This window comes from Mycolicibacterium lacusdiani (genome assembly GCF_021916785.1).
GTDB classification, from domain to species: domain Bacteria; phylum Actinomycetota; class Actinomycetes; order Mycobacteriales; family Mycobacteriaceae; genus Mycobacterium; species Mycobacterium lacusdiani.
The window spans coordinates 448,359-504,148 of record NZ_JAKCFC010000004.1; the positions used below are offsets into that span (position 1 = coordinate 448,359).

The 55,790-nt window shown below is 68.8% G+C and carries 58 protein-coding genes (2 of these 58 cut by a window edge); 33 read left to right on the top strand and 25 right to left on the bottom strand.

Translation table 11 applies throughout. The features are described from left to right. Together LOK44_RS15790 and LOK44_RS15795 are read right to left on the bottom strand one after the other, a co-directional pair. Positions 1–497 carry the 5' portion of a hypothetical protein gene (locus LOK44_RS15790; RefSeq protein ID WP_237570988.1) on the bottom strand. Its footprint begins 13 nt before the window's first position, so only the first 497 of its 510 coding nucleotides appear in the window; it begins with the start codon at positions 495–497; its stop codon lies off the left edge, out of view. A 36-nt stretch (positions 498–533) separates the two neighbouring features. Next, the gene (locus tag LOK44_RS15795) at positions 534–1,109 is read right to left on the bottom strand and encodes a TetR/AcrR family transcriptional regulator (protein ID WP_237570989.1); all 576 of its coding nucleotides are present in this window, start codon (positions 1,107–1,109) and stop codon (positions 534–536) included. 84 nt (positions 1,110–1,193) lie between these two features. Between LOK44_RS15795 and LOK44_RS15800 the strand changes: the two genes are divergently transcribed. Further along, the gene (locus LOK44_RS15800) at positions 1,194–2,093 is read left to right on the top strand and encodes an SDR family oxidoreductase (protein WP_237570990.1); all 900 of its coding nucleotides are present in this window, start codon (positions 1,194–1,196) and stop codon (positions 2,091–2,093) included. On the opposite strand, the gene LOK44_RS15805 is transcribed toward LOK44_RS15800, so the two are convergent. Together LOK44_RS15805 and LOK44_RS15810 are read right to left on the bottom strand one after the other, a co-directional pair. After that, the gene (locus LOK44_RS15805; protein WP_237571196.1) at positions 2,087–2,554 is read right to left on the bottom strand and encodes a pyridoxamine 5'-phosphate oxidase family protein; all 468 of its coding nucleotides are present in this window, start codon (positions 2,552–2,554) and stop codon (positions 2,087–2,089) included. The genes LOK44_RS15800 and LOK44_RS15805 overlap by 7 nt on opposite strands. Before the next feature lie 5 nt (positions 2,555–2,559). Then, on the bottom strand, positions 2,560–3,408 hold the full coding sequence (locus LOK44_RS15810; RefSeq protein ID WP_237570991.1) for an NAD(P)H-binding protein: 849 nt from the start codon (positions 3,406–3,408) through the stop codon (positions 2,560–2,562). An 82-nt stretch (positions 3,409–3,490) separates the two neighbouring features. On the opposite strand from LOK44_RS15810, the gene LOK44_RS29770 reads away from it, so the two are divergent. Genes LOK44_RS29770 through LOK44_RS15830 form a run of 3 tightly spaced genes read left to right on the top strand, consistent with a single transcriptional unit; the run spans position 3,491 to position 7,109 of the window. Further along, entirely contained in the window at positions 3,491–4,489 is a 999-nt protein-coding gene (locus LOK44_RS29770) for an AraC family transcriptional regulator (RefSeq protein WP_308192753.1), read from the top strand. A 59-nt stretch (positions 4,490–4,548) separates the two neighbouring features. Further along, the gene (locus LOK44_RS15825; RefSeq protein ID WP_237570992.1) at positions 4,549–5,997 is read left to right on the top strand and encodes an amino acid permease; all 1,449 of its coding nucleotides are present in this window, start codon (positions 4,549–4,551) and stop codon (positions 5,995–5,997) included. Positions 5,998–6,035: 38 nt separating this feature from the next. Then, on the top strand, positions 6,036–7,109 hold the full coding sequence (locus LOK44_RS15830; protein WP_237570993.1) for a hypothetical protein: 1,074 nt from the start codon (positions 6,036–6,038) through the stop codon (positions 7,107–7,109). 4 nt (positions 7,110–7,113) lie between these two features. Here LOK44_RS15830 and LOK44_RS15835 read toward each other — a convergent pair whose 3' ends face one another. After that, complete coding sequence (locus LOK44_RS15835) at positions 7,114–7,749, bottom strand: pyridoxamine 5'-phosphate oxidase family protein (protein WP_237570994.1); 636 nt, start codon at positions 7,747–7,749, stop codon at positions 7,114–7,116. Positions 7,750–7,754: 5 nt separating this feature from the next. Next, positions 7,755–8,621: an alpha/beta fold hydrolase gene (locus LOK44_RS15840; RefSeq protein WP_237570995.1), complete on the bottom strand. Its 867-nt coding sequence runs from the start codon at positions 8,619–8,621 to the stop codon at positions 7,755–7,757. A gap of 142 nt (positions 8,622–8,763) precedes the next feature. On the opposite strand from LOK44_RS15840, the gene LOK44_RS15850 reads away from it, so the two are divergent. The 3 genes from LOK44_RS15850 to LOK44_RS29775 all read left to right on the top strand — a co-directional run bounded on the left by LOK44_RS15850 (position 8,764) and on the right by LOK44_RS29775 (position 11,394). Beyond that, positions 8,764–9,702 carry a LysR family transcriptional regulator gene (locus tag LOK44_RS15850; RefSeq protein WP_308192754.1) on the top strand — a complete coding sequence of 313 codons (939 nt, stop codon included), beginning with the start codon at positions 8,764–8,766 and terminating at the stop codon, positions 9,700–9,702. A 61-nt stretch (positions 9,703–9,763) separates the two neighbouring features. Further along, positions 9,764–11,167, top strand: a complete 1,404-nt coding sequence (gene eat, locus LOK44_RS15855) for an ethanolamine permease (RefSeq protein ID WP_237570996.1) — start codon at positions 9,764–9,766, stop codon at positions 11,165–11,167. A gap of 101 nt (positions 11,168–11,268) precedes the next feature. After that, complete coding sequence (locus LOK44_RS29775) at positions 11,269–11,394, top strand: hypothetical protein (protein WP_283817824.1); 126 nt, start codon at positions 11,269–11,271, stop codon at positions 11,392–11,394. Between the two features lie 5 nt (positions 11,395–11,399). On the opposite strand, the gene LOK44_RS15860 is transcribed toward LOK44_RS29775, so the two are convergent. Next, entirely contained in the window at positions 11,400–12,290 is an 891-nt protein-coding gene (locus LOK44_RS15860; protein ID WP_237570997.1) for an ATP-grasp fold amidoligase family protein, read from the bottom strand. Between the two features lie 158 nt (positions 12,291–12,448). Between LOK44_RS15860 and LOK44_RS15865 the strand changes: the two genes are divergently transcribed. Continuing rightward, positions 12,449–12,685 carry a hypothetical protein gene (locus LOK44_RS15865; protein WP_237570998.1) on the top strand — a complete coding sequence of 79 codons (237 nt, stop codon included), beginning with the start codon at positions 12,449–12,451 and terminating at the stop codon, positions 12,683–12,685. Here LOK44_RS15865 and map read toward each other — a convergent pair. Then, the gene (gene map / locus LOK44_RS15870) at positions 12,654–13,448 is read right to left on the bottom strand and encodes a type I methionyl aminopeptidase (protein WP_237570999.1); all 795 of its coding nucleotides are present in this window, start codon (positions 13,446–13,448) and stop codon (positions 12,654–12,656) included. The genes LOK44_RS15865 and map overlap by 32 nt on opposite strands. 81 nt (positions 13,449–13,529) lie before the next feature. Here map and LOK44_RS15875 point away from each other — a divergent pair, with 81 nt between their 5' ends. Both LOK44_RS15875 and LOK44_RS15880 read left to right on the top strand, forming a co-directional pair. After that, on the top strand, positions 13,530–13,796 hold the full coding sequence (locus LOK44_RS15875; RefSeq protein WP_237571000.1) for a helix-turn-helix domain-containing protein: 267 nt from the start codon (positions 13,530–13,532) through the stop codon (positions 13,794–13,796). A gap of 270 nt (positions 13,797–14,066) precedes the next feature. Next, the gene (locus LOK44_RS15880; RefSeq protein WP_237571001.1) at positions 14,067–15,542 is read left to right on the top strand and encodes an amidase; all 1,476 of its coding nucleotides are present in this window, start codon (positions 14,067–14,069) and stop codon (positions 15,540–15,542) included. Here the strand turns inward: LOK44_RS15880 and LOK44_RS15885 are convergent. The 4 genes from LOK44_RS15885 to LOK44_RS15900 form a co-directional block, all read right to left on the bottom strand. Further along, the gene (locus tag LOK44_RS15885) at positions 15,539–16,054 is read right to left on the bottom strand and encodes a DUF6328 family protein (protein WP_237571002.1); all 516 of its coding nucleotides are present in this window, start codon (positions 16,052–16,054) and stop codon (positions 15,539–15,541) included. The genes LOK44_RS15880 and LOK44_RS15885 overlap by 4 nt on opposite strands. 76 nt (positions 16,055–16,130) lie before the next feature. Beyond that, the gene (locus tag LOK44_RS15890) at positions 16,131–17,006 is read right to left on the bottom strand and encodes a potassium channel family protein (RefSeq protein ID WP_237571003.1); all 876 of its coding nucleotides are present in this window, start codon (positions 17,004–17,006) and stop codon (positions 16,131–16,133) included. A 35-nt stretch (positions 17,007–17,041) separates the two neighbouring features. Next, the gene (locus LOK44_RS15895; RefSeq protein WP_237571004.1) at positions 17,042–18,664 is read right to left on the bottom strand and encodes an ABC transporter permease; all 1,623 of its coding nucleotides are present in this window, start codon (positions 18,662–18,664) and stop codon (positions 17,042–17,044) included. Next, complete coding sequence (locus tag LOK44_RS15900; RefSeq protein ID WP_237571005.1) at positions 18,661–19,584, bottom strand: ABC transporter ATP-binding protein; 924 nt, start codon at positions 19,582–19,584, stop codon at positions 18,661–18,663. The genes LOK44_RS15895 and LOK44_RS15900 overlap by 4 nt, the downstream gene beginning before the upstream one ends. Positions 19,585–19,823: 239 nt before the next feature. Here LOK44_RS15900 and LOK44_RS15905 point away from each other — a divergent pair, with 239 nt between their 5' ends. After that, on the top strand, positions 19,824–20,249 hold the full coding sequence (locus LOK44_RS15905) for a lipoprotein LpqH (protein WP_237571006.1): 426 nt from the start codon (positions 19,824–19,826) through the stop codon (positions 20,247–20,249). Between the two features lie 10 nt (positions 20,250–20,259). Here LOK44_RS15905 and LOK44_RS15910 read toward each other — a convergent pair whose 3' ends face one another. Genes LOK44_RS15910 through LOK44_RS15920 form a run of 3 tightly spaced genes read right to left on the bottom strand, consistent with a single transcriptional unit; the run spans position 20,260 to position 23,061 of the window. Then, positions 20,260–21,144, bottom strand: coding sequence for an SDR family NAD(P)-dependent oxidoreductase (locus LOK44_RS15910; RefSeq protein ID WP_237571007.1), 885 nt, complete (start codon positions 21,142–21,144; stop codon positions 20,260–20,262). A gap of 6 nt (positions 21,145–21,150) precedes the next feature. Continuing rightward, the gene (locus tag LOK44_RS15915; RefSeq protein WP_237571008.1) at positions 21,151–22,545 is read right to left on the bottom strand and encodes an NAD-dependent epimerase/dehydratase family protein; all 1,395 of its coding nucleotides are present in this window, start codon (positions 22,543–22,545) and stop codon (positions 21,151–21,153) included. Positions 22,546–22,584: 39 nt separating this feature from the next. Next, positions 22,585–23,061 (bottom strand): hypothetical protein, encoded by a 477-nt coding sequence (locus LOK44_RS15920; RefSeq protein ID WP_237571009.1) that lies wholly within the window; start codon positions 23,059–23,061, stop codon positions 22,585–22,587. A 320-nt stretch (positions 23,062–23,381) separates the two neighbouring features. On the opposite strand from LOK44_RS15920, the gene LOK44_RS15925 reads away from it, so the two are divergent. The 3 genes from LOK44_RS15925 (at position 23,382) to LOK44_RS15935 (ending at position 25,465) form a co-directional block, all read left to right on the top strand. Then, the gene (locus tag LOK44_RS15925; RefSeq protein ID WP_237571010.1) at positions 23,382–23,789 is read left to right on the top strand and encodes a YciI family protein; all 408 of its coding nucleotides are present in this window, start codon (positions 23,382–23,384) and stop codon (positions 23,787–23,789) included. Continuing rightward, the gene (locus LOK44_RS15930; protein ID WP_237571011.1) at positions 23,789–24,979 is read left to right on the top strand and encodes an RNA polymerase sigma factor; all 1,191 of its coding nucleotides are present in this window, start codon (positions 23,789–23,791) and stop codon (positions 24,977–24,979) included. Before LOK44_RS15925 ends, LOK44_RS15930 begins: the two co-directional genes overlap by 1 nt. Positions 24,980–25,048: 69 nt before the next feature. Then, a complete protein-coding gene (locus LOK44_RS15935; RefSeq protein ID WP_237571012.1) occupies positions 25,049–25,465 on the top strand; it encodes a hypothetical protein in 417 nt (138 codons plus the stop codon). A gap of 6 nt (positions 25,466–25,471) precedes the next feature. Here LOK44_RS15935 and LOK44_RS15940 read toward each other — a convergent pair whose 3' ends face one another. Beyond that, positions 25,472–27,217 (bottom strand): MOSC and FAD-binding oxidoreductase domain-containing protein, encoded by a 1,746-nt coding sequence (locus tag LOK44_RS15940; RefSeq protein WP_237571013.1) that lies wholly within the window; start codon positions 27,215–27,217, stop codon positions 25,472–25,474. Positions 27,218–27,236: 19 nt separating this feature from the next. Continuing rightward, positions 27,237–27,785, bottom strand: a complete 549-nt coding sequence (locus LOK44_RS15945) for a TetR/AcrR family transcriptional regulator (RefSeq protein ID WP_237571014.1) — start codon at positions 27,783–27,785, stop codon at positions 27,237–27,239. An 88-nt stretch (positions 27,786–27,873) separates the two neighbouring features. On the opposite strand from LOK44_RS15945, the gene LOK44_RS15950 reads away from it, so the two are divergent. Next, positions 27,874–28,734, top strand: a complete 861-nt coding sequence (locus LOK44_RS15950) for an SDR family NAD(P)-dependent oxidoreductase (RefSeq protein ID WP_237571015.1) — start codon at positions 27,874–27,876, stop codon at positions 28,732–28,734. Between the two features lie 325 nt (positions 28,735–29,059). Next, positions 29,060–30,469 carry a DHA2 family efflux MFS transporter permease subunit gene (locus LOK44_RS15955; RefSeq protein WP_237571016.1) on the top strand — a complete coding sequence of 470 codons (1,410 nt, stop codon included), beginning with the start codon at positions 29,060–29,062 and terminating at the stop codon, positions 30,467–30,469. Positions 30,470–30,490: 21 nt separating this feature from the next. Here the strand turns inward: LOK44_RS15955 and malQ are convergent, their stop codons facing one another. Next, positions 30,491–32,470 carry a 4-alpha-glucanotransferase gene (gene malQ / locus LOK44_RS15960; RefSeq protein ID WP_237571017.1) on the bottom strand — a complete coding sequence of 660 codons (1,980 nt, stop codon included), beginning with the start codon at positions 32,468–32,470 and terminating at the stop codon, positions 30,491–30,493. Between the two features lie 132 nt (positions 32,471–32,602). Here malQ and LOK44_RS15965 point away from each other — a divergent pair, with 132 nt between their 5' ends. From LOK44_RS15965 to LOK44_RS15990, 6 genes are read left to right on the top strand one after another with little or no spacing between them, the layout of a single operon-like run. Then, complete coding sequence (locus LOK44_RS15965; RefSeq protein WP_237571018.1) at positions 32,603–33,448, top strand: SDR family oxidoreductase; 846 nt, start codon at positions 32,603–32,605, stop codon at positions 33,446–33,448. Between the two features lie 56 nt (positions 33,449–33,504). Further along, positions 33,505–34,365, top strand: a complete 861-nt coding sequence (locus LOK44_RS15970; protein WP_237571019.1) for a class II fructose-bisphosphate aldolase — start codon at positions 33,505–33,507, stop codon at positions 34,363–34,365. Then, positions 34,362–35,681, top strand: coding sequence for a D-tagatose-bisphosphate aldolase, class II, non-catalytic subunit (locus LOK44_RS15975; protein ID WP_237571024.1), 1,320 nt, complete (start codon positions 34,362–34,364; stop codon positions 35,679–35,681). Before LOK44_RS15970 ends, LOK44_RS15975 begins: the two co-directional genes overlap by 4 nt. Further along, complete coding sequence (locus tag LOK44_RS15980) at positions 35,674–36,795, top strand: SIS domain-containing protein (protein WP_237571025.1); 1,122 nt, start codon at positions 35,674–35,676, stop codon at positions 36,793–36,795. The genes LOK44_RS15975 and LOK44_RS15980 overlap by 8 nt, the downstream gene beginning before the upstream one ends. Positions 36,796–36,797: 2 nt before the next feature. Then, entirely contained in the window at positions 36,798–37,760 is a 963-nt protein-coding gene (locus LOK44_RS15985) for an N-acetylglucosamine kinase (protein ID WP_237571026.1), read from the top strand. A gap of 17 nt (positions 37,761–37,777) precedes the next feature. Beyond that, positions 37,778–38,728 carry a DMT family transporter gene (locus tag LOK44_RS15990; RefSeq protein WP_237571027.1) on the top strand — a complete coding sequence of 317 codons (951 nt, stop codon included), beginning with the start codon at positions 37,778–37,780 and terminating at the stop codon, positions 38,726–38,728. On the opposite strand, the gene LOK44_RS15995 is transcribed toward LOK44_RS15990, so the two are convergent. Continuing rightward, entirely contained in the window at positions 38,725–40,050 is a 1,326-nt protein-coding gene (locus LOK44_RS15995) for an alpha-hydroxy-acid oxidizing protein (protein WP_237571028.1), read from the bottom strand. The genes LOK44_RS15990 and LOK44_RS15995 overlap by 4 nt on opposite strands. Before the next feature lie 59 nt (positions 40,051–40,109). On the opposite strand from LOK44_RS15995, the gene LOK44_RS16000 reads away from it, so the two are divergent. Beyond that, positions 40,110–40,661 (top strand): TetR/AcrR family transcriptional regulator, encoded by a 552-nt coding sequence (locus LOK44_RS16000; RefSeq protein ID WP_237571029.1) that lies wholly within the window; start codon positions 40,110–40,112, stop codon positions 40,659–40,661. A gap of 72 nt (positions 40,662–40,733) precedes the next feature. Here the strand turns inward: LOK44_RS16000 and LOK44_RS16005 are convergent, their stop codons facing one another. Next, entirely contained in the window at positions 40,734–41,210 is a 477-nt protein-coding gene (locus LOK44_RS16005; RefSeq protein ID WP_237571031.1) for a hypothetical protein, read from the bottom strand. Positions 41,211–41,267: 57 nt separating this feature from the next. After that, positions 41,268–42,947, bottom strand: coding sequence for an HNH endonuclease signature motif containing protein (locus LOK44_RS16010; RefSeq protein WP_237571034.1), 1,680 nt, complete (start codon positions 42,945–42,947; stop codon positions 41,268–41,270). 183 nt (positions 42,948–43,130) lie between these two features. On the opposite strand from LOK44_RS16010, the gene LOK44_RS16015 reads away from it, so the two are divergent. From LOK44_RS16015 to LOK44_RS16035, 5 genes are all read left to right on the top strand, one after another. Next, complete coding sequence (locus LOK44_RS16015) at positions 43,131–43,976, top strand: lysophospholipid acyltransferase family protein (protein ID WP_237571036.1); 846 nt, start codon at positions 43,131–43,133, stop codon at positions 43,974–43,976. Further along, entirely contained in the window at positions 43,973–44,407 is a 435-nt protein-coding gene (locus LOK44_RS16020; protein WP_237571038.1) for an SRPBCC family protein, read from the top strand. The genes LOK44_RS16015 and LOK44_RS16020 overlap by 4 nt, the downstream gene beginning before the upstream one ends. Positions 44,408–44,510: 103 nt before the next feature. After that, entirely contained in the window at positions 44,511–46,043 is a 1,533-nt protein-coding gene (locus LOK44_RS16025; protein ID WP_237571039.1) for a protein kinase family protein, read from the top strand. 52 nt (positions 46,044–46,095) lie between these two features. Next, positions 46,096–46,884 (top strand): SDR family NAD(P)-dependent oxidoreductase, encoded by a 789-nt coding sequence (locus tag LOK44_RS16030; RefSeq protein WP_237571041.1) that lies wholly within the window; start codon positions 46,096–46,098, stop codon positions 46,882–46,884. A gap of 63 nt (positions 46,885–46,947) precedes the next feature. Next, entirely contained in the window at positions 46,948–47,505 is a 558-nt protein-coding gene (locus LOK44_RS16035; RefSeq protein WP_237571042.1) for a type 1 glutamine amidotransferase domain-containing protein, read from the top strand. Here LOK44_RS16035 and LOK44_RS16040 read toward each other — a convergent pair. Beyond that, positions 47,486–48,409, bottom strand: a complete 924-nt coding sequence (locus LOK44_RS16040) for an AraC family transcriptional regulator (protein ID WP_237571046.1) — start codon at positions 48,407–48,409, stop codon at positions 47,486–47,488. The two genes, LOK44_RS16035 and LOK44_RS16040, sit on opposite strands and share 20 nt — an antisense overlap. 73 nt (positions 48,410–48,482) lie before the next feature. Here LOK44_RS16040 and LOK44_RS16045 point away from each other — a divergent pair, with 73 nt between their 5' ends. After that, positions 48,483–49,466 (top strand): SDR family NAD(P)-dependent oxidoreductase, encoded by a 984-nt coding sequence (locus LOK44_RS16045; protein ID WP_237571047.1) that lies wholly within the window; start codon positions 48,483–48,485, stop codon positions 49,464–49,466. Here the strand turns inward: LOK44_RS16045 and LOK44_RS16050 are convergent. Then, positions 49,456–50,238, bottom strand: coding sequence for a DUF6498-containing protein (locus LOK44_RS16050; protein WP_237571048.1), 783 nt, complete (start codon positions 50,236–50,238; stop codon positions 49,456–49,458). The two genes, LOK44_RS16045 and LOK44_RS16050, sit on opposite strands and share 11 nt — an antisense overlap. Positions 50,239–50,368: 130 nt before the next feature. Here LOK44_RS16050 and LOK44_RS16055 point away from each other — a divergent pair, with 130 nt between their 5' ends. From LOK44_RS16055 to LOK44_RS16065, 3 genes are all read left to right on the top strand, one after another. Further along, positions 50,369–51,832 carry a phospholipase D-like domain-containing protein gene (locus tag LOK44_RS16055; protein WP_237571049.1) on the top strand — a complete coding sequence of 488 codons (1,464 nt, stop codon included), beginning with the start codon at positions 50,369–50,371 and terminating at the stop codon, positions 51,830–51,832. Between the two features lie 105 nt (positions 51,833–51,937). Further along, on the top strand, positions 51,938–52,750 hold the full coding sequence (locus LOK44_RS16060; protein WP_237571050.1) for a DUF1206 domain-containing protein: 813 nt from the start codon (positions 51,938–51,940) through the stop codon (positions 52,748–52,750). 118 nt (positions 52,751–52,868) lie between these two features. Then, positions 52,869–53,609, top strand: coding sequence for an STAS domain-containing protein (locus LOK44_RS16065; protein WP_237571051.1), 741 nt, complete (start codon positions 52,869–52,871; stop codon positions 53,607–53,609). 5 nt (positions 53,610–53,614) lie between these two features. Here LOK44_RS16065 and LOK44_RS16070 read toward each other — a convergent pair whose 3' ends face one another. Continuing rightward, on the bottom strand, positions 53,615–54,601 hold the full coding sequence (locus LOK44_RS16070) for an NAD-dependent epimerase/dehydratase family protein (protein ID WP_237571055.1): 987 nt from the start codon (positions 54,599–54,601) through the stop codon (positions 53,615–53,617). Positions 54,602–54,646: 45 nt separating this feature from the next. Further along, positions 54,647–55,567 carry a class I SAM-dependent methyltransferase gene (locus LOK44_RS16075; RefSeq protein WP_237571057.1) on the bottom strand — a complete coding sequence of 307 codons (921 nt, stop codon included), beginning with the start codon at positions 55,565–55,567 and terminating at the stop codon, positions 54,647–54,649. Positions 55,568–55,777: 210 nt separating this feature from the next. Here LOK44_RS16075 and LOK44_RS16080 point away from each other — a divergent pair, with 210 nt between their 5' ends. Then, on the top strand, positions 55,778–55,790 hold the 5' portion of the coding sequence (locus LOK44_RS16080; protein ID WP_237571058.1) for a cellulase family glycosylhydrolase. Its footprint extends 1,112 nt past the window's final position; 13 of the gene's 1,125 nt are visible here — the first part of the coding sequence; its start codon is at positions 55,778–55,780; its stop codon lies off the right edge, out of view.

The window sequence follows — 55,790 nt, forward strand, 5'->3', positions numbered from 1 at the left end:
GCCGGGTTCTTCGCCGCGGTGATGGCCGACGCGACGGCCGAGAAGCATTCGGCGGCAGCGGGTTCGGTGCCGAGTCCGACGTAGAAGCTGCCGGGCGAATCGCCGGCCAGGCCGGAGATCGTGAAGCCACCGGTCTCGCCGGCCACCGTGCCCAGCCGGGCGTCGAGGCCAGTACCGGACACGACGGAGGCCTGCGTCAGCGGCAGCGACAGCACCGACGTCCCGCGCTTGGCCCCGTCGATCACGACGAGGAGGTGGGTCGGGTGGAGCACGACGACGGTATCGTGCTCGGCGTCGGGATCCGACGGATTCGCTTTGCGCCGCAGCAGTTTCCCCAATCCCGAGCCCGACGGCAGGTTCTCGCTGTGCGTCACCCAGGCCTGCACGTCGTTCAGGATGAGCTGGCGGGAGTCGGCGTGGGCCGTGAGCTTCTCGCGGACGTGGGCGGCGAGGTCGCCGATCGTCGCCGGGCGGGTGTGACGCGCGTACATCGGCATGCACGCAGTATCCACCCGGATTGCCGAGATGCGCGCCTAGGGCTCGAGCTGGCGGGCCACGTCGCCGACCCGGCGCACGACGTCTGTCGCCACGTCCTCGAACGACCGGTGCTCATCGGCTCTGATCCATCGGGCGAACGCAATGCCGAAGGCCGTGACGCTGAGTTGCGCCACCACGTCCGCCGTCAGGTCGTCGACGCCACGTGCCGTCAGGGCGTCCAAGAGGGAGCGTCCGAGGCGAACGAGCTTGTGTGCCTCGCGTTCCCGAAGTGCAGGATTGTCGTCGATCACGGACTGGCGCATGCGTGAGTACGGCCTGCGATCGTCGGGGAAGAAGGCCGACGCCGAACGTAGCGCGCTCCGACCGAGTTCGATCGGGGACGCGTCCTCCGGTGCCTGGGCGACGCCGGCCACGAACGCGTCGGTCAACGACTGCTGGCCGTGGAACAGCACTTCGCGCTTGTCGCTGAAGTGGCGGAAGAAGGTCCGTTCGGTGAGGCCCACGGCCTGGGCGATCTCAGCGGCGGTCGTCTGCTCGTAGCCGCGGGCGGCGAACAACTCCAGAGCGGCGTGCTGCAGCCGATCCGGAGTCCCGGGCACCCATCGCACCATGTCCAGAAGTGTAGTGACGGCAGTGACTGACTTCGGGGTGTACGGTCACGTCAGTAACTGACATCGCAATCGAAGGGACACGTCATGCACGTCTTCGTGACCGGAGCATCCGGTTGGATCGGTCGCGCAGTGGTCGACGACCTGCTGGCTTCGGGCCACACCATTACCGGGTTGGCCCGCTCAGATGACTCCGCCGCGGCTCTCGAAGCCAAGGGGGTCCGCGTCCGTCGGGGGGACCTCGACGACCTCGACGGCATACGGGCAGGTGCCGACGCGGCCGACGCCACGATTCACCTTGCCAACAAGCACGACTGGGCGAACATGGCGGCGTCGAACGCCGCCGAGCGGGGCGCGGTCGCGGCCATCGGCGACGCACTCGCCGGTACCGACCGGCCGTTGCTCCTCGCGTCCGGTCTCGCCGGCCTGAAGGATGGCGACCTCGCGACTGAGGACGACGCCTCCCCGTTCCACGGCCCCGACGCACCGCGCGGCGGCACGGAGAACCTGGCACTCGGCTTCGCAGGACGGGGAGTCCGGTCCGTGGCCGTGCGCTTCTCGCCGACCACGCACGGCACCGGCGACCACGGCTTCGTGGCGGCCCTGTGTGGGATCGCCCGCCAGCGAGGTGTATCCGGCTATCCCGGCGAGGGAGCCAACCGGTGGCCTGCCGTCCACGTCGCCGACGCCGCCCGCATGGTCGTACTCGGCCTCGAGAAGGCACCGGCCGGTGCCCGCCTGCACGCCGTCGCCGAGGAGGGGGTCCCCACCCGGGCGATCGCCGAGGCCATCGGCCGGGCGTTCGACCTGCCCGTCGCGAGCGTGCCGACCGACCGCGTCGGGGAGCACTTCGGGTGGATCGGCGGCTTCTTCAGTAGCGGCATGGCGGCGAGTAGCGCTGCGACGCAACGGCTTCTGGGATGGGCGCCGACCGGCCCGACGCTGATCGACGACATCGACGGCGGCGCGTACCGGACGGGTCAGTAGACGTAGCGACTCACCGCGTCCGGGTGGATGACCAGCCGCACCTGCTCCTCTGCGAGGATCGCGGCGAGGTCGTCGGCCCGGACCGGGTCGTCGAGATCCCAGTAGCGCGCGGCCAGGCGGGTGGCCAGGTCGTGCCCGCCGTCGGGTTCCACGGTGACGCGTCCGGCCACCGACACCCAGCGCTCACGCTCACCCACCGGTGCCGCGACGACGAGCGACGCGCGCGGGTCCCGACGCGCTCGTCGTACCTTGAGAGTGTCCGGGCCGGTGAACAACTGGACCGTGCCGTCATCGGTGGCCTCGAACCACACCGGTCGCGGTTGTGGGGGCGTCGGCCCGGCCGCCATGGTGAGGAGTCCGTGTAGGGGGCGGCGGAGGAACTCGAGGTCAGCCGGGGCGAGCGAAGCGACGGGGGATTGGTCCGGGGCGAGCGAAGCGACGGGGGATTGGCCCCGGGTCAACGCGCTCACCGGTCCCACGCTCCAATCGCTGCGGTCCGTAACACGTAGTCCTCGAACGTCCGGGGGGCGCGACCGAGCACGGCCTCGACGCCGTCCGTCGTCCCCGAGATCACGCCGCGCTCCATCAGGACGTACATGTCGGCGAGGTGGTGGGCGTCGTCCTCGCCCACGCCGTCGTCGACCAGTGCTGCGGCGTACTCAGTGGGGGAGACCTGCTTGTAGGTGATGGGCCGTCCGGTCGCGCGGGCGATGACGTCGACCGCTTCTGCGAAGGTGATGGATCGTGGACCGGACAGCTCGTGGACGCGTCCCCCGTGGTCGCCAGGGCTGGTCAGCACGGCGACGGCCACGTCGGCCACGTCCTCGACGTCGATGAACGGCTCGGGGACCTCTCCTGCGGGAAGGGCCAGCTCGCCTGCCACTACCGGCGCGTGGAAAAGTTCCTCGCTGAAGTTCTGGTCGAAGTTGTTGGGACGCACGATCGTCCACTCCAGTGACGACGCGCGCACGGCGTCCTCGGCGTCCCGCATGTCGAGGCCGAACGACGAGTCGCCCCAGGTGTCGGCACCGCGCCCGGACAGCAGCACCAGCCGCTGCAACCCCGCCGCTTCTGCGCGAGCCACGAAGTCGTGCACGGGACCGGGCGTACCGGGAGGGACGACGTAGGCGGCCGCGGCATCCCGCAGGGCCGCGTCCCACGTGTGCGGATCGGACCAGTCGAACGGGGTGTCGCTCGACCGCGAGGCGGCCCTGATGGGTGTGCCACGCAGGCGCAGCCGCGCGGCTACCCGCCTTCCAGTCTTGCCGGTCGCCCCGAGGACGAGGACGGTATTGGCGTTCGTGTCAGTGCTCATGCCATCCATCTAACGCGGATGCTTTGGACGATTCCATGGGTGAAAGGCCGGATTACCTGTCCAATCGTCTAGAGTGCTGGACGTGGACGTCTTCGCCGATCTCTTCCGCGGGGTGCGGGCCCAAGGCTCGCTGTTCGGAAGTTCCACGCTGTCCCCGCCATGGGCCCTGCACTTCGTCGACGGCGCGCCACTGACGTTGTGCACGGTCGTCGGAGGCGAGGGGTGGATCGTGCCCGAGCACGCCGACCCCGAGCGGTTGCGGGCCTACGAGACGGTGGTGGTGCGCGGCCCCGGAACGTTCACCTTCGTCGACGATCTGAACACCAGGGCCGAGCCGGTGGCGTGCGGCGAGTTCTGCGCGACACCGGAGCAGGGCGGTACGCGGCATCGACTCGGCTGGACCGACCCAGGTGATGACGGCCCCGGATCGACGACGTTGATCGTCGGCGCGTACCCGGTGCGCGGTGAGATCAGCCGCCGATTGCTCGACGCCCTGCCCGTCGCGCTGCGCGTGGAAGCCGGGGGCACGGGCGACCCCGTGCTCGACCACCTCGCGGCCGAAGTCGCCGTCGATGCGCCGGGTCAGCAACTGGTGCTGGACCGGCTACTCGACTGGATGCTGGTGTGCACCTTGCGCGAATGGTTCGACCGGCCCGGTGGTGAACCGCCTGCGTGGTGGTCCGCGCAACGCGACCCGGTGGCCGGCGACGCGCTGCGACTGCTGCACGCAGATCCCGCAGCGCCGTGGACCGTCTCGTCGCTGGCCGACCGGATCGGGGTGTCACGGTCGACGCTGGCCAAGCGCTTCGCCGAGCTGGTCGGCGAACCACCGCTGACCTACCTCACCCGGTGGCGCATGACGTTGGCGGCGGACCTGTTGATCGAGCGGCGCACGGCCACCGTGGCCGAGGTCGCCGCCGCCGTCGGCTACTCCGACCCCTTCGGATTCAGCGCGGCGTTCAAGCGCATCCGAGGCGTCAATCCGAGCGATTTCCGCCGCGCCGCCACCGCCGGATCCCAGCCCCCAGAACGGTTCACGCGATCTCGCGGAAACGATCGACGGGCAGGCACGCGGGACTAGAGTCAGCCGGGTCATTTGGGCCGACATGGCGCGGCGCGCAGCGGGGAGGTCACGCGAACATGAGCATCCTGAATTCCTCTGCGACGGGCATCTTCCGTCGCAAGCCCGTGGACGAGATTCAGCGGGAAGACCCCGAAGAGGCCGGGCTGCAGCGCGTCCTGGGACTGTGGCAGCTCACCGCGCTCGGCATCGGCGGAATCATCGGCGCAGGCATCTTCTCCCTCGCCGGGGCGGTGGCCAAGGAAGCCGCTGGGCCGGGAGTTCTGTTGTCCTTTCTGGTGGCAGGAATCGCGAGCGCGTGTGCGGCCCTGTGCTACGCCGAGTTCGCCGGCATGATCCCGAAGGCGGGCTCCGCCTATACCTACGGCTACGCCGTCCTCGGTGAGGGCGTCGGCTGGTTCATCGGCTGGGACCTCCTGCTGGAGTACACCGCGATCGTCGCCGTCGTCGGCATCGGAATCTCGGGTTATTTCGGGTTCCTCGTCGAGCAGGTCGGCCTCGGCCTGCCGGAGTGGATGCTCGGCGCACCGGGGAGCGACCCCGAGCAGCCCGGCCGGGTCGTCGACCTGTTCGCCGTCGTGCTGTGTCTGCTCATCGCGTTCGTGCTCACCCGCGGCGTGCGCAACGCGGCCCGGATCGAGAGCGTGTTGGTGTGGCTGAAGGTGGGACTCGTCGTCCTCATCATCGGTCTCGGCGTGTTCTACGTGAACACCGACAACTTCACGCCGTTCCTGCCGTTCGGTTGGTCGGGAGTCTTCGCCGGTGCGTCCATCGTCTTCTTCGCCGTCTTCGGCTACGACGCGATGAGTTCGGCCGCAGAGGAATCCGCAGAGGCCCGTCGGGTGCTGCCCAAGGCCATCCTGATCTCGCTGGCGATCTCGATGGTGCTCTACGTGCTGGCGTGCCTGGTGCTGACCGGAATGATCAAGTACACCGAGGTCGACCCGGAATCCGCCTTCGCCCAGGCGTTCCAGGACGTCGGCCTGCCAGGAATCGCGACGCTGATCTCGGTCGGAGCCATCCTCGGCATCGCCACCGTCATGTTCACCTTCATGTTCGCCGTGACCCGGATCTGGTTCTCGATGGCCCGTGACGGGTTGCTGCCCAAGTGGTTCGCCGCCGTCGACGAGAAACACCGGGTGCCGGTGCGGGTCACCTGGATCGTCGGCATCGGATCGGCCGTCATAGCAGGCTTCACGCCGATCGCCGAGGCCGCCGAGCTGACCAACATCGGGATCCTGCTCGCCTTCGCCGTCGTGTGCAGTGCCGTCATGGTGCTGCGCTACCGATCCCCCGACATCGAGCGCGGCTTCAGGACACCTGGCATGCCGATCATCCCGCTGATCGGAGTCGGTTCCTCGATCTGGCTCACCACGTACCTCACCTCGACCACGTGGATCCGGTTCGGTGTCTGGCTGGTGATCGGCCTCGCGGTCTACGCGCTGTACGGCTACCGCCACTCGCTCCTCCACCCCGGTAGCACGCGGGTCACGCGCGAAGGGGTCTAGGAAGAGGCGCCCTTCGCCGTGGCGGCTACCATTCGGCGATGACGCCCAGCCTCACGACGGTGGACCTCGCCCACGAGGGCGACGAGGCGTCCGACCTGGTCCACGTGGACAACGAGGCACTCCTCGACGCGCATGGTTGGGATTTCGGCTTCTGGACGGTTCTCGACGAAGGGCCGGTCGAGGACTGCGTCGCAGTGCTGGGACACGCCCGCGGGGCGGCGCCGGACGCAGGCTGGGAGATCCACCCGCTGCATCTGCTGGCCGGCGATGAGCGCGGGCGAACGGAGGACGCCGAGGCCGTCGCGCGGCACGAGGGCTGGGTATACGTCATCGGCTCGCACTACGGGTCCAAGGCGGGGCCGCTGCAGGCCAAGCGTGCCTTCGTCGCCCGCTTCGACGAGCAGTCGATCGATCGTGCAGTACCCGAGACCGAGATGCCGATCGACGTCCGCCGCAACCAGTTTCGCCTACACCGGTTGATCAACGATGCGCTCGACGCCTCACACGTCGTTGCGATCACACCGGGGGACACGGTGCGCACCCGCTTCATCGCGCAGACGATCGAACGCGGCGTACAGCGCAGCAAGGGGTGGGTCGAACGCCTGACCGAGCGAGACGTGCCGGTCAACATCGAGGGCGCTGCCTTCCGCCCGAACGGCAACCTGCTTCTCGCACTGCGCTTTCCGACCACCGCCGAGGGTGAGCCAGTCCTGATCGAACTGTCCGGCGTGCCGGGCATGTTCGAGGCGGACGGCGTCATGCCCACCGTCGAGCACGTGTGGGAGATCGCAGGCGTCTCACCACCCGGCGTGCTGGTGGGCTTCCGCGCCCTGTCCCACTCGGGCGGCGACGTCTACGACGCGGTCATCGGCTCGATCGACGCCACCGACAAGGGCTCGGTACTGCTCGAAGACCACCCCGAAGGGGCCGAACCGAACTGCTCGCACTGGCGGTTCAGCCTGCCCGCCGACGGGCCTGCCGTTGGGGGCGTACGAGCCGAACTGGTCCAGGACTTCCCGGACCTGCGCAACGTCGAGGGCCTCGCCGTGGAGGACGGACGGACCTTCTACGTCACCGACGAGGATCACCGCATTCAGGTCCGGTTCGGCTGAGCGCTCACGTCGAACTGCGAAGTTCCTCCCGCAGGCGCGCGTTCTCGGCCTGTAGGGTGGCCAACTGCTCCCGCATCGGGGCCAGAATCGGCTCCAGTTCGACTGCGGTGAACCGGCGCGTGATGTGCTGTGGGCAGTTCCAGTCGTATGCCTCGACGTGCACGATGACCGCGCGCTCGGGGACCGCCTCGTAGGCCGAGTCAGCCAGTGATGCAACCAGATCGGGATCGTCCTCGACGGTGACCACCCGGACGCGCCCGAAGATCTTGAGCCGGCGCTGGTGGACGTAGTCGACGGCGATGATGGCGATGCGGTCGTCGCCGGAGACATTGCCGGTGGTGATGTACTGCAGATTCCCGCGGAAGTCGGCCCACGCGATGGTGTGGTCGTCGAGGACTCGCACGAAACCGGCCGGACCGCCCCGGTACTGCACGTACGGCCAGCCCGTCTCGCCGACGCTGGCCACGTAGAAGTCGACCCGTTCACCGAGGTAGTCCTTCTCGGCCTCGGTGAGTGGGTCGGTGCCCGGCGTCGCCCGCCCGATCACGCGCTTGCGGTCGTAGAACGCTCGGCTCCCGTGGTCTTCCTGCACGGCGCGCACGCCATCGGTGAACGCCGTCGATGCGTAGTGCTTGCTCACCTTGGTCAGAGCCTGCCCAGGAAGTCGCGGATGTAGCCGGTGATCTCGGCGCCGTGGGTCTCGAGGGCGAAGTGACCCGCGTCGAGTAGATGGAACTCCCCATTCGGGAGGTCGCGCCGGAACGCCTCGGCGCCCGCAGCGCCGAAGATCTCGTCGTTCTTGCCCCAGGTGACCAGCAGCGGTGGCTGATGGGTGCGGAAGTACTCCTGAAAGGCGGGATAGCCGTCGAGGTTGAACTGGTAGTCCCAGAACAGCTGCAGTTGGATGGCGTCGTTCCCCTTGCGGTCGAGCCCGGCCTGGTCGAGCAGCCAGGTCTCGGGGGCGACGAGGTCGAGCCGCTCGGCAAGAACTCCGTGGGTGTACTGCCACTTCGTGGTCTCGGGGGTGAAGTACTCGCGCACCGAATCCTCGTTGGCGGCGCGGTCGGCGGCGTGGGCGAACAGCCGGTCCCAGAACGGCGTGAACCCCTCGGTGTAGGCGTTTCCGCTCTGGCTGATGATCGCGGTAATGCGTTCCGGCCGTCGGCTGGCGATCCGCAATCCGATGGGCGCGCCGTAGTCGTGGATGTAGATCGCGAACCGCTCGAGGCCCAGGTGTTCGATCAACTGCTCGGTGATCTCGGTCAGACGGTCGAAGCCGTAGGTGAATTGGTTGACCGACGGCATCGCCGACCGGCCGAACCCGATGTGATCCGGAGCGACGAGGTGATAGTCGTCGGCGAGTGCCGACATCAGGTTTCGGAACATGTGCGAGCTGGACGGAAAGCCATGAAGTAGAAGCAGAGTCGGCTTCGATGGATCGCCTGCCTCGCGGTAGAACACCTCCAGCCCGTCGATGGTCGCGGTGCGGTGGTGGGTGCCGAATCCTGTCATGGGTCCCCTGTCGTCGGCATGCGGTCGTCGCCGTTCAGCCTGCGTGGTCGCGGGGACCGGGACAAGCGGCAATGTCGTATGGCTGTGATCGCGGACGCCGATCAATCCGGCGCGGGCCTCGGCGCCGATCTAGGATCGGCAGGTGGAGTTCCGCCAGCTCGAGGCGTTCGTGGCCGTTGCCAACGAGCTGCACTTCGGGCGGGCTGCCGAGAAGCTGCACATCGGCCAGCCCACGCTCAGCGATCTGGTGCGGCGTCTCGAGCGTGAGGTCGGAACCCCGCTGCTCACCCGCACGACGCGTCGGGTGGCCCTGACCGAGGCCGGCGTGGAGCTGCTCGCTCGCTCGAAGCGGATCGTCGACGAGGTCGAGGGAGCCCTGGCGGCGGTTCGACGGATATCCGAGGGCGACGCTGGAACGGTGCGGCTCGGCGTGACGCCGCCCGTGGCTCCGGCGCTCGCACCACATCTGGCGGCGGCGTTCGGCCGCGAGGCGCCCGACGTCCAATTGGTCATCCGGCGGATGTGGCTGCCCGACCTGGAGCGTGCGGTCTCCGACGTCGATGGCGAGATCGACGTCGCGATCACCTGCGGGCTGGTACCCGATCCGCCAGGGATCCTCAGCGAAGTCTTCTGCGCGGAGCCACTTCTGGTGGGGCTGCGGCCCGATCACCGTCTCGCGGCCAGCGACGCCGTCGATCTGCACGACCTCGCGGGCGACACGCTCGGGCTGCACAGCGCCGCGCTGTTCCCGGCGTGGCATCTCGCCATCCGGCAGGTCCTCGACGCCGTGGGCGTGTCGCCACCGATGGTCGAACTCGCTGACACGGACCTGTCGGCGTACCGGTGGCAGGCTCAGGCCGAGGTCGAGTGGATCCTCACCACCGAGGCCATGTCGGAAAGCCACACCGCCACTGCGCTCGTCCCGGTCGCACCCCGTCGGGTGGTGCCGTACACCCTGCAGTGGTGCCCCATCCGGGCAACGACTGCCGCCGTCGGCCGCTTCGTCAATCTCGCCCTGTCCGTCGACGTGCCACCGGGTTGGGTGAGCCAGCCGGACCACCTCAGATACGAGACCACCTGAAGCGTCGGAGTGAGTCGTCGTAAACGCCTGCGGGACGATCGATTCGTTCTAGCATCGACCAATGGCGACCACGAGTAGTGAATCGAGCGACTACCTGGCCAAACGGACCCTGAAGCAGGGCAGCGCGGGATGGCTGCTGCTGGCGGGTCTGGGAGTCGGCTACGTGATCTCCGGCGACTACTCGGGGTGGAACTTCGGGCTCGCCGAAGGAGGCTTCGGCGGACTGCTGATTGCAGGCATCGTCATCGCGGGGATGTACCTCGCCATGGTGCTGGGCATGGCAGAGATGTCGTCGGCGCTTCCGGCCGCAGGTGGTGGCTACACCTTCGCGCGCCGTGCGCTCGGACCGTGGGGCGGATTCGCAACTGGGACGGCCATATTGATCGAGTACGCGATCGCCCCCGCGGCGATCGCGACCTTCATCGGCGCCTACGTGGAGTCGCTCGGACTGTTCGGCATCACCGACGGGTGGTGGGTGTACCTGGCGGTGTATCTCATCTTCATCGGCATCCACCTCGCCGGTGTCGGCGAGGCCTTGAAGGTCATGTTCGTCATCACGGCCGTCGCGCTGGCGGGCCTGGTGATCTTCGCCATCTCGGCGATCGGCAGCTTCGATGCCGCCAACCTGACCGACATCGCCCCGACCGATGCGGCAGGGGCCTCGGCGTTCCTGCCGTTCGGATACCTCGGGATCTGGGCGGCGGTGCCGTTCGCCATCTGGTTCTTCCTCGCCATCGAGGGCGTACCCCTGGCCGCCGAGGAAGCCAAGGACCCGGCGCGCAACGTACCGCGGGGCATCATCGCGGCGATGGGGGTGCTGCTGATCACGGGCACCACCGTCCTCATCCTCACCGCAGGCTCCGGTGGCGCCGAGGCCATGAGCGCATCCGGTAATCCGCTCGTCGAGGCACTGGGCGACTCGTCGATGGCCAAGGTGGTCAACTACATCGGTCTGGCCGGACTGGTCGCGAGCTTCTTCTCGATCATCTACGCCTACTCGCGGCAGCTGTTCGCACTGTCTCGCGCCGGATACCTGCCCAAGCGGCTCTCGGTGGTGAATTCGCGCAAGGCTCCGGTGCTGGCGCTGATCGTGCCCGGCATCGTCGGCTTCGTCCTCTCCCTCACCGGTCAGGGCGCGATGCTGCTCAACATGGCGGTCTTCGGTGCGGCGCTGTCCTACGTCCTCATGATGATCAGCCACATCACGCTGCGGGTGCGCGAACCCGACATGCCCCGGCCGTACCGCACCCCGGGCGGTATCGTCACCACGTCGTTCGCGCTCGTGATCGCGGCTCTGGCGGTGGTGGCGACCTTCCTCGTCGACAGCACAGCGGCAACCTGGTGCCTGGTCGTGTTCGCCCTGCTCATGGCGTACTTCGGTTTCTACAGCCGCCACCACGTCGTGGCGAACTCGCCGGACGAGGAATTCGCGGCGCTGGCGGCCGCCGAGAAGGACCTCGGCTGAGCCTCGAAGGAGAGGCGCGATATCGGCGATGAGAATGGGATTACCGTGCGCGCTGCCGGGGTACTGGACAGCCTGACCCCGAACGCACGAGGAGATCAGCGATGACGTCCCAAGAACCCACGCCCGCCGACACCAACGTCGACGAGGACGAGGTGGTCGCCACCCCCGCCACGCCCGGTGCGCAGGCACTCGGCGACGATGCGCCCGACGGGACCGAAGAGAGCTAGGCAGCTCACCGGTAGCGGCGTGGGACCGTCCACGGTCGGCCGAAGTCGGCGTTGAAGGACTCCGGGTCGAACGGGCTGTCCCCGCCTGCCGGAAAGCTCGTCAACTCTCCGAAGACGATGCGGCCGTCGACGTCATAGAGGTCCACCCGGACGAAGTCCGTATCGACGCCGAGCCTCTGTGCGACAGCGACCATCTCGTCCAGGCGCGCTGGTCGACGTGGTTCCGGACGTGCCCACGGCAGTCCGCCGGTGAGTGGGAGGTGCTGCCAGTCGGCGGTGAAGAAGTCCTGGGTACGCCGTGCGAACCGGCCGCTGTCGACCTGAACGAAGTGGCACTTCCCGTGGTAGACGAAGAACTTGTAGTCATCCGGGATGGCACCTTCGGCGCCAGCCAGCAGTTCCTCGACGATGACCTGCCGCGGCACCCGCCCGTAGACCCACTCGCGGTTCGGCCCCTGCCCGTAGAGCTGCCGCACCCAACCTGCTGCGATCGCGATGACGTCCTCACGCGGCGCGTGCTCGGGATGGACGTGGCAGTACACCCAGCTGTCGGGCTCGCTGGGTAGGCGTGCGTCGCGGTCAGCGGTCGGGGAGGCCACGATGGCTGCTCCGCTGCCGTGCGTCGGCTTCACCACGTACGAGTCCGGCAGATCGACGTCCCGCAGTGCCTCGGGGTCGGCCACGACGGCGTAGGCGCGCGGCAGGTAGTGATCGCCGACGGATGCAGCGACGTGATCGCGCACCGCAGCCTTGTCCGCGAAGGTCACGACGAGCGCGCGGCGGTCACGCAGCATCTTGTAGCGCACCTTGTCGCGGAAGGTCGAGGGCTTCCGGGTCCGCCAGAGCCGGAACGCCCGCACGAGTCGGCTGCGCTCCCGCCACCGGACGGACGTCACTGGAGTCAGGCTACGGCTGGGCGTGGGTTCGATCACATCCGGGCTAAAACCCCGCGGATCGGGCATATTGCAGCCACCAGCAAGCGTTTTGCTTGCAATAGTTAGCAGTGGATGCGTTGGCTGAGCACATGCCCACACAGCCGAGACGAGGAGGCGACATGACGATCATCGACGTCGGCGCCCACATCGGTGGGATTGCCGACGGGGTGCTGGACAGAGTGCGTCCGGCCACTGACCTGCTGGTGGACACGGCGCGAGTGAGTTCCTCGTACGTCGACCGCTTGCTGCATCCCAACGCCGCTGACTCGTCGCCGGATCAGCGCGGCCCGCGTGACCGCGTGATACCTCCGCGCAACGAAGTCGTCATCGTCCCGAGGGCACTGACCCGCTGCTGAGTGGCGTCAGGATGCGCGGGCCGGCGTCGGTGATCGCGATGGTGTGTTCGGAGTGGGCGGTCTTCGATCCGTCTGCCGAGCGCAGGGTCCAGCCGTCGGAATCCATCACCAGGCGGTCGCTGCCGCGGGCCCACCAGGGTTCGAGCGCGAGCGTCATACCGGATCGCAGGATCAATCCCCTGCCGCGCCTCCCGCGGTTGGCGACGTGTGGATCCTCGTGCATCGTGCGCCCCAGGCCGTGGCCGCCGAACTCGGCGTTGACGCGGTAGCCGGCTTCGGCGGCAACTCCCTCGATGGCAGCGGAGATGTCACCAAGGCGTCCACCGGGAACTGCCGCGGCGATGCCGGCGTCGAGGGCTCGCCGTGTCGAATCGACCAGCGCCACGTCCTCGGGGTCGGGCTGGTCGCCCACGATGACCGTGACCGCGGAATCGGCCACCCAGCCATCGATCGACACCGCGAAGTCCAGGCTCAACACGTCGCCATCGCGCAGCACGTGATCACGCGGCATGCCGTGCAGCACGGCGTCGTTCACCGATAGGCAGATGACGTTCCGGAACGGGCCGCGGCCGAAGGACGGCGCGTAATCCCAGTAGCACGACTCCGCGCCGCGGTCCTCGACGAGCTTGCGGGCATGGTGTTCGAGCTGCATGAGGTTCACCCCCGGCTGCGCCTCGGCCGACAGGGTGGCCAGCGTTTCGGCGACGAATTCGCCAGTCACCGCCATCTTGTCGATCTCGGCAGCAGTCTTGAGTTCAATCACGGAAACCTCCACGCTCGGTATTCTTATACCGCCGCGACGCTACCAGAAGACGGTATTTGAATACCGGCTATGCTTGCCCACATGGTGCGCGTCCCCCTGAGTCCCGAGCAGGTGAAGGCCGGTCAGCGACTCGGTGCTCTGATCAGGACCGCCCGGGCCGGCCGCGATCCGGACGGGATCGCTCGAGACGCAGGCATCTCACCCGAGACGCTGCGCAAGATCGAGGTCGGCAGGATGCCGAGCCCGAGTTTCGGCACGGTCATCGGCCTCTGCAATGCACTCGGTATGCCCCTGCAGGACGCGGTTGACGCATGGCGCGGCGTCGATGACCAACGGCTGGCCATCTAGCAGCTAGCCCCGTCGGCGGCCGTGATGGACTGACGCTGACCACCGGCCACATCGGCCACTACGGGCTTCGGCCCACTCGACCGGGCGATGTTCCACCTAGTGAGCGAATTGCTGCTCGATCCGGTCGCGCCGCTGTGAATTCGCTGACCAGATGGAACACCGGCTGATCGGTCGCCGCGCCTCGGCCAGTGACTGGCGTTACCGATGTGACTGGGACCGATCAGCACCCAGAGCGCCCCACCCGGGGGCCGCGACATCTACGGTCGAACCGTGAACTTCGACGAGTATCGCGCCCATGACGCCACCGGCTTGGCGAAGCTGGTCGCCGACAAGCAGGTGTCAGCCGAAGAACTGTTGACGCTGGCGCGGGAACGCGCGGCTTCGGTCAACCCGAGGATCAACGCGATCGTCCGCGACGTCCCCGCCCCGCCCACCGAGCCGCGCGAGGGCCCGTTCGCAGGCGTTCCATTCCTGATCAAGGACCTCGCGCAGGACTACGCGGGGCTGCCGACGTCGCGCGGGTCACGCGCATTCAAGAACACGCCGGCCGCCGAGCACGCGACGATCGTGGCGCGTTGGCTCGGCGCGGGACTGGTGATCTTCGGCAAGACGAACACGCCGGAGTTCGGCGCGAAGGGCATCACCGAGCCCGACGCGTGGGGACCGGCGCGCAACCCTTGGGACCTGCAGCGGACTCCGGGCGGATCGTCTGGAGGCTCAGCCGCGGCGGTGGCAGCCGGGATCGTCCCGTGCGCCGGCGCGAACGACGGCGGTGGGTCGATCCGCATTCCCGCGGCGTGCTGCGGTCTGGTCGGGCTCAAGCCCGGACGTGGGCTGACCCCGATGGGACCGGAAACGGGCGAGTCCATGCACGGCGCGGCCGTACAGGGCGTCGTGTCCCGTTCGGTGCGCGACACGGCCGCGATGCTCGACGTCATCGCAGGCGGGGAACCGGGCGGCCCCTACTCGCCCGCGATGCCAGGGGCGTCGTTCGCGTCCAACGTCGGCGAGGACCCCGGCCCGCTGCGGATCGGCGTGCGGGTCCCCTCGGCGATCAACCCCTCCCCGCATCCCGAGGCGATCGCCGCCGTCGAAGCCACCGTGCGGACGCTCACCGACCTCGGCCACCACGTGGACGAGTTGCCGCAGGCCCCGTTCGACGACGCCGCGCTCGCGCGGGACTTCCTGCTGACCTGGTTCGTGTACACGGCCTGGGAACTCGCCGAGGCCAAGCGCCTGACCGGCGCCGGCGACGAATCCTTCGAACGGGACACCCTGATCCTGGCCGCACTGGGCCGCGCGACCAGCAGCGTGGACTACGTCGACGCCGTCGAGCGACGCCACGAGCACACCCGCAGACTCACCACCTACTTCGAGTCCTACGACCTGCTGCTCACGCCGACCCTGGCGACGCCGCCACCGAGGATCGCGGAGTTCGACCTGCCCGCCGCGCTGCAACGCGCATCGGACGTGCTGATCAAGACGCGTACCGCAAGCCTGCTGCGGCACACGAAGATCGTCGACGACATGGTGGACAAGAACCTCAACTGGGTGCCGTACACGCAGCTGGCGAATCTGACTGGGCGACCGGCGATTTCGCTACCGCTGCACTGGACGGCGGACGGTCTGCCGCTCGGCGTGCAGTTCGTCGCGCCGCTCGCCGGGGAGTCGACGCTCATCCGGCTGGCTGCTCAGCTGGAGCAGGCGATGCCGTGGGCCGACCGACTGGCGCCGGTCGCCGGCTAGCGCAGGACGTCCGCGCGGGTTCCCCGCCGCGCCACCAGCGGCAGCGCCACCCAGAGCGCAACCCAGGTCGTCGCCGTGGCCGCGCCGGCTGCCACGCCCGCGCCCCGACCCGCGATCACGTCGAAGACCATGGTGGCGACACCCGAGACGGCTGCGCCGAGCAGGAGCAGCCCGACCATCGTCACGCGGTGCGACACCGCAACCAGCTTGCACAGCATGTGCCGCCGGAATGTCATGCGGTGCAACGCTACCGGCGTCGTCAGTAGGACGGTGGCCGCGATGGAGCAGCAAACGGTGGCGAGATAGAGCAGGCGCAGCTCGTGGTCGAGCGCGGTGAAGCGTTGTTGGAACGGCAGCGTCAGCAGGAACCCGGTGAGCAGTTGCACGCCGGTGAGCACGACGCGCAGTTCCTGCAGCAGCGTTGCCCAGTTGCGGTCGAGGCGCTGAGTGCGCGTCTCGTCCCGCTCATCTCGGTTCCATGCATCGCAGGAAACCATTGCCGCCGTGCTCATCGGATCGACGTGCCCGCCACAGAACAGCCCAAACGTGCGAGGTTCGCCAGCGATCCGCCGCCCAACTGACCTCGGCTCAGTCGTGGTGCCGGTGATCCTCGGCGTAGGCCTTGATGACCGCCGCGGTATCACCGTCGAATTGCAGGAACTCCTCGCGCAGGAGCGTGGCCAAACTATCGACGGCCGAGGCGATCATCGCTCCTGCGAGGCGGGTCTGGTCGTCCTTGCTGTCGGCTGCCTCGGTGGCGAGTTCGGTGGCGTACACCAGCGACGCAGCCAGCGAGGCGTCCGCTTCGACGTCACGAAAGTAGTACGTGGCGCCGTACTGGGTGAAGTCGTTGCGCGCTTCCACGACGGCGTTGGCGATGCCGGTGAGAACGTCGCTGGGGATGCTGCCGATGCCCAGCGTGGGATCGGCTCGACGGACCCCGCGCAGCGTCGAAAGCTGTAGCGCCAGAACGCGTCGGCGGTGCAGCGCGGGGTAGATCTGCAGAACCCACGACACCGCTGCCGTCAGCAGCATGAAGCCGAACAACGCCTCGAGCGGCACGAGCAGGCGCAGGACCGGCAGCGTGGGCACGATGTCACCGAAGCCGAGCGTCCCTATCGTCACCAGCGAGACGTACATCGAGTCGAACTCGGTGCTGCGAGGGAGCCCATCCAGCTCCGAGCTGTACGCGAAGCCTTCCGGCATCGAGGCGTAGTAGATCATCGCCCACCCGACGACGGCGATGGCGCCCCAGGTGAGCACGACCAGTGCTATTCCGAGTGGCCCGGTGAGCGACGTGATCCGGCGATCGGATGGAAACAGCCGAAGCAGCCACCACACGAACCTCATGACCTTGGGTGCGATGCTGCCGTGCCCGACCGGGTGGAACAGCGTGTGGAACACGTCGCGGACCACCACCAGCACGAGCACGGCCCCGATGATCGTCACCACCCAGTCGGTCACGACCACACTCCTCTATTCGACGTCAGCTCAGCGTCTCACGTCGCGAGGTCGCGCCGCGCGTACCCGATGACTCCCACGCCGAGCAGAAACGCGGCGACCGCCAAGATCGCCGCAGTGGCCGGCCAGTTCGGCGGGACTGCAGGCGCAGCGGCCACGTGTACGAACGGGGATGGGGCCGAGACCCACCGAGGCGCTCCGATGCTGTCGGCGATGACGTTCAGGAGGAAACCTCCGACCACGGGCAGGGCTCCTACGGCCGTCACGGCAGAAGGAACCCACCCGACGGCCAGCGCCGCGGCGCCCAACGCCAACCACGCGATGGGAGCGGTGTTCATCGCACCGGCGAGGGCGTCGCCGAGACCGAGCGGTGCACCGGTGAGCACGGCGCCCGCCCACATTCCCAGCGCTGCGACGACGTGCAGCGTCAGGACCCCGACCGCGGCGACCATCGCCACGGCGGCCAGCAGACGCTGCCTGGACAGGGGTGCGGCCAGCAGCATCGTCGTCCGGTTCGCGCGTTCATCGCCCACTACTGACGCCATTCGCGTCACCGCGTAGAGGCCGGTGGGAATCGCCAACAGGCCGAACAGTGCGGCGGCGAATCCGGATGCAGTACCGAGGTTGCCGAATCCCGCTGCGGCAGCCAACTCGCCAAATCGGGGGCTGCCCTCGAAGAACTCGAGAATCGAGGCGATCATCGCACCGATGATCAGGAAGTAGGCGCCGATGCCCGATGCCCAGCCGAGCGTCGGTCGCAGTGCACACCGCACCGCGAATACCGCCGGAGAACCCAGTAGGCGAGTATGCGCAGCTCGGTGGCTGCGCACCGGGACCCACCCACCTCCGATGTCTCTTCCTCGAGCGGCGGCGAGGGCGATCGCTGTCGCGATCGCGGCGAAGGCCGCCAGCACGACCAGGGGAAGGAGCCGGTTCTGCGAGTAGGGCGCCGACTCGCCGATGAGGCCGAACGGTGTCAACCACGCGGCGAAGGCGAGTGCGACAAGACCGTCGGAGAGCATTCGTAGCAGCAGCGCGGCACCCAGCACGCCGATCGCAAGACCCACTGCGGACGGTCTGCTCGGCATCACCTGCCCGGCGGCCAGACCCACCGCGCCAAACGTGGCGGTCACCCCGAGCACGCCAAGCGCATAGACGGTCGCCCCCTCGACGTCGGTGCCCGCGGCGATCAACGCGACGCCGATCGACGCACTGATCGCGACGGCTGAGCCTGCAACCGAGGCCACACAGCGCAGAAGCACGTCGATGGAGCGCGCGCGCCCGGACAGCAGTAGGTCCCAGCGCCCGGCATCCTCCTCGCCGCGGGTGATGCGGATCGCTGCGAGCAGAAGCCAGACACCGGCCAGGATCAACACCGGCGTGCCGGTGCGCCACACCGTGAACCCACCGGGATCGTCGAGAGCTACCGCTGGGCCGAACAGCACCCGAATCGCGGGGTTCTCGGCGAGCGCCGTCACGGCTTGCTGGCTCATCTCGCCTTCGAACGTGCTGCGGTACTGCGTCGCAACGAGTGCCGACATCCCGGCGCACACTCCAGCCACGATCAACGTGCCCCGGCGCAGCTGACGCAGGACGAGCCGCCCGACCGCGTCACCTGCCGACGGCCGATGAACCGGTGTAGCCACCAGTCCGGTGGTCATCGCTCGCTCTCTCCGTAGTAGTCCAGGAAGATCTCCTCCAGAGTCGGCTCTCGCATGGCCACCGCCGTGATGTCAGCGGCGGCAAGCACTTTCAGCGCCCCGGACGGTGATCCCGACAGGTTGAAACGCAACCGGCCGCCCGTCATCGCCGTCACGTCCGACACCTCGGGAACGGAGTGCAGGTGGGGCTGATCGCCACGGTAGGACACCTCGACTACGCTGCGCCGCAACCGACGAAGGTCGGCAATGGCGTCGACTTCCACCAGCCGGCCCGCCCGAAGGATCGCCACCCGATCACAGGTGGCTTCGACCTCGGCCAATTGGTGGGAACTGAGGAAGATGGTCTGCCCACGGTCGCGGGCTTCGTCGACGCAGTGACGGAAGGTGCGCTCCACGAGTGGATCCAACCCGCTCGTCGGTTCGTCGAGAATGAGTAGGGGGGCACGCGTCGCGAAGGCGGCTACCAACGCGACCTTCTGCCGGTTGCCCGTCGAATACGCCTTGCCCGGTCTGTCCACGTCGAGATCGAATCTGCGCACCAGTTCGGCGCGGTAGGCGACATCGGTACCTGGACCGACGTTGCCCAAGAGTTCGAGTGTCTCGGCTCCGGTTAGCGCCGGCCACAGCGCGACATCGGCCGGCACGTAGGCCAACAGCCGATGCGCACGCCGTACGTCACCGGCGTCGCAGCCGAAGATCGTGGCCTGCCCGGAGTTCGGCCGAAGGAGCCCCAACAACATGCGAATGGTGGTGGACTTCCCCGCACCGTTCGGGCCGAGGAATCCGAACACCTCGCCACGTGCGACGTTGAGGTGGAGGTCGTCGACGGCGACGAGCGAGCCAAATCGCTTCGTCAAACCCTCGACGTGAATGGCGGATTCGGTTCGCACGCCCCCGGGCGCGCAGGAGTTGGGACGCATCGGTGAGCCTTTCGACAGTCGGACCATCAACATGCCGACCAGGCTTCCCGGCTCACCTGCGATCAGAATGTACTCCGGTCGCGGTGGCTATACCAGAGCAGTTGTGCCACCACTCGCTCGAGGGAACCGGCAAACTCGCGGGTCCGAAGCGGTATCAATCCTCGCGCTGCGGGGTATGCCACTGCATGGTCTATGAACTGAGTGATCCGGCCGGCACGTCTTGCAGACGACCGGGCGCGGTGCCGCAAACGCGCAAACCGGGCGTCGTTGCCCTACTCGCCGTCGGATTGGTCGCAACGGGATGCGCGTCCGGTGCCTCGGCACTCGGCACGCCCACCGCACGCATCACGATCAACGGCAACGAGATCGCCGAACGGCCGATCGTCCGCTGTCAGCAGGCGGAGTGGGTGTGGCTCATCGAGACCATCCCGCCGCAGCCGGGCTTCAACGCCCAGGTGCGCACCGGGGCCGGCGTCGAGCCGCTATCGGTGCGGATCGATGACTTGGGCGGTTTCACTGGCGGCGTCACCAACGCCACCCCGGGCGCCACGAAGGCAACGATCGTCGACGGGTCCTTCGTGATCACCGGAACAGCAGACGGGTTCTACGACGGCAACATCTCGAACACCGGGACGGCGACCTTCGAAGTCCAACTGGACTGCTGACCCTCGAGGGTCACCGGGTGGGGGTCTCGTCACCCGATCCGACGAAGGCGTTGCCCTCGGTGGGGTCGGTGGGTTCGTCCGTGAACGCCACCACGCGCAGGAACGGTCCGATGATAGCGTCGAACATCGCAGGCATCAGCCGGTACGCCGCGATGGCTGGGCGGTTCATCCAGCCGACCTGACGTTCGCTGGAACGCTTCCGTTCGGTGGCACGGACGATCGACGTGACGATGGTCGACGGCGGTACGGCCGTGGGAGGCACCCTCGGCGTGCGACCGAAGTAGTTGCTCGCAGTCGCGTACACCGGGGTGTCGACGGGCCCCGGGTAGACGCCGTGCACCTTCACCCCCGGCAGGTGGTGGGTCTCTTGGCGCAACGTCCGCACCAGGCCGCAGAGCGCGAACTTGCTTGCGACATAAGCGGATTGGTAGGGCACCGCGGTGACGCCGAGTAGCGAGCCGACGAGCACCAGGTGCCCCGCTCCGCGTTCCTCGAAGTGGACCAGCGCACAGCGCGCGACGTTGGCGGCGCCAATGAGGTTGGTGCGCACGATGCCGTCGAACACCTCGGCTGGCACGTCGACGAACCGGCCGAAGGCCGTGATCGCCGCGGACTGCACGGCCACGTCCACGCGACCGAACTGCTCGAAGGCGGCGTCGAAGAGGTCGGATACCTGGTCGGCTTCCGCGATGTCGGTCGACCGGGCGATCACGTCGGAGGCGCCGGACCGCTTGCACTCGACGGCCACCTCTTCGAGCGTGTCACTGGAGCGTGCTGCCAGGACCAGCCGGGCGCCGCGTTCGGCGTACCGGAGCGCGGTCTCCTTGCCGATGCCACTGGACGCACCGGTGATGAGGACCACCTGTGAGCCCGTGTCCTGCGAGTGGTTATCCATGTTCGATCACCGATCGGAACTACCCGGCCCTGGCAACGAGGAAACCGGCTGTGAATCAGGATCTTTCGCGCGGCGCTTGCGCTCGAGCCCGTTGAGCACGTGCAGCGCTGCGGTAGCGGCCACCGGGGCCCATCCGCCGCGCACGGTCGCCGCCAGGGCCGCCAGCACGGCGACCGGCGCGACCAGGGCCACCTTGTCCGTGCGCCGCTCGAGGATTCGGTCCAGGGCGAGCGGGGTGCCGGACGCGAGATTGGTCGCCACCACGATCGCGTCGGGGACACCGGCGCGACGCTTGCCCACCGCTCGCGCCAGTGCCAGGCCGGTCCACGTCAGCAACGACGCGTCGTGCACGCGCGCGACGGCACGACCGATGTCGGGCGTGGAGCTACCGAATCCCGTAGCAGCGCTGCTGCCGATGGCGTCGTCGGCCAGGCCTTCGATCAACTCTCGCGCGCTGACGGTCGACGAATGTGCAGGCGACCAACCAATTTCGCGTTGCGCCTTCGACGTGTCCATCAGAGGGGTGTTGGTGGCGACGTCGTACCAGCCGGGGGTGAGCGCGATGACGCGGGCGGCGCTGAGCGCCGAGATGACGGACCTGGCCGCACGCGGGCTGACGGCGATCGGACGGGCACCGACGAGGCCTGCCAGCGCGTCGGCGTCCAGGATGTCGGCGGCGACGTTGTAGGACCCCCGGGCCCGGTGCTCGATCATCCGCACCACGGCGTCGCCGACGTCGTCGGCGTGTACGAATTGCAGCCCGAGTCCGGCGGGCAATGGAAGTACCGGCAGCTGGCGTCGGCGGAGCATCTCCAACGCGGACTTCGGCACCAGCGGGCCCAGGTAGAGCGTCTTGATCAGCCACGACGCATGACGCTGTACCACCACGGTGGGGCGGAACCGCGCGATGGACACGTCCGGATGCTGCTCGGCGAACCGGTCGAGCATCCGTTCCACGGCGACCTTGTGCCTGCTGTAGACCGACGTCTCCTGGCCGGTGTCCGGCCAGTCCTCGGCGACGGGCTCGCCGGCACCCGGGGCGTAGATGCCGAGACTGGATGCGTACACCAGTTGCTTGACGCCCGCGGCGTCGATGGCATCGAGGACGGCTTGGGAACCCGTGACGTTCGCGCGGTAGAGGTAGTCCTCGTCGCGCACCGGTTGCACCGCGAGTGCGAGGTGGACGACGACGTCGGCGCCCTGCATGGCCGGCGCCAGGTCGGCGCTTGCGGTCGGCGAGGCCAGGTCGACGGCATGCCAGGTCACGCGTTCATAGTCGATGCCCTCCGCGGGAGGACGGCGGCAGACTCCGACCACCTGCGCGTCGGGCATGTGGCGCGCGAGCGCGCGCAGTACGCCGGTGCCCACGTTTCCGGAAGCACCGGTGACGACGATTCTCATTGCGCGGTGCTTACCCGCTTCCGCGCGCGAGAAACTCGGTCAGCTACGCACCGGCGTGCGGGTCTCGACGCTGGGCGCGGGGACCGTGGCAGCGGGTCGAGCGGCGTCGTCGATGCGTCGCTGACGGCGCTCGTCGCGAACGATGCGGCGCTCGAGGATGCGGAGGTCCCGCGCGTGCAGCGAGCGGTTCTTCATCGCGAGCAGATCGAGCTGTTGCCAGCTGAGCCCGTCGAGGTCGCCGTCGGCATCGTGGGTGGCGATCACGACGCTGCCCCGAAGCAGGGGGACCGTCTTGGCGGTCAACGTCGTCGTGGCCAGGAGGAGTTCGGTGGCGCTGCGGTTCACTCGGCGCTGGCACCTGCTCGTCGACGGGCTGAACCAGAAGTCGAACTGCCGGTCGAAGCTGGTCAGCGCCTGGAGGCCCTGGCTTTGGACGAGTTGATCGATGTCGGCCTTGGAGTAGGCGCGGGTCTCATAGATGGCGCCGTTCGTGGCGGCGTAGAGGACGGTGTTCATTCACGTGATCCATTCATGTCTTTCTTCGGCGGCGGGCAACGCACTGGCGAACCGGTGCTGTTACTGAAGTTACCCATGTGACATTTGAGACAAACGTTGGTAACGGTTCGATAATTCCGCGACGTGATCGCCGGTAGCGGGTGGGCCGTTACCGGCGGATACCGTAGGGCGATGGGCTCAGACGTCACGGTTGCCGCCCGCTGTCGGAGACCGACCGCTGACCGGTGCCTCGGGTGATGGCGAGTGTCGAGAACGCCGGCTCGGCTCCGTCCCTGGTGTGTGCGACCAATCGGGGTCGCCGTCTGGAAAGGGAGAAACCCATGGCGAAGTACCTGCTCCTCAAGCACTACCGCGGCGCGCCTGCCGCGGTGAACGACGTACCGATGGATCGGTGGACGCCCGACGAGATCCGTGCGCACGTCCGGTACATGAACGACTTCGCCGAGCGGTTGCAAGGCACCGGCGAGTACGTCGACGGTCAGGCGCTGGCCCCGGAAGGGGAGTGGGTCCGCTCCGACGGTGACGGCAAGCCGCCCGTCACCGACGGCCCGTTCGCCGAGACCAAGGACCTCATCGCGGGTTGGATGATCATCGACGTCGACTCCCACGACCGCGCCGTGAAACTCGCAGGCGAGCTGTCCGCTGCGCCGGGGGCGGGTGGACGGCCGATCCACGAATGGCTCGAGGTGCGGCCCTTCCTCACCGCCCCACCGACCGTCGACGGCTGATGAGCCGCGGCGCGGTGGACGAGGCCCAGCTGCGGGAGCTGATCCCCGGCGTGCTGGCGGCTCTCGTCCACCGCGGGGCGGAATTCGCCGCCGCCGAGGACGCGGTTCAGGAGGCACTGATCCGGGCGCTCGATGCGTGGCCCCGGCGCAGACCCGACGATCCCAAGGCCTGGCTGATCACGACGGCCTGGCGCTGCTTCATCGACCACACCCGGTCCGACGTGGCGCGGCGAGCCCGGGAGGCCCGGCTGTCCGACGAGCCGCCTCCCGGCCCAACGGAATCGGCGGACGACACGCTGCGGCTCTACTTCCTCTGCGCTCACCCGAGCCTCACCTCCGCGTCGGCCGTCGCCCTCACCCTGCGCGCCCTCGGCGGCCTCACCACCCGGCAGATCGCGCAGGCGTACCTGGTGCCTGAAGCGACGATGGCGCAGCGCATCAGCCGCGCCAAGCGCACCGTGGGTGCCGTCCGATTCGATCGCCCCGGTGATCTCGGCACCGTCCTACGGGTTCTCTACCTGGTGTTCAACGAGGGCTACGGCGGCGACGTCGACCTGGCGGCCGAGGCGATCCGATTGGCGCGCCAACTGTCGCGGGCCTCCGACGCCCCGGAGGTCGCCGGCCTGCTCGCGCTCTTCCTGCTCCACCACGCCCGGCGGCCGGCGAGGATCCGCGCCGACGGCAGCCTCGTGCCGCTGGACGAACAGGACCGCGGGCTGTGGCGGCGCGACCTGATCGCCGAGGGCGTGGACGTGCTGCAGGCGGCCCTGGCCCGTGACCGGCTCGGCGAGTATCAGGCGCAGGCCGCCATCGCGGCGCTGCACGCCGATGCGCAGTCGGCCGACGAGACCGACTGGGTGCAGATCGTCGAGTGGTACGACGAATTGGTCGCGCTCACCAACAGTCCGGTCGTGCGGCTCAATCGTGCCGTCGCAGTCGGCGAGGCCGACGGCCCGCACGCCGGGCTGCGCGCGCTCGCCGACCTCGACCCCGGGCTGCCGCGGTACACGGCCGCCGTGGCCCATCTGCGGGAACGGGCAGGCGATTTCGCGGCGGCTGCCCGGCTCTATGCCGCGGCCGCCGCGCAGGTACACGACCTCGCCGAACGCAACCACCTAATCCTGCGCGCGGCGACGCTGCGCCAGCGGCTCGGCGATTCAGAGCGCGGCCCGACTTCTTGGGATCGGTAGCCCGCCGAAAGCGGTGTGCTGATCCCAGAAGCGACGCCGACGTGGTTGCGCTCGACGAAGGGAATGGACATGAACCGCACCTCACGACTCGCCACCGCAATTGCGGTGACCGGCGCGATCGCAGCGGTCGGTGTCGCGATGAGCGCGGCCACCGCCCAAGCGAACCCCTATCAAGCGCCGACGACGACCTGGTGCCCGGGCGAGGCCCTGCCGTTCCACAACATCGAGTGGGACATGAACGGGTGCCACACCTGGTTCATGACCCCGTCCGGAACGGGCAACGTGCGGATGGTCGACGTGAACGGAAACCCGTTGGACAGCTTCATCTCGGCTGACATTCCGGCGCCCATCCTCACGCCTTCGCCGCCGCCTGCCCCGCTGCCCTTCGGCACGCCGTTCTGCAGCCCGCGCGGTTCGCTGTTCATCATCGGGCCGATCTGCGACGAGATCGGCGTCGACATGCCTCCGGGCTCGGTCAGGCGGTGAGCCGGTTCACAGGTCGAGCACGACGTCGCCGGCGGGGCGCGAGCAACAGATGAGGACGTTGCCGTCGGTGGGGCGCTCGAGCGGTTCGGGGTCGTAGTCGACGCTGCCCGACAGCAGGGCGGTCTGGCAGTTGTGGCACACGCCCGTTCGGCACGACCACCGTGCCGGGACGTCGCATGCCTCGGCGAACTCCAGCAGGGTCGACGGCGCGGCAGCCATCGGTGCGGAGATGCCGCTGCGGGCGAACTGCACCGCTGGCCCCGGGCCCGGCCCATCCGAGGGGAGATGCGGCGCAACGACTCTCGCGGCGATACCGGGAGTCAGTGCTTCCTTGGCGCCGAACAGCTCGCTGCGGATCCGACCCGGATCGAGACCGTAGGCGGCGAGGCCGGCGCGCAGTTCGGTCGTGAACGAGGCCGGGCCGCACAGGTATGCCGTCGCGTCGTGAGGAACGCCCAGCTCTTGAACGAGGGCGATCGACAGCCGTCCCGTGTCGGTGTAGTCCACCCCGGCCCGGTCCGATGGCGCGGGATGGCTGTAGACGGTGCGCGAACGGGCTCGCGGCAACTGCCCGAGCAACTCCCGCACCTCGTCGGCGTAGGGGTGTTCGGTGCCGTCACGCGCGCCGTACAACCACCAGACGTCCCTTGCGGAACGGGATTCCACCAGGGAGTGGAGCATCGAGAGGACCGGGGTGACGCCGACCCCGGCGGAGAGCAGGACCACCGGGCCGCTGCCCTCCTCGAGGGCGAAGGTACCGCGCGGTGCGGCGACGTCGAGGACGTCGCCCACCGACACGCGCGCGTGGATGAACCGGCTGACGACGCCGTCGTCCTCGCGTTTGACACTGATTCGGAAGCGGTCGGAGCCGGGACGATTCGACAGCGAGTAGTTCCGAATCATCGGCGCCGCAAGGGACTCCGTCGTCACTCTGAGGGTGATCGATTGGCCGGGTTCCCAGCTCGGCAACACCGTCCCATCGGGCGCCTCGAAGTAGACCGACCGCACGTGCCGACTCTCGTCGCGCACCTCGGCGACGCGCAGCGGTCGAAAACCCATCCACGACGGGGGTGGTCCCGCCGACGCCAGTCCGGTGTTGCCCGCCTGCTCGCCCTGATCCGCGAGGCTGCGCAGCGATGTCTTCCACCCGGGGCTGAGCGCGGGGATGTCGAGGGCGCGTTCCAGCACGGTGCGGGGGTGCCCCGGCAGGTACAGCAGCCCGTTGATCTCGGCCACCGACACCCGGTGCGGCCCGTCGGAAACCTTGACGATCTCCTGGCCCGCCTCGACCGCGCCCTCCTCGATGACGCGGCAGTAGAAGCCTGGTCTGCCGTGCGAGACCAGCAGCGCGGCCATGCGGGGCTCCCCGATCCGAATGCCCGCCCGGTAGCAGGTGACCCGGGGCTGGGTGACCTCCAGAACCGCGTCGCCGACGCGGTAGCGGTCGCCTATGCATACCTCGTCGTCCGACAGGCCGTCCACGGTGAGGTTCTCGCCGAGCAGGCCCGGCGCGAGGTCCGGCCGGTCGAGCACCTCGGCCCAGTGACGATAGGACTGCACCTGGTACACCAGAACCGCTCGGTTCTCCCCGCCGTGTCCGCCGAGATCGCCCTGGCCGTCGCCATCGACGTTCAGGCGCCGCACCATCCGTGGCCCGGACACCGGTTCCTTGCCTAGCCCCGAGAAGACCGTCCGGCCGTTCCAGTCGACGTCCCGCGGGAGGCCCACGTTCACCGATGTCAGCGTCGCCATGGTGACCATGATGATCTCGTCAGGGGTGTGTGCGGAAGCCCCGCAGGATCGTGTCGAGATGCCGTCGCCACAGCTGCTCGCCCTGATGCACCGGGTCGGTGCGCTCGGACTGGATGACCCCACGCAGCGCCCACACGGCGACGGTGATGTCGTCCGGTGTGACGTCCGCGCGGATCGCACCAGCGGCCTGGGCGCGCCTCAGCAGCTGGGTCGATCGGCCGCGCAACTCCTCCATGAGTGCGGTGGGCGCCAGTTCGCCCCAGATCGGTGCGGACAGACCGGCCTTCCCCGCGAGTTCGACGCCGACCGTGCGCAGGAAGACGTCCAATCCCATGTCCGCCGGGGACTGCTCGGCCTCGGCGGCGACGTCGATCAGGCGTTGGAAGAAGCCGCCGAGGACCTCTCGCACCAGGGCGTCCTTGTTCGCGAAGCGGCGGTAGAGGGTCGCCGGTCCGACCTGAGCCGCCTTCGCTACGTCGTCGAGGGTCGCGGACGGCCCGCGTTCGGCGAACACCGCCTCGGCCGCTGCCAGGAGCCGTGCGCGGTTCGTGGCCGCATCGCGTCGCACTCATCACTCCTGCCGTCGTGGGGGCGGGAATGATTCCGAGCCGCAGGCGTTCAAGTGATAGTCAAGCTATCAGATCGAGGAGGAAGACATGGACAAGGTCTGGTTCGTCACGGGCTCGACCCGCGGCTTCGGCCGGAAATTGGTCGAGGCTGCCCTGGATGCCGGTGACGCGGTTGCGGCCACCGCACGGCGTCCCGATCGGTTGGTCGATCTGGTGGATGCGTACGGGGATCGGGTCCTGCCGCTGCCACTCGACGTGACCGACGCCGACGCGGCACGCACGGCGCTGGCCACGGCGCGCGATCACTTCGGCCGTGTCGACGTCGTGGTCAACAACGCCGGATACGCCAACGTCGCCCCGATCGAGACCGGGGACACCGGCGACTTCCGCGCGCAGTTCGAGACCAACTTCTGGGGCGTCTACAACGTGTCGAAGGCCGCGATCCCCGTCCTGCGCGAGCAAGAGGGCGGACTCATCATCCAGTTCTCGTCGATGGGCGGCCGCGTCGGCGGGTCGGCAGGCATCGCGTCGTACCAGGCCGCGAAGTTCGCGATCGACGGGTTCTCCCGGGTGCTGCAGACTGAGACGGCGCCGTTCGGGATCAAGGTGGTCGTGGTCGAACCGAGCGGGTTCGCGACCGACTGGGCAGGCTCGTCGATGACCATCGACGACATCCCCGACCGCTACGCCGACACCGTCGGTGCGATGAACGCCATCCGCACCAGCGATGCCGTCACTGCGGGCGATCCCGCCCGTGCGGCGAACATCCTGGTCCGGCTGTCCCGGCGCGCTGACGTGCCGTACCACCTGCCGCTCGGCGTGATCGCCATCGAGGGCGCGATCCGGCAGGACGAGGCCCTATTGGCGGAGGACAGCGAATGGGCCGCGGTCGCCAGGTCCGCCGACTTCGCCGAACCGTTCCCCGTCGACCTCCCGCCCGTGGCCTGACCCGGGCGCGAAGCTGGTGAGCGACTCGCGGCCGTGCAGCGGCGCACACTGACCGGCCATGCCGACGATGGCGATCAACCGATCCAGGGCGTCGGATCGTCGCGCGGCACCGGGAAGCCACATGGTGAAGGCGGCCAGCAATGCCATTGCCGACATCGCCACGAAAACAGCCATGACCCAAGGTTGTCGCCAAAGTAGACGCGTCACAACGCGAATGACGGTCACGCGAGCACGAGATCCTGCCGAAAACCGTTTGCGCGCATTGGTACCGCCTCGCCTACTCTGGTAGCCGATCTAACAATCGACGACCAGAGGAGCACCCACCATGGCGCGCCGTGCTGCGCCCAGCCCGACCCTGATCATCGCCCTGTTGGTTGGGGCGGCATTCGTCATGATCCTCAACGAGACGATCATGAGTGTGGCGCTGCCCGCGCTGATCGTGGACCTCGAGGTGTCCGCGGCCACCGCGCAGTGGCTGACCAGTGGCTTCCTGCTCACCATGGCCGTGGTGATCCCCATGACCGGTGCGCTGCTGCAACGCTTTCCGGCCCGGACCATCTACCTGATGTCGATGATCCTGTTCTGCAGCGGGACGCTGCTCGCGGCGCTCGCACCGGGCTTCACCGTCCTCCTGGTCGCGCGGATCGTGCAGGCGTGCGGCACCGCGGTGATGGTGCCCCTACTGATGACGACGATCATGACGCTGATTCCGGTGGAACGGCGCGGCCAGACGATGGGCACCATCTCGATCGTGATCGCCGTGGCGCCCGCGGTCGGCCCAACGCTGTCCGGGCTGATCCTCGGATCGCTGAGCTGGCGCTGGATGTTCTGGATCGTGCTCCCGATCGCCCTGGTTGCGCTCGCTGCCGGCCACAGGTGGCTGCGGGTCCCCAGCGAGGAACGTCGCCCGACCCCGATCGACTACGTCTCGGTGCCGCTGTCCGCAGTCGCGTTCGCGGGCCTCGTCTTCGGGCTGTCGCTGGCGGGCGAGTCCAGCGGTGGCGGTGGCGTCCCGGCCTGGGTGCCGGTCGTCGTGGGCGCGACGGCGATGGTGCTCTTCGGGATGAGGCAGGTCCGCCTGCAGCGGCGGGACGGCGCCTTCCTGGATCTCCGCCCCTTCACCTACCGCCGGTTCTCGGTGTCGCTCGCATTGGTCGTGCTCGGCTTCATGGCGCTGTTCGGCGCGATCATCATGCTCCCGCTGTACGTACAGGACGTCCTCGGACGCAGCGCCCTGGTGGCCGGTCTCGTCGGCTTCCCCGGCGGCCTGCTGATGGGCTTGGCCGGGCCGTTCGTCGGACGCATCTACGACCGGCTCGGTGCCCGCGTGCTCGTCATCCCGGGCTCGGTCCTGCTGTGCGCCTCACTGTGGGGGTTCGCGACGCTGTCGGCCGCGTCGCCGATCTGGGCGGTCGTCGTGCTGCAGATGGTGATGATGCTGGGGCTGTCAATGATGTTCACGCCACTGATGACCGACGCGCTCGGCGTGCTGCCCGACTGGCTCTACTCCCACGGCAGCGCGATCTTGACGACCCTGCAGCAGGTGGCAGGCGCGGCAGGCACCGCACTGTTCATCACGGTCATGACCAGGGCCTCTGCGTCCGGCGGCGCTCCGGACCTACCCGGGGTGCGCGCCGCGTTCACCGTGGCGGCCGTCATCGCGGTCGTCGCCGTTGCGGCAGCGTTCTTCACCGGCCGCCGCCCGGCGCCTGCCGAGCCGGTGCTGGTGCACTAGCGGCGGAACGCCGCTCACGCACTAGCGGCGGAACGCCGCGACGACCTCGGCGACCCGCGGGTCGGCCCGCAATTCCTCCAGGGTCTCGGCGAGCGGGAGCCGCCAGTTCGGGTACTCGTCGACCGTTCCCGGCAGGTTGGGTTGCCTGCGCTCGCCGATCACGTCGTAGGGCGAGACGAGCTTGAGCTGGCTCGGCGTCGACGCCAGGAAGCGGTGCATCGCGACGACGATCTGCGACTCGTCGGGCTCGGTGGCGGCGTCGAGCAGGCCCTCGGAACGCAACATCTCCAGCCACTCGGCGCGCTCCTTGTCGGCGTTGGCCTGCTCGGCAGGCACATCGTCGAGCAGACCGAGGTCCGCGCGCGCCCGCACGTGCTCGCCGCTCATGAACCCCGCCGCGGTGGGCAGGTCGTGCGTGGAGAGGCTGGCCGCCGCCCGCGACGGCCACCGGGCAGGCGGGAGCAGCGGCTCGTCGGGTGCGGACTGATCGCGGGTGAACCACGACACCGCGCATCCCAGCATCGCGTTGTCGGCGAGCGCCTCGGTCACCTCCGGTTCCACGGTCCCCAGGTCCTCGCCCACCACGGTCGCGCCGGCACGGTGCGCCTCGAGCGCGAGCACCGCCAGCATCACGTCGGCGTCGTAATGCACGTAGGTCCCGCGATCGGGACCGTCGCCCGGCGGAATCCACCACAGTCGCCACAGACCGGCGACGTGGTCGATCCGCAGCCCGTCGGCATGCGCCAGCACGGCCTGCAACATGTCCCGCAGCGCGGCGTAGCCGGTGGCGGCCAGGCGGTCCGGCCGCCACGGCGGCAGCCCCCAGTCCTGCCCGCGGGGGGTGAAGTTGTCCGGCGGGGCGCCGATGCTGACGCCTCCGGCCAGTACGTCGGCCAGCGCCCACGCGTCGGCGCCGTCAGCGTCGACCCCCACGGCCAGGTCGTGCAGCACGCCGAGTGCCATACCGGATTCGCGCGCTGCGGTCCGCACCCCGGTCAACTGCTCGGCGCACCGGTGCTGCACCCAGGCGTGGAACGCGACCCGCGGTGCCAACTCGTCGCGAGCCGCGGCGACGGCGGGGCTCGCGACGTCGCGCAGTGCCTCCGGCCACCGGCTCCACCTGCCCCCGTGGCGTTCGGCCAGCGCGCAGTACGTCGCCCAGTCGCGCAGCCCCTCGGGCGCGCCGGTCAAGGCGTCGGGTCGACCTTCCGAGCGCCAAAGCAGTTCCAGTGCATCGCGTTTCGCCGCCCAGACGAGGTCGTGGTCGATGCGCTCGGTCGTCGCCGAGACGCGCAGCGCGTCCACCTCCGCGCGGGTGGCGGAGTCGGCGCGGCCATACGCGTCGACGTCCTCGATGCGCAGCGCGAGCGGGTTGGCGAACCGGCGGCTCGACGGGGTATACGGCGACGGCTGCACCGGATGCGTCGGTCCGGGGGCGTGCAACGGGTTGAGCAGCACCGCGCCGGCACCGTGATCGGCGGCGGTCCACTCGACGAACTCCCGCAGATCGCCGAGGTCGCCGATGCCCCACGAGCGGGCCGACCGCAGCGCGTACAGCTGCAGCATCCATCCCCACGTCGGCGGAGCGGATGGAACCCGAGGCGGTGCGGCGACGAGCGTCGACTCCTGGCCCGCCCGGGTGTGCAGGCGGTACCACCCGGGCGCGAGGTCGGCGGGCAGCCCGTCGCGCACGTCGATCCGGGTGCCGTCCTCGCTCGTCAACGACGCTGCGCCGGGCAGGGATTGGGGCTTGCCGTCGACGCGGACGGCCACCGTGGGGGGCAGCGTGCCCGCCCGATCGAGTTCCTCGAGCCGGGTCAGTTCGCGGCGCCGGTCGGCCTCGGTGCCTGCCTCGACGTCGAGCAGGCCGAGCACCTTGATCACGACGTCGGCATCGACGTCGACCGGTTCCCGTCGTTCGTTGCGGTACGAGGTCGCGACGCCGTGGGCTTCGGCCAGCCGCCTCAGATCCTCGGGCGCAGGCTGCGGGGTGGCCGTCATCGAGATCCCGCCGATGGCGCACTGATCATGGAGCCGACGAGGGGGCCGGGGACACACCGGGGCGAGGACACCACGCCTCTATACCCGGACCAAGATCGATTACACCGCGCCTCGCCGGTATACGGTCCAGGGATGACGCGAGTGGTGGTGATTACGGGCGGTGCGGGCGGCATGGGACTGGCCACGGCGAAGATCATGGGCCGTGACCATCAAGTGGTCCTGTGCGACAACAGGGGCGATCGGCTGGAGGCCGCGGCGGCCGAGCTGACGGGACTCGGCATGCCGCCCACGGTGGTACACGCCGACGTCACGGATCGTGCCGCGGTGGATGGGTTGTTCGCGACGGCGGCCGGCCAGGGCACGGTGTCGGCGGTCGTCCACGCGGCGGGTGTCAGCCCAAGCATGGGCGACGCGGAGTACGTGATGACCACCAATGCGCTGGGGACCCTGCACGTCGGCGAGGCGTTCCTCGAGGCCGCCGGCGAGGGCGCGGCGATCGTGAACGTGGCGTCGATGGCGGCTTATCTGCTACCCGAAAGCCTCATTCCCACAGCGCACTTCCCGCTCGCCCTGGACGACCGGGAACGTTTCATGGCGGAGATGGGGACGGCGCTGAGCATCGCTCCGGAAGAGGCGCGATCCGGCATGGCGTACGCGGTGAGCAAGGCCTTCGTCAAGTGGTACAGCTCCTCTCAGGCCGAGCGGTTCAACGGCCGCGGCCTGCGCATCGTGTCGGTCTCGCCGGGGTCGGTCGACACGGAGATGGGACGGCTGGAGGAGCAGGCCGGTGCGGGCGCGATGGTCGCCGATGCCGCGGTCCCGCGATGGGGGAAGGCGGAGGAGATGGCCGAGCTGTTCGCCTACGCCGTCAGCGACAAGGCCGGATACCTCACGGGGACCGACATCTTGAACGACGGCGGCGTCGTCGCCTCCGTGCGGGAGCGCGAACGGGTTAGGGTCGCCGCTCAGTTTTCCTGATCGCTTCGGCGGTTTCCATTGCGCGTTGTGAGCGGTCTTCCCATGATCGACTCATCATGACAACCGCCACCACCGCCGATCTGGTCGCCGCCTCGACAGCGGCCGGCACCGCCGTGCTGGCGTTCAACGTGATCACCCTCGAGCACGCCGAGGCCATCGCCCGCGGCGCCGAGGCAGCATCCTCCGGCGTCATCCTGCAGGTCAGCGAGAACACCGTCCGGTTCCACGGCGGCAACGCCGCGCCGGTGCTGGCAGCATGCGCGGAGGTCGCCACGGCGGCGTCCGTCCCGGTCGCCCTGCATCTCGACCACTTCACCGAGCCGGCGCTGATCGATGCGGCGATCGACATGGCGCAGCGATTCGCCGTCAGCTCCATCATGATCGACGCCGCGCACCTCGACTTTGGCGACAACGTCGAGCAGACAGCGCGGTACGCCGACGCCGCACGGCGGCGGGGACTGTGGGTGGAGGCCGAACTGGGCGAGGTCGGCGGCAAGGACGGCGCCCATGCGCCCGGCGTGCGCACCGACCCGTCGGAGGCAGCGGACTTCGCGCGCCGTACCACCGTCGACGCGCTCGCGGTCGCCGTGGGAAGCAGTCATGCGATGACGACCCGCGACGCCGCGATCGACCTGGACTTGACCGCGAGACTGGCTGCGGCCGTGCCCATTCCGCTGGTCCTGCACGGCGGATCGGGAGTATCCGACGAGCGACTTCGCGCCGCGGCGCAGGCCGGTCTGCGCAAGCTCAACGTCGGCACCGCACTCAACGTCGCCTTCACCGGCGCCGTCCGAGACCAGCTCGGCATGCGCCCCGACGCCGTGGATCCGAGGCCCTACCTCGCGGCCGGCCGGGACGCCATCGCGACGACGGTCACCCGGCTCTGCCACGTGCTCGGTGAGGAGGCTCTGCCGTGACCGGCACCACGGTGGCAGGACACCTGGCCGACACCATTGGACGGCACAAGGCCGGTGATCCGGTCGGCGTCTACTCCGTCTGCTCGGCGCATCCCGTCGTCATCGAGGCCGCCATCGCCCAGGCGGCCGACGACCAGACCTACGTGCTCGTCGAGGCCACGTCCAACCAGGTGGACCAGTTCGGTGGCTACACCGGGATGCGTCCTGCCGACTTCCGCGACATGGTGTTCCGCATCGCCGACGAACGCGAATTCCCCCGTGAACGCGTCGTCCTCGGCGGGGACCACCTCGGTCCGAACCGGTGGCAGCGCATGCCGTCCGACGAGGCGATGGCCAACGCCGACGAGCTGATCAGAAGCTACGTCGCCGCCGGCTACACCAAGATCCACCTCGACTGCAGCATGTCGTGCGCCGACGACCCCGCCGTCCTCGACGACGCCGTCGTCGCCGAACGCAGTGCGCGCCTGCTGCGGATTGCCGAGGACACCGGCAACCGCAATGGCGGCACGGCGACGCTGTCCTACGTCATCGGCACCGAGGTGCCCGTGCCCGGCGGCGCCCACGAGACGCTCGATCACGTCATCCCGACGACACCCGAACGCGCCCGCCGGACTCTCGCAGCCCACCGCGAGGCCTTCGCCCGCGTCGGGCTGGACGACGTGTGGCCACGGGTCGCCGCACTCGTCGTGCAGCCAGGCGTGGAGTTCGACCACCTCAAGGTCGTGGACTACGAACGCTCGGCGACCGCCGACCTGCGCCGCGTGCTCGACGCCGAGCCGAACCTCGTGTTCGAGGCCCACTCGACGGACTACCAACGGACGCAACAGCTCCGAGAACTGGTCGAGGACCACTGGGCCATCCTGAAGGTCGGGCCGGGTCTGACGTTCGCGTTGCGCGAGGCGCTGTTCGCACTCGCGATGATCGAGGACGAGATCGTTCCGTCGTCGGACCGGTCGGATCTCGTCGACGTGGTCGAACGCCGCATGCTCGAGGATCCCGGCTACTGGGAGTCGTACTACCACGGGACCGAGCAGGAGCAGCGGATCGCGCGCCGCTTCAGCTACAGCGACCGGCTGCGCTACTACTGGCCAGACGAGCGCATCGAGACCGCGAGGCGCACGCTGATGTCGAACCTCGCCGCGGGCATCCCGCTCCCGCTGATCAGCCAGTTCCTGCCCGACCAGTATCGACGGATCCGAGACGGCAGCCTGCCGCCGGATCCGCACCACCTCGTGATCGACCGCGTCCGCGACGCGCTGCGCCCCTACGCGCAGGCGTGCCACCCCACCGATAGCAATGGAGCCACTCTTGCCTGACATCCCCGCCCAACACGACGGCGGCGCAACGATTCTCGAGATCGAGCAGCAGCCAGACGCGTGGCGTGAAGTTGGTCGAATGATCGACGAACGGGCGACCAGCTTCGTCGGCGACCTCGTAGCACGGCCCGATCTGCGGATCATCCTCACCGGAGCGGGCAGCTCCGCGTTCGCCGGGCACATCGTGGCGCCGGCGCTACGCCACCATCTGAACCGCCGCGTCGACGCGATCGCGACCACGAGCATCGTGTCCAATCCGCATGACCACCTCGAACGCGGGATCCCCACGCTGCTCGTGTCGTTCGGCCGGTCGGGAAACAGCCCGGAGAGCGTCGCGACGACCCGGCTCGTGGACGAACTCGTCGACGACGCTTGGCATCTCATCCTCACCTGCGACGGCTCGGGTGAACTGTCGCGCACGCACTCGGATCGCGACGACTCCTTGGTCGTGCTGATGCCCGAGCGCACCAACGACACCGGGTTCGCGATGACGTCGAGCCTGACGTCGATGATGCTGGCGGCACTGCTCCTGCTCGGACCCGCCGACCAGCAGTCGGTCGAGGCGCTCGCCACCGCGGCGGAGGCCATGTCCGCACGGCGCGACGAGATTCGCGCGCTGGCGCGCACCAAGCGCAACCGCTTCGTCTACCTCGGCAGCGGGGCTCTCGAGGGACTGGCACGGGAGTCCGCACTCAAGCTGCTCGAGCTGACGGCCGGTGAGGTGGTCAGCTACTTCGACTCCTCGCTCGGGTTCCGGCACGGCCCGAAGTCCGTGCTCGACGGGGACACGCTCGCGGTGGTCTACCTCTCGACCGACGCGTACACCCAGCAGTACGACCGCGACATCGTCACCGAGATTCGCGGACAGCTCGGCGACGATGCCGTGGTCGCGATCGGCCCGGAGGGCGCCGCCGACGCCGCTTGGACGCTACCCGTGGTCGGGCTCGGTGACTCGCTCGCCGCCGTCGCCTATCTCGTCTTCGCCCAGTACCTCGCGCTGTTCACGTCGGTGGAATGGGGCAAGACACCGGACAATCCGTTCCCGTCGGGTGAGGTCAACCGTGTCGTCGAAGGCGTCACGATTCACCCCCTACCCGCAGAGGGCAGGGCGTAGGCATGGCCCGGTATCTCGGCGTCGACGGTGGCGGATCCAAGACCGCCTTCGCCATCATCGACGACTCCGGTCGGGTACTGGGCCGCGCGAACACCGCCACCTCGTACTACTTCAGCGAGGGCTTCGACGTGGTCGAGCGCCGGCTGCGGGAAGGCGTCGACGCGGTGTGCGAGACCGCAGGCGTGCCGGCCTCCGACGTCGACGCGGCGTTCTTCGGCATCCCCGGCTACGGCGAATCCAGTGCGGACCTCGCGCGCCTCGACGCCGTGCCCGCGGCGATCCTCGGCCACGACCGGTACAGCTGCGACAACGACATGGTCTGCGGGTGGGCCGGTTCCCTGGCCGGTGAGGACGGCATCAACGTCATCAGCGGCACCGGGTCCATGACCTATGGTGAGCGCGCCGGCGTCGGGCGGCGCGTAGGCGGTTGGGGCGAGCTCTTCGGTGACGAGGGCTCGGCGTACTGGGTTGCCGCACAGGGGCTCAACGCATTCAGCAGGGCCAGCGACGGACGTACCACCCGCGGCGCGCTGTATCAGGCGATGCGGCAGCGGCTCGACGTGACGAGCGACCTCGACGCGGTGAGCCTCGTCATCGATACCTGGCACGGAAACCGTTCGGCCATAGCCGATCTCGCGAAGGTGGTGTCCGCGTCGGCGGCGGACGATCCCGTCGCCGACGGCATCCTGGTCACGGCCGTCGACGAACTCGTCGGCCTGATCGAGACCACCCGCGTGCTCATCGGCTTCACCGACGACGACTTCGTACCGGTGTCCTACTCGGGTGGAATGTTCACCGGCGAAAGGTATCTCGGACTGTTCCGGGACGCCTTGGACCGGCTGCCCGCGAAGTACGACCTTCGCACCCCGATTCTCGACCCGGCACTGGGCGCGGCGCTCTACGCCGCCAAGAAGAGCGGACGCCCGCTCGCCCCCGAAGCGCTTGCAGCACTAGCCACCCAATGAAGAACAGAGGCGACGTCATGACCGATTCGACGAGACAGGGGCGCGGAACGCGCAGCTGGATCTTCTATGCCGCACTGCTGGTGCTCTTCTGGGGTGTCTGGGGTGCGACGTCGGCGCTGCCGGCGACCAAGTATGGCTACCCCGACGAGATGATCTACAGCATCTGGGCGCTGACCATGATCATCCCGGCGATCTTCGCGATCCGCGGCCAGCGCTTCGACCGGCGACCGCAGGCGACGATCTACGGCCTGCTGATCGGGCTCACCGGCGCAGGTGGCCAGCTCGTCCTCTTCCAGGCACTCACGATGGGACCGGCGTACCTGATCTTCCCGATCGTGGCCGTGTCGCCCGCAATCACCGTGGTCATGGCGATGGTGCTGCTCCGCGAGCGGGTCACCAAGCTCGCCGCGCTCGGCCTGGTGGCCGCATTGGTCGCGATCGTCCTGTTCAGCATCACCAGCGGTGAGGAGGACGTCTCCACCGGTCCGTGGCTGATCCTGGCGATCATCATCTGCGTGGCATGGGGTGTGCAGGCGTTCTTCATGCGCAAGGCGGCGACGATCGGCGTCAACGATGCCACCACCTTCGGCTGGATGGCGATCACCGCGCTGGCGCTGGTTCCGGTCGCTCTGTTCTCCCTTGGTGGCATACCCACCGACTTCCCCTGGGAGGCACCGGTGTTGACGGCAGGCACCCAGCTGCTCAACGCCGTCGGCGCACTGTTCCTGGTGATGGCGCTCAGCCGTGGCAAGGCCTCGATCGTGGCGCCGACCACCAATGCCCTCGCGCCGTCGCTGACCATCGTCCTCTCGCTGGTGATCTACCAGACGCTGCCGACCCCGTACGGCGCGATCGGCATCGTGCTGGCTCTGGTCGGTTCGACGTTGATGGTCTACAGCGACGAGAAGCGGGGCGAGGCGGTCACCGAAGGGGCGGTCGCGCCTGCGGCCGAGCGCGCCGAACGCTAGCTCATCCGGCGCAGGGTGTCCGAGTCGAGTTCGGCGAGTGAGGCGACGCCCGCGAGGCCCATCGTGATGTCGAACTCGGCGATGATGTTCTCGAGGACCTGCCGAACGCCGAGGCGCCCGGCGATGGCCAGTCCGTAGACGTGCGGCCTGCCGATCGCCACGGCGTCGGCGCCGAGGGCGAGCGCCTTGAACACGTCAGCGCCAGTGCGAATGCCGGAGTCGAGGATGACGCGAGCCCTGCCGTCGACGGCGGCGGCGACGTCGACTAGGGCGTCGGCAGCACCGATCACCGAGTCGATTTGCCGGCCACCGTGATTCGACACCAGGATGCCGTCGATGCCCATGTCGACGGCACGTCGCGCGTCGTCGGGGTGCAGGATGCCCTTGAGGACGATCGGCAGGCGCGTCCGCTCGCGCAGTCCGGCGATGTCGTCCCAGCACAGCGATGGCCGCGAGTACGTGTCGAGGAAGGTCTCGACGCTGGCCCGCGGGATCGGTGAGACCAGGTTCCGCCGGAAGCTGCCAGGGACGTGGCGGGCCATCGAGAACAGGGTCTTGATGGCGCCCAGGGTCACCTCGACGTCCGGCCGCTGTCCGGCGGCCTTCGCGGCGGCGACGCGGTCGCGTACCGACGCCATGAACGCGGGGTCGGAGGTGTACTGCGCGATGCCGACGGCGCGGGTGAACGGGAGCGATCCGAGATTGAGATCTTCTGGACGCCAGCCGAGTTGGGTGGTGTCCAGGGTGACGACGAGGGCGTCGGCGCCCATCGTCTCGGCACGGTGCACGAAGCTCTCGACGACGGCTTCGTTCGTCGACCAGTACAGCTGGAACCACCGCGGTGCCGCATCTGCACCCGCGGTTCGCGCCACCCGGTCCATCTCGGTGGCGACGTCCTCCATGGGCGCTGAGCCCTGGTTCGAGAAGATGTACGGAACGCCGACAGTCGCCGCGGCCGCGCCGATCTCGACGTCGGCGAGCGGGCGCACCAGACCGGCTGCGCCCACCGGGGCGACGAGCACGGGGGCGGGTAGCCGCCTGCCGAACAGTTCGGTGGTCAGGTCGCGCCGCGAGGTGTCGCGAAGCATGCGCGGCACGATCGCCCACCGGTCCAGCGCTGCGCGGTTGCGGTCCATGCCGGTGCCTTCGCCCGCGCCACCGGCGACGTAGGCCCAGGCCTGCTTCGACATGCGCTTGCGGGCGAGGTGTTCGAGTGCGGTGAAGTTCGTGGGCACCGCGGGCCGGCGGCCGAATACGCCGGCTCGGTAGATGGCCTCCTGGCGCTCGCGACCAGGATGCGGCACGGGCTCTGGTGACGTCATCATCGCCACGGTAGATGATCGGCCTGTGCCGTTGCCCGGCCGATCACTAGGATCGGTTGATGGCACGGCCTCCCGAGTTCGACCGCGCAGAGGCGCTGACCGAGGCCCTGCACCTGTTCTGGGAGCGCGGGTACGACCGCACGTCCATCCGGGACCTGACCGGCGTGATGGGGATATCGGCGCCCAGTCTGTACAACGCGTTCGGCGGCAAGAAGGAGCTGTACGAGGAAGCGGTCGCCGAGTACGAGCGCTCGCCTGCGGTCGTCGTGGGCCAGGCGGTCGGCGAGCCGACGGCACGTGACTTCGTGGAGAAGATGCTCGAGGCCGCGGTCCGCGAATACGGCAGCGACGAGCATCCTCGCGGCTGCTTCGTGATCTCCGACCCGCTGCTCGACGAGAACCGCAGGGTCGCTCGCGACGTGATTCGCGACCGGTTGCGCCAAGCGATCGATACCGGCGACTTGCCGGGTGGGGCCGACGTCGAGGCGTTGACGGACTATCTCGACGTCTTCCTGCGTGGCTTGTCGTCACGGGCCCGCGACGGCGCGGACACGGCGACGCTGCGGGGGGCGGCGGACGTCGCGCTGCGCGCCTGGCCCAGCGGTCTCTGATCTCTCGGCCCAGACATGCGTCGAGCCGACGCCGAAGTGATCGGCGCCGGCTCGACGAAGAGTCGGTGTGCTCTAGCCCGTGCCCACGCACACGCCGCCGGCGCATGCCTCGGCACCACCGGGACCTGCACCTGCGCCCGCGCCCGGGACGCCTGCAGAGGCTCCACCCGGTCCGGCACCCGCACCGCCGCCGGGAACCTCCGCGGTGGCGCCGCCGGGTCCTGCGCCTGCGCCTGCGCCTGGGACACCCGCGGACGCGCCGCCGGGTCCTGCGCCTGCGCCCGCACCCGGTACGCCAGCCGTCGCGCCACCTTCACCGGCTCCTGCACCCGGGGCCGGTTCACCCGAAGGTGCCGGTGCGGGTGCAGGGCTCGACGGCGTGGTGGTCATCGTCGTTGCCGAGGTCGTCGTGGACGTGCTTGTGCTCGAGGTGGAGGACTCGCTGTCGCTGTCGCTTCCACCGCAGGCCACGGTCATGGTGCTCACGGCGAACGCCGCGGCGATGGCCGCGGTGACTGAGAGTCGACGGGAAATCCGTTGGTCGGTCATGTCAGCGCTGGCTCCTGTGTCTAGGGAAAGTATGTCTAGCGGAACTACCAACCCCTGTTACCCAACCTCCGTCCGTTTCAAGCGCCGTGGATGACGGCCGAGTTCGCCATCAGGAGGCCTGAGGTCACATTCGGCCTCGTTGAGTCGGCGGTCATCGGCGATGCGTTGTGCGCGGTCTTGGGCGCGGGTGCGTTGGCGGCGGGGCATGGTGAGGCCGGGGTTGTGCTGAGGCGCCGGGGTCCTTGCTTCGGCGGTGACCGCCACCGGTGCCGTGGGCGCGCAGAGGCTTGGGAAGAGCAGCTTGCTGCCTGGCTCGGTGACGTAGGTCCGGCCGTGTGGTGAGGTCCAGACGATGGTGCCGTCGGGGAGTTGTCGGTCGCGCCAGCCGTTGGGTCCGCCCCAGAAGGTCTTCAACAAGTGGTGGTGGCGGCATAGGCATTTCAAGTTCGATGCGCAGGTGGGGCCGATCGGCCAGGCGATGGTGTGGTCGATGTCGGCCTCGGTGGCTGGTTGCGAACAGCCGGGGAAGCGGCAGGTGAGGTCTCGACAGCGCACGAACTCGGCCAGTCTCTTGGAGGGTGTGTAGCGCGGTTCCGGTGGGCCGTCGCCGGGGTGGACGACCTTGCAGGTCTTCGCGGTGAGTGCGAACCGGCGGGCGAGGGCTCCGGGGAGGAACGGGCCGCCGATGATCGCGCCGGGGCGGGTGGCGGGGGAGTCGCGATTGCCATCGGCGGCTGGTGGGTTCGAGGGGCGTGCGTCATCCGCTGCGCTGCCCTGGTCTCGCCCGTCTGACGTCTCGGCTTCGGACTTCACACCCTGAGCGACGTTGGTATTGCCACCCAGCTCATCCCACGTCGTGATCTCGGCCAGGGGCTTGTCGAACAGCGGATCCGGGTCGCCGTCGAGCGCGGCGTCCTGCGCCATCGCGGCATCGGACCCGTCGTCGAGGGTGTCCTCGTTGACCACCACGTAGACCACCGCATCGCCCTTCGGGGCTGTGGTGGGTCCGGGGCAGTCGTCGCTGCCGCACAGGCACGGCAGGTAGTCCAAGCCGTGAAGAACGGAGTGGATCGAGTCGGCGCGGCGCTGCTCGACCGTCCGCGGATCGCCCGGGCACACCGTCCGAGCCAGGACATTCAACCGCTTCTCGACGGCCTTGCCGTGGGTGGCGAACAGGGTGCCGAACATCGTGGCCATGCCTGAGCCGTCGTAGTCGAACTGAACGTTGCGGCCCTTGGCCGTGAGCTTCGTGCGGTACACCCCGTGCGGATCGTGCTCGGCGACGATCGCGTCGATGGCGTTGTTCAGTTTCTCCTCCGACAGCGGCGCCCACTCGGTCAGCACCTCGGCGAAGGCCTTGTCCACGGCTCGCTGCGCGGCCGGGTCGCGCACCAGGGCGGTGCGGGCAGTGATCGCCGCCACCACGCGGTAGGACACCAAACCCTCGGCGAACAACGCCGCCACGTGAGGCAGCCGATCGCGCAGTGCGGTGGCGATCAACAGCTGATGCGACGCCGCGCCCTGGGTGATGTTCTGCTCGGCGCCGATCTCCGCGGAGACCGCACCCCAGTTGTCGAGGTACCACTGCTCGCGGTCGGCGGACCCGTCCGCGGCGTAGGCCTGGTCCAAGAGAACGACCATCGCCGCGAGCCGGCGGGCGGTGGCTGCAGCCTCCACGCGCGCCCACTCAGCCACCGTGCCGGTGGCCCGAAAGGCCGTCCCGAACTCTTCGAACATACTTTCGAAACTACAGAGCCACCGCGACTCCAAACAGCCCGCGAACGCCAAGAACTCCGCATCTGTGGATGAACTCCGGACTGTGGATGAACCGCATCGACCGCAGCCGAAATGTCGGACCCCAGGTGTAGGCCCCGTCTACCTCAGGTTTGCCAAACGCGGCCGTGGTGAATATCACTGCCCATGACGGCGCTCGGCGATGCTCTCGGATGGGTCAAGCATCAGGTGTCGTCTCGGGTGCCCGAAGCCAATCTCGATCAGCGAGACGCCGACTACATCCGGGAACAGCTGCCTGGACTGTGGCTACTGGCCTCGCTGTACTTCCGGGCCGACGTCCGCGGGCTCGACCGCATCCCGACGCAGGGCCCGATACTCATGGTCGGCAACCACAGCGGCGGGAACCTGCCGCCCGACACGTTCGTGTTCACCCTCGCGTTCTGTTCCTACTTCGGCGTCGAGCGGCCGTTCTATCAACTGGCGCACAACCTGGTCGTGTCGATGCCGGGGCTCGGGTCGCTGCGGAAGTTCGGCACCGTCGCCGCCAACCACGACAACGCGACCATGGCGCTGAAGTCGGGCGCCGCCCTGCTCGTGTACCCGGGTGGGGACTACGAGGTGTTCCGTCCGTCGTGGAAGCGGCACGAAGTCGACTTCGGGGGACGCAAGGGTTACGTGCGGCTGGCCCGGGAGGCGGGCGTGCCGATCGTCCCCATCGCCAGCGTCGGCGGGCAGGAAGCGGCGTTGTTCCTCGACCGGGGCCAGTGGCTGGCGAAGCTGCTGATGGTCGACAAGCTGGCGCGTCTCAAGAGCGTCCCCATTCTGCTGGCGCCGCCATGGGGTCTCGCGGTCAGCGACATGGTGCCGAGGCTGCCGCTGCCCACGAAGATCGCCATCGAGGTGCAGGAGCCGATCAGCGTCGACGACATCGCCGAAAAGGACGACGACGCCATCAACGACGAGGTGCTCGCCAGCCTGCAGTCAGGCGTCGACCGGCTTGCGGCGGAACGACGATTCCCGGTGCTCGGATGAGGCTGCAGCGCAGCGTCGTCGCCGACGTCGACCAACACGCGGTGTGGAAGCACGTCAGCGACCCGAACTGCTACCCCGAGTTCATGGCCAGCCTCGAACGCTGGGAGACGGTCACCGACGGCCCAGTCGGCGTGGGTTCGCGCTACACCGTGCACTGGAAGGTCGGCTCGGTGCCGATCGGCGGGGTGATCGAGATCGTCGAGTTCGACGAGGCCCGCGACCTCGCATGGATCGGCATTACGGGCGTCACGATGCGGGGCCGTTTCCGGCTGCGGGACCATGGCGACGGCCGCACCAAGATCACCTTCCGGCTGGCCTACGAGGCACCGGGCGGTGTGCTGGGCCTGGTGGCCGACTGGGTCGCCGCACGCCAGGTCGGTCGCATCATGAACGAGACGGCGAAGCGGCTCAAGGCGCTCGTCGAGTCCTGACCGCCACACCGTTTGAGCGCGTGCGCAGCGGCTATCTCGCCGGACGTCCGACTGGCTCCCGGCACGCGGCGTTGCGCACCGGCAAACACATCCGAGGTGCACGATGACCAACACCGACCCACCCCGGAGCGACGGCGCCTCGCTCGTGCCAGGGACGGTCGTCGCCAGGCGCTACCGACTCATCACCATGCGCGGATCGGCGCCGCGCCTCCAGTTCTGGGAGGCCATCGACGTCCCGAGCGGCCAGCACGTGGCGTTGACACTCGTCGACACCGCAGGGGTCATGCCCGTCGAGCAGGTCAACGAAGTCCTGTCGCGCACGTCGCGACTGCGGGGCATGCACGTGGTGGGCATCGCGCGCGTGCTGGACGTCGTGCACACCGGTGCCTTCGGCGTCGTTGCATGTGAATGGGTGCACGGCGGGTCGCTCCGCGAGGTGGTCGGTACCTCACCGTCGCCGTTGGCGGCTGCGGCGGCGATGGAGTCGCTGATCGTCGCCGCTGACAGTGGGCACCGGGCCGCCCTCGTGCTGGGCATCGACCACCCCGACCGGATCCGCATCAGCACCGACGGCCACGCCGTCCTCGCCTTCCCCGCCACCATGCCCGACGCCACGCGCGACGACGATCTGCGCGGCATCGGCGGCGTCCTGTACGCCCTGCTGGTCGATCGCTGGCCCCCGCAGGACCCGATGCCCGACGGGTGGACGGCCGCCGATCTCACCCCGGCGGGCTGGCCGACCGAACCGGCGGAGATCGACCACGGCATCCCGTTCCTGATCTCGAGTGCGGCTGCCGGTCTCTTGCGGCCCGGCAGCGGAATCGGTTCGGCTGGAGACGTTCTGGGAATGCTTCGCCAGGGTCGAGCCGCCGCCGAACCGCAGTACCCAGGCGACGCACCAGTCGGCCTGCCGACCACCGAGCCCGGGCCTGGCGGCTATGCGGGCTTCCGCAACGTCGACACCGCAGAGCGGGAAGCGCAGGCGCGCCGGAAGCTGATGACGGCGGTGCTCGTAGGGGCGGCGGTGATGTTCGTCATCGCGGTGGCGTCCCTCGGGATGAGCGTCAACCGCATGCTCGGTGGACCCGAGGACATCGCCATCAACGCCGATGGGCTCGGCCTCGTTCCCACCACCCCTGCCGACGCGCCCCCCCCTGTCGCGCGTGAGGCTGCAGCGGCCGGAGCGCCCATTACGCCGGCCTCGGCCGCCGTCTTCTCACCCGACGGGTCGCCGGACAATCCGGGGGCGGCGGGCCAGGCCGTGGACGGCGATCCCGCGACCGCGTGGGCAACCGACCGGTACTACGACGCCGATCCCTTCCCCGCGTTCAAGCAGGGGGTGGGGCTGCTCCTCGAGATGCCCCGGCCCGCCAACCTCGCTGCACTCACCATCGACGTGAAGGGCAGCGGCACCGTGGTCGAGATCCGTAGCGCCGACGGTCAACCCGGCAGTGTGGCCGACACCAAGAAGCTCGTCGACGCCACCACGCTGCAACCCGGATCGAACCGCGTTCCGCTGTCCTCGGACGCCCAGGTCTCCACCGTGCTGGTGTGGATCACCAAGCTCGGCAGCACCAACGGCGACAACGTCGCCGAGATCTCCGAGATCAAGGCGTTCACCACGGCACCTGCCTGAGCACGAGTGGCCGATACGTTTCGGCGTTGAGGCGCCGGGTAGCCGCGCTGACATGGCTGAATCAACGAAGCGAGCACTCATCACAGGAGCATCGAGCGGCATCGGCCTCGAGTTGGCCAAGCTGTTCGCCGACGACGGCTACGACCTCGTCATAGCAGCCGACGAAGCAGAAATACACGTTGCTGCGCAGGAACTCTCGGGACGTGGCGTCGAAGTCGAGGCAGTCGAGGTCGACCTGCGGACCGGGGATGGTGTGGCCTCGCTCTACCAAGCGGCCACCGACGGTGGCAAGGTCGTCGACGCGGTGGCGCTCAACGCCGGGGTGGGCCGGGGAGGCCGATTCGTCGACGGTGACCTGGCCGACGATCTCTCGATCGTCGACCTCAACGTGCGGTCGACGGTGCACCTGGCGAAGCTGGTGCTGCGCGACATGGCCGAACGGGGAACCGGGAAGGTGCTGTTCACGTCGTCCATCGCGGCGACGATGCCCGGGTCGAATCAGGCGGTCTACAACGCGTCGAAGTCGTTCGTCCAGTCCTTCGCCGAAGCGGTGCGCGACGAGATGCGCGACAGCGACGTGACGGTGACGTCGCTCATGCCCGGCCCCACCGACACCAAGTTCTTCCAGCGCGGTGGCCTCGAGGACACCCCGCAGGCTCAGGTTCGCGACGACGCGGCGAAGGTTGCCCGTCAGGGCTACGCCGCGCTGAAGCACAACCGGCAGAAGGTCGTTGCCTCCTCGCCGATGTCGAAGGCCATGGGCGTGATGAACAAGTTCACGCCCGACGTGATCAAGGTACGGGCCAACCGGCTGATGGCAACGCCGATGGGCCGCAAGTAACCCAATGAATGCCTGTGGCCGCCAACGGGTAGGCCATGGATGACCCCACGATAGGAGAATCCCATGCCAAATGAACTGCAGGGACGCAAGATCGCCATCCTCGCCGCTGACGGCGTCGAGAAGGTCGAGCTGGAGCAACCGCGGTCCGCGGTGCACGACGCCGGCGGGCAGACCGAGTTGCTGTCGCTGGAGTCCGGGGAGATCGAGGCGCGCAACCACGACCTCGAACCGGCGGGCAGCTTCCCGGTGGACCGGGTGGTCGGTGACGCCAGCGTCGAGGAGTTCGACGGCCTGATCCTGCCGGGCGGCACCGTCAACCCGGACAAGCTGCGTCTCGACGAGTCGGCAGTTGCGTTCGTGCGCAACTTCGTTCAGTCCGGCAAGCCCGTGGCCGCCATCTGTCACGGGCCGTGGACGCTCGTCGAGGCCGACGTGGTGCGCGACCGGACCCTGACGTCGTACCCCAGCATCCGCACGGACCTCCGCAACGCGGGTGCCACGGTGGTGGACCAGGAGGTGTGCATCGACGGCAACCTGATCACCAGCCGGTCACCGAAGGACCTGCCCGCCTTCTGCCAGGCGATCACCGACCAGTTCGCGACTACGCCTGCCCACACCTGACGCTGGCGCGGTAGCGCAGGGGTGACTGACCCACCTCGCGCTTGAAGGCGGTGCTGAACGCGCTCTCCGACGAGTAGCCGAGATCGGCGGCCAGTCGGCCGACTCGCACGTCGCCGTCGCGAAGTGCCCGTTGCGCGAGCAACACTCGCCACCGGTGCAGGTAGGTCAGCGGCGGCACGCCGGCCGTGGTGCGAAAGCGCTCCGCGAAAGTCGTTCTGGACATGGTGGCCGCACGCGCCAGTTCATCGAGGCGCCAGGGTCTCCCGGGCTCGGCGTGCATCAGGAGCAGTGCCGGTCGCAACCGGTCGTCGGCCGCGAGGCGCAGCCATCCGGGCGGTTGCTTCGCCTGGTCGACGTAGGCGCGCAGTACCTCGAGCAGGAGCAGTTGCACGTACTGCCGGACGGCGAACGCCGACCCGATCCGGTCGGCCGTCACCTCGTCGAACAGTCGGTAGAGGGTCCCGCGGAGATTGGTCGCCTCGGCCGCCGATGCCCGCACATGGGCCACCGGCGGCAGCGCCTGCAGCAGGATGCGGCCCGCCGGATTGAGGTGAATCCGACCACCGAGCACCACGTCATCGCCGTCCCGGTAGGCCTCGAGCACGCGGGTCGAGTCGAAGCGAGCGTCGGGCCGAACCTCGCGAGCCGGCCCCTCGCCGCCACCGCCACGGAGATCCATCGATGATCGACCGTTGAGCAGCGCCACGTCACCGCCGTCGAGTCGGATCGGGTCATCGCGGCCGTCGACGGTCAGCCACGCACCCCCGCTCATGACCGCGATCAGCTTCAACGGCCCGTCGACCGCGCCGCCGGACACCCACGGGCCGCGCACCGCGAAACCGCCGGACACGACGCCGCTCACCTCGACGAGGTCGAACACTTCCGACAGCTGATCGTCACGCACTCTCGTACTATTGCGGAGAAAACCGGGACTGACAACCATTCACAGTCCGCAACTCGGAGTGCAAGCTGAGTTCATGACACACCAACAGCCCCTTGGCAGCCCATTCACCGCAGCATCGACGGCCACCGACATCCTCGAGGGCGCCGATCTGACGGGCACCAACGTCATCGTCACCGGCGGCCACGTCGGGCTCGGACTGGAGACCACCCGAGCACTGAGCGCCGCGGGCGCCTCGGTCACGGTCGGCGCACGACATCCCGACCGCGCGGCCGCCGCCGTGGGGGACTTGAAGAACGTCGACGTCGGCGAACTCGACCTGGTGGATCCATCGTCGATCGACGACTTCGCGAACCGTTACCTGAGTTCCGATCGGCCACTGCACGTGCTGGTGAACAACGCAGGCATCATGGGCGGCCCGCTAGTCCGCGACCACCGCGGCTACGAAGCGCAGTTCGCGACCAACCACCTCGGCCACTTCCAGCTGACTACGGCGCTGCTGCCCGCGCTGCGCGCCGCGTCCGGGGCGCGAGTGGTCAACGTGTCCTCCGGCGGCCACCACCTCTCCGACGTCCGCTGGGACGATCCGCACTTCACCGCCGACTACGACGGCATGGTCGCCTACGGCCAGTCCAAGACGGCCAACGTCCTGTTCGCCGTCGAACTCGACCGGCGGTGGTCCGGCGACGGCATCCGCGGCTATGCCCTGCACCCAGGGATCGCGTACGGCACCAGCCTCGGGCCGTCGATCACCGACGAGGAGCTGCGCGCCATGGGAATCCTCGACGCCGAGGGCAGACCGATCGTCGATCCCGACCGTGAGTTGAAGACGCCCCAGCAGGCGGCGAGTACCAGCATCTTCGCGGCGACCAGCCCGTTGCTCGCCGACATCGGCGGTGTCTACCTCAAGGACAACGACGTCGCTCCGCTCGACAGCGCGTCGTTGACCACGGGGTTCGGCACCGAGCCGATCGTGCTGTCGGGGGTGGCCCCGCACGCGGTCGACCCGGAGTCGGCGCGCCGGCTCTGGGACCTCAGCGAGCAGCTGCTCACGGCTTAGCCCGCGTGCTCGACCAGGGCCGCTCGTTCTTCTCGCGGCGCGCCGCCTCGTCGGCCCGGTCCTTGGCCCAGAAGTCCTCGAACCGCTTCCCGGGATGGACGTTCGGCATGCGGTTCATCAGGCGGCTCAGCCACCGCGGCGGCGTCGCGGGCTCCCATTGCGGGAAGGCCCAACTCAGCGCAGCCATCGTCTTCAGCACCACGAACACCCCGAAGAACGCGTCCGGCGCGTCGGTGATCGCGATCGCAACGAAGCCGAAGATGAGCGTCATGTGAACGACGATCACCCGGCTCACGGCCCTGTTGGCCAACTGCTCCATCTGCCAGAACGACCACCGACGCAGAGTCGACAGGTCGACCAGGAAGTCCAGGACGAGGAACGCCACGACGCCGAGACACCCGAGTCCCACGCTGCGCCAAGAGACTTCCGCGAAGCCGGCCTGGCCGTTGTGGTTGAGGAGCAGCAGGATGACGCCCAGGAACACGGCATGGGCGGCGCTGAACGCCATGCTCACGATCAGGAACCCACTGAGGAATGACGACGTGCTCCCCGAGCGGCGATCGGTACTCGGCGCGTCGTACCTGAAGTGGCCGTGCCGTGGGGACCACCTCTGCTGCAGCAGCACTCGGGCGGCGATGAAGAGGCACGCCGCCACCGTTTCGAACCAGTAGACCGCGAGGGTGGTGGCCCCCGACCAGTCTTGGGTGAACCAGCCGACCACGGGGATGGCGATCAGGGCCAGCTGGGCAGGCAACTGGATGACCCGGTTCACGGCGACATCGTCGCACGCCGGCACGCGCCATCTGTCGCAGTCGTGACACCTCGTCACGACCGCATCGCGGCAGGGCTGTCCTGTGGTAGACACTCGCTATGTTCGCGTGGAGCAGCCTGGACGAGCGCCGGTGCCCGACGATCGTCTGCTGAGTCCCGGTCTGACCTGCTGGCGCGTGGCGCCGGCGGGCCAGTTCGCTCCCATCGTCGACGGCGCCGACTACCTTCGTCACGTCAAGGAGACGATGCTGCGCGCCCGGCACCGAATCATGTTGATCGGGTGGGACTTCGACGTCAGGGTCGAATTCGAGCTGGGTGAGAAGACGTTGCGCGGCCCCAACCAGCTCGCGGCCTTCCTGCACTGGCTGCTGTGGAAGCGGCCGTCCCTGCGGATCTACATGCTCAGATCGAATCTGCGGCTCCTGCCTGCGTTCGACGGCATGTGGTACGGAGTCGCCCCGGTCTCGCTGGTCAACCAGTTGAGTGCCAAGCGTCTCCATCTCGCGATGGATGGCGCACATCCGCTCGGTGCCGTTCACCACCAGAAGATCGTGGTGATCGACGACGCCGTGGCCTTCTGCGGTGGCATCGACCTCACCGTCGATCGATGGGACACCAGCGATCACCTGAGAGAGAATCCCCTGCGCAAGACGCGGGGCCGCGAGTACGGGCCGCGCCACGAGGTGGCGGCAGCCATGGACGGCGAGGCCGCGCGCGCCCTGGGTGAACAGGCCCGCGAGCGCTGGCAGACCGCCACCGGCCGCTCACTGCCTGCGATCAACGTCGGCCACACCGTGTGGCCGTACCGGCTCAAGCCCGCACTGCGCGACGTCGACGTGGCCATCGCACGCACCCTGCCGACGCTGGAGAGCCGAGACGAGGTGCGCGAAGTCGAAGCGTTGAACCTCGCCGCGATCGCCGCGGCACGGCACGTCATCTACCTCGAGAACCAGTACCTCGCGGCCCGCGACCTGGCCAACGCGCTTGCCCGCCGCTTGCGGGAGCCGGACGGCCCCGACGTGGTGATCATCTTGCCGCGCAGCAGTGAGAGCCGGCTGGAGCAGGAGGCGATGGACAGCGCACGTGCGCGTCTACTCCAAGTGCTATGGGCCGCAGACGAACACGGTCGGCTGGGGGTGTATTGGCCGGTGACCGAGGGCGCGCGGCCGGTGTACGTGCACTCCAAGATCGTGGTGTCCGACGACCGGCTGCTCAGGATCGGCTCGTCGAATCTGAACAACCGGTCGCTCGGCTTCGACAGCGAGTGCGACGTCGCCATCGAGGCGCGCCCGGACGTGGCGGGCGACGACGAGGTCCGCCGCGTCATCGCCGGCATGCGCAACCGATTGGTGTCCGAGCACCTGGGGGTGTCGTCAGAGGCGTTCGAAACCGCTCTCGCGGAACGCAAGTCGTTCTTCAAGGCCGTGGAGAGTCTGCGCGGGAGTGGTCGAACGCTGCGAAAGTTCACCCGGCACATGATTTCCGGTGAGGTGAGCCTGCTGGCGGAGAACGACTTCATGGACCCCGACCACGTGCCCCGGTCGTTGAGCGCGAGCCTGCAGCGCTTCATCGCGGGGCTGGCGCAGCGACCCTGACGCACTCGCATGGTGGGCTGGCCCCGTTTCGCCGGGACCAGCCCGGGGTAGATAGGTCGAACTCGTCACCGGCCGGTGTGACGGCAGGTGCGGGAGGAGAGCGCGGTGGCAGCGCCGCAGCGGCCGTTGGTCGATCGGGTCGTGCGCCATGGTGCCGTACACCGAGCAGCGAAGACGGGCTTCGTCGTCAGCGGAATGCTGCACCTGCTCATCGGTTACGTCATCACCAGAATCAACCTGGGGCGCGGGGGCAACGCCGATCCGTCTGGCGCCCTGGAGACGGTCGCGGCACGCAGCGACGGAGTGGTGATCCTGTGGGCCGTCGCGGTCGCACTCGTCCCGCTCACGGTGTGGCGTCTAACCGAGGCACTGCTTGGTTTGCATCCCGCGGAGGGCGGCAGGGATCCGAACGACGCGAGCGTCGCCAGCAGGCTCAAGGCGCTCGGCCTGCTGGCCGTGTACTGCGGCGTCGGTTACACCACGGTACGATTCGCCGTCGGCAGCCGTCAATCGAGCAGCGAACAGAACGCGGGGCTCAGTGCCATCCTCATGCAGACGGATTCGGGCCGGGTCGCGCTGGCCGGGGTCGGTGTGGTGGTGATGGTCGTCGGTGGCTATTTCGCCTACAAGGGAGCATCGCGGAACTTCCTTGCAGATCTGACGACGCCCGGCAACCCGGTGATCGTCGTCCTTGGCGTCTACGGGTACGTGGCCGAGGGGATCGTGCTGTGCCTGACTGGTCTGCTGGTGATCGTCGCGGCGATACGCGTCGACCCGCAACAGGCGACCGGTCTCGACGCCGCGGTCAAGGCGCTGGGTGCGACGCAGGCCGGCAGTGTGTTGTTGACGTTCGCCGCACTGGGATTCGCCGCCTATGGCCTGTACAGCTTTGCGCTGGCCCGCTACGCACGGATGTGATCATGAAACGCGTTGTGTGATCATGTATTTCGCTACCGAAGATTGGCGCTAGCGGATGATCGAGCGCACACTGGATGAAAGGTAGGTTCCCGCAAATCGAATGGATGGTGACGTCGCGATGGCGACGAGGTCGAAACTTCACGTTCGCCAGGCGGCACGCGATGGCGCGACCGTCCTCCTGGCAGACGGGGTCCTCGACAGCACCACCTATCTCCTACTGCGCGACACGATCATCAAGGCGGCCCTCGACGAGCCCGTCGCGGTCGTGATGAACATCAGCGCATTGCGGGTGCCTGCGTCCTCGGCGTACGCGGTGCTGACGAGCGCCCGCTGGCAGGTGAGTCGCTGGCCGGACGTCCCGGTGCTGGTCGTGTGCGGTCACGCCCCCGGGCGCGACGCGCTGCACGAGCAGGGAATCGACCGCTGGGTACCGGTGCACGACAGTCTGGACTCGGCCGTCGCCGGGTTGGACGACCTGACGCACCGCATGCGGCGCAGGCGCCGAGCAGAACTCCCCACCGGTGCCGCGAGTGCGCGGTACGCCCGCGAACTGGTCACCGAGTGGCTGTGGGACTGGGGACAGGGCGACAAGATCCCGACGGCGAAGGTCGTCACCACCGAGTTGGTGATGAACGTCTTCGCGCACACCGACAGCGTGCCGATGTTGAGCGTGGAGTCCCGGGACGACTGCATCACGGTCACGGTGTCCGACCGGAGCAGCACCGCACCGGCCAGGATCGAACGCGACCCCGACGACTTCCGGCTGTCCGGACTGCACATGGTCGCAGCACTGTCCGATACGTGGGGCTGGGCACCCAGCATCGACGGCAAGACCGTCTGGGCGACCATTACGTCGTAGGCCGGCTAGTCGATGGTGCTCGCCAAGGCCTGCAACGTCTGCTCGGCGGTGTACTTGGGGCGCCAGCCGAGTTCCGTCTTGGCCTTGCCGGTGTCCATCACCGTCGATGCCCGACCCGCGTGCAGCCACTCGAGCGCAGACGGCACGAACGGCAGCCGTGCGATCACCTCGGACGTGGCGACCGCCGCGACGTGCGGCACCTTGATCGGTCTCGCGCCGAGCGCCGCGCCGACGTCCGACATCGACAGCAGCCCGTCTCCGGCGATGTTGTAGGCGCCGGGCGCCGCGGTCGACGTCGTAGCGGCCAGGGCTATCGCAGCGGCGACGTCGTCGTGGTGCACCAGTTGCAACGGGGTCCCGGGGTCGGGAAACGGCGGCTTGAGCAGGGGCACGGCTCGGGTCACCCGGCGGACGACGCTCGGCAGCTGATTCCACGGCATGGCATCGGCCAGCGCGGGGGCCTTCGGGCCAGCCACGATGCACGGCCGCAGCACGTAGACCTCGAGGGACGACCCGGCGGTCGCCTCGGCCAGGGCCTCCTCGCACGCCGCCTTCTGCTCGGAGTAGTAGTGCTCCGGCGTCCCGCGCGTCGGGACGTCCTCGGTGATGGGCACCGGATTGTCGGCGTGGTAGCCGTAGGCCGCCACCGACGAGGTGTACACCAGCCGGCGCGGTCGGGCGGCGGCCACCGTCGCCTCGAACACGTTGCGGGTGCCCGCGAGGTTGATGCGGGCGCTCTCCTCCCGCGAACCCATGATGATGAACGCCAGGTGCACGACGACGTCGACGTCGGCGACGAGCCCGTCGACGGCATCGCGGTCGAGGATGTCGCCTTGGCGGTACACCGTCTTCGTCCAGCCGCGCGCCTTCGGGTCGAACGGTCGTCGTGCCATTCCGACGATCTGCTCCACGTCGGGGTGGTCCTCCAACGCCTCGATCGTCGAGATGCCGATCTCACCCGTTGGCCCGGTGACGGCGACGCGCAAAGCCATGACCTCGCTGTTCCCGATCCCGAAATGCCGAAACGTCGGCCGTGCTCAGCGCGTCGGCAGCGTGCCGCTGACGTAGACGATCTCGCCGAGCGGATCGTCGGCGTCGGGCAACTCGGGCAGCGGCACGTCGTGCCGGGCGAACAGGTCCGCCCGCGGCACGCCGGTCATCTGCCAGCCCAGCGCCGTCAGGTAGTCCATGACGTTGTTGCGCTTCCCGTGGTAGATCAGCGACGGCATGTCCAGCTCGAGACCGTGCTCGCGCATGCTCGCGGTCGACTCCCTGGCCTTCTCGGCGTCGAACGTCTCGAGGCCGGGAACGTACTCGGTCGCGACGGTGCTGCCTGGCGCGCTGAGGCGGTTCACGTTGTCGAACAACAGGTCCTGCGCCTCCGGCGGCAGGTAGATGAGCAACCCCTCGGCGCACCAGGCCGTCGGTGCGCCTGCGTCGAACCCGGCGGCGAGCAACGCGGCTGGCCAGTCCTCGCGCAGATCGATCGCCACCGTGCGCCGCTCCGCGGTCGGTTCCGCACCGATGCCGGCCAGCGTGGTGGTCTTGAACTCGATGACCGCGGGCTGGTCGATCTCGTACACGACGGTGCCGTCCGGCCAGGGCAGCCGGTACGCGCGGGAGTCGAGGCCCGACGCCAGGATCACCGCCTGGCGGATCCCGTTCCCCGTCGCCTCCACGAAGTAGTCGTCGAAGAACCGAGTTCGCAGCGCCATCTCGTCGATCCGGGCCTGCATCGTCGCAACCGACGACGGGTCGATCATGGCCATGTCGAGTTCGCCGTCGACCAGCTTGGTGAAGAAGTCGATGCCGACCGCGCGCACCAGCGGCGCCGCGAACGGGTCGTCGATCAGGCCTCGTTCGTCGCGGCTCGCCACTGCGCGGCCTGCGGCGACCAGCGTGGCGGTCGCCCCCACGCTCGACGCGAGATCCCAGCTGTCGCCCTCGGTACGTGCCATGTGTTTCTACGCTACTGATCTTGGTGCCGGTGGTCGAGTCCCGACCCGGGCCACGGCCGCACGATCGACGCGCGATCGAGACGGTCCCGTGACACGCGCTGGTGACGAGCCCCGCACGCTCGTCACGGTCGATAACGATTGGGAACCAAAGCCATTCGACGCGAGGTACGACGGCGGGCATCGGCCGCGGCGATCACTACGGTTGCGTCCGTGCAGCGCCGAA

Bases quoted from the DNA above. Each gene is read 5' to 3' on its own strand.
- LOK44_RS15795 (WP_237570989.1), bottom strand. From the start codon at position 1,109: ATGGTGCGATGGGTGCCCGGGACTCCGGATCGGCTGCAGCACGCCGCT.
- LOK44_RS15800 (WP_237570990.1), top strand. From the start codon at position 1,194: ATGCACGTCTTCGTGACCGGAGCATCCGGTTGGATCGGTCGCGCAGTG.
- LOK44_RS15810 (WP_237570991.1), bottom strand. From the start codon at position 3,408: ATGAGCACTGACACGAACGCCAATACCGTCCTCGTCCTCGGGGCGACC.
- LOK44_RS15825 (WP_237570992.1), top strand. From the start codon at position 4,549: ATGAGCATCCTGAATTCCTCTGCGACGGGCATCTTCCGTCGCAAGCCC.
- LOK44_RS15830 (WP_237570993.1), top strand. From the start codon at position 6,036: ATGACGCCCAGCCTCACGACGGTGGACCTCGCCCACGAGGGCGACGAG.
- LOK44_RS15840 (WP_237570995.1), bottom strand. From the start codon at position 8,621: ATGACAGGATTCGGCACCCACCACCGCACCGCGACCATCGACGGGCTG.
- eat (WP_237570996.1), top strand. From the start codon at position 9,764: ATGGCGACCACGAGTAGTGAATCGAGCGACTACCTGGCCAAACGGACC.
- LOK44_RS29775 (WP_283817824.1), top strand. From the start codon at position 11,269: ATGACGTCCCAAGAACCCACGCCCGCCGACACCAACGTCGACGAGGAC.
- LOK44_RS15865 (WP_237570998.1), top strand. From the start codon at position 12,449: ATGACGATCATCGACGTCGGCGCCCACATCGGTGGGATTGCCGACGGG.
- LOK44_RS15875 (WP_237571000.1), top strand. From the start codon at position 13,530: ATGGTGCGCGTCCCCCTGAGTCCCGAGCAGGTGAAGGCCGGTCAGCGA.
- LOK44_RS15885 (WP_237571002.1), bottom strand. From the start codon at position 16,054: ATGAGCACGGCGGCAATGGTTTCCTGCGATGCATGGAACCGAGATGAG.
- LOK44_RS15895 (WP_237571004.1), bottom strand. From the start codon at position 18,664: ATGACCACCGGACTGGTGGCTACACCGGTTCATCGGCCGTCGGCAGGT.
- LOK44_RS15900 (WP_237571005.1), bottom strand. From the start codon at position 19,584: ATGCGTCCCAACTCCTGCGCGCCCGGGGGCGTGCGAACCGAATCCGCC.
- LOK44_RS15910 (WP_237571007.1), bottom strand. From the start codon at position 21,144: ATGGATAACCACTCGCAGGACACGGGCTCACAGGTGGTCCTCATCACC.
- LOK44_RS15915 (WP_237571008.1), bottom strand. From the start codon at position 22,545: ATGAGAATCGTCGTCACCGGTGCTTCCGGAAACGTGGGCACCGGCGTA.
- LOK44_RS15920 (WP_237571009.1), bottom strand. From the start codon at position 23,061: ATGAACACCGTCCTCTACGCCGCCACGAACGGCGCCATCTATGAGACC.
- LOK44_RS15925 (WP_237571010.1), top strand. From the start codon at position 23,382: ATGGCGAAGTACCTGCTCCTCAAGCACTACCGCGGCGCGCCTGCCGCG.
- LOK44_RS15930 (WP_237571011.1), top strand. From the start codon at position 23,789: ATGAGCCGCGGCGCGGTGGACGAGGCCCAGCTGCGGGAGCTGATCCCC.
- LOK44_RS15935 (WP_237571012.1), top strand. From the start codon at position 25,049: ATGAACCGCACCTCACGACTCGCCACCGCAATTGCGGTGACCGGCGCG.
- LOK44_RS15940 (WP_237571013.1), bottom strand. From the start codon at position 27,217: ATGGCGACGCTGACATCGGTGAACGTGGGCCTCCCGCGGGACGTCGAC.
- LOK44_RS15950 (WP_237571015.1), top strand. From the start codon at position 27,874: ATGGACAAGGTCTGGTTCGTCACGGGCTCGACCCGCGGCTTCGGCCGG.
- LOK44_RS15955 (WP_237571016.1), top strand. From the start codon at position 29,060: ATGGCGCGCCGTGCTGCGCCCAGCCCGACCCTGATCATCGCCCTGTTG.
- malQ (WP_237571017.1), bottom strand. From the start codon at position 32,470: ATGACGGCCACCCCGCAGCCTGCGCCCGAGGATCTGAGGCGGCTGGCC.
- LOK44_RS15965 (WP_237571018.1), top strand. From the start codon at position 32,603: ATGACGCGAGTGGTGGTGATTACGGGCGGTGCGGGCGGCATGGGACTG.
- LOK44_RS15970 (WP_237571019.1), top strand. From the start codon at position 33,505: ATGACAACCGCCACCACCGCCGATCTGGTCGCCGCCTCGACAGCGGCC.
- LOK44_RS15985 (WP_237571026.1), top strand. From the start codon at position 36,798: ATGGCCCGGTATCTCGGCGTCGACGGTGGCGGATCCAAGACCGCCTTC.
- LOK44_RS15990 (WP_237571027.1), top strand. From the start codon at position 37,778: ATGACCGATTCGACGAGACAGGGGCGCGGAACGCGCAGCTGGATCTTC.
- LOK44_RS15995 (WP_237571028.1), bottom strand. From the start codon at position 40,050: ATGACGTCACCAGAGCCCGTGCCGCATCCTGGTCGCGAGCGCCAGGAG.
- LOK44_RS16000 (WP_237571029.1), top strand. From the start codon at position 40,110: ATGGCACGGCCTCCCGAGTTCGACCGCGCAGAGGCGCTGACCGAGGCC.
- LOK44_RS16005 (WP_237571031.1), bottom strand. From the start codon at position 41,210: ATGACCGACCAACGGATTTCCCGTCGACTCTCAGTCACCGCGGCCATC.
- LOK44_RS16010 (WP_237571034.1), bottom strand. From the start codon at position 42,947: ATGTTCGAAGAGTTCGGGACGGCCTTTCGGGCCACCGGCACGGTGGCT.
- LOK44_RS16015 (WP_237571036.1), top strand. From the start codon at position 43,131: ATGACGGCGCTCGGCGATGCTCTCGGATGGGTCAAGCATCAGGTGTCG.
- LOK44_RS16020 (WP_237571038.1), top strand. From the start codon at position 43,973: ATGAGGCTGCAGCGCAGCGTCGTCGCCGACGTCGACCAACACGCGGTG.
- LOK44_RS16025 (WP_237571039.1), top strand. From the start codon at position 44,511: ATGACCAACACCGACCCACCCCGGAGCGACGGCGCCTCGCTCGTGCCA.
- LOK44_RS16030 (WP_237571041.1), top strand. From the start codon at position 46,096: ATGGCTGAATCAACGAAGCGAGCACTCATCACAGGAGCATCGAGCGGC.
- LOK44_RS16035 (WP_237571042.1), top strand. From the start codon at position 46,948: ATGCCAAATGAACTGCAGGGACGCAAGATCGCCATCCTCGCCGCTGAC.
- LOK44_RS16045 (WP_237571047.1), top strand. From the start codon at position 48,483: ATGACACACCAACAGCCCCTTGGCAGCCCATTCACCGCAGCATCGACG.
- LOK44_RS16065 (WP_237571051.1), top strand. From the start codon at position 52,869: ATGGCGACGAGGTCGAAACTTCACGTTCGCCAGGCGGCACGCGATGGC.
- LOK44_RS16070 (WP_237571055.1), bottom strand. From the start codon at position 54,601: ATGGCTTTGCGCGTCGCCGTCACCGGGCCAACGGGTGAGATCGGCATC.
- LOK44_RS16075 (WP_237571057.1), bottom strand. From the start codon at position 55,567: ATGGCACGTACCGAGGGCGACAGCTGGGATCTCGCGTCGAGCGTGGGG.